Source organism: Streptomyces sp. NPDC059679 (assembly GCF_042734105.1).
Taxonomy (GTDB): domain Bacteria; phylum Actinomycetota; class Actinomycetes; order Streptomycetales; family Streptomycetaceae; genus Streptomyces.
This window is the reverse complement of record NZ_JBHWES010000018.1, coordinates 57,152-113,156: the sequence shown is the minus strand read 5'-3', so window position 1 is coordinate 113,156 and position 56,005 is coordinate 57,152. Positions and strand designations below refer to the sequence as shown.

The 56,005-nt window shown below is 70.6% G+C and carries 51 protein-coding genes, 1 tRNA gene and 2 pseudogenes (2 of these 54 cut by a window edge); 28 read left to right on the top strand and 26 right to left on the bottom strand.

Going from position 1 to position 56,005, the window contains the following annotated elements; translation table 11 throughout:
* Positions 1-535: the 3' portion of a GntR family transcriptional regulator gene (locus ACFV2X_RS20970; RefSeq protein ID WP_385618409.1), read on the top strand. 143 nt of this gene lie to the left of the window's left edge; 535 of the gene's 678 nt are visible here — the last part of the coding sequence; the start codon falls outside the window, past its left edge; it ends in the stop codon at positions 533-535.
* 32 nt (positions 536-567) lie between these two features.
* Here the strand turns inward: ACFV2X_RS20970 and ACFV2X_RS20965 are convergent, their stop codons facing one another.
* Together ACFV2X_RS20965 and ACFV2X_RS20960 are read right to left on the bottom strand one after the other, a co-directional pair.
* On the bottom strand, positions 568-846 hold the full coding sequence (locus ACFV2X_RS20965) for a ribosomal protein L7/L12 (protein ID WP_385618406.1): 279 nt from the start codon (positions 844-846) through the stop codon (positions 568-570).
* A gap of 18 nt (positions 847-864) precedes the next feature.
* On the bottom strand, positions 865-1,740 hold the full coding sequence (locus ACFV2X_RS20960; RefSeq protein WP_385618404.1) for a helix-turn-helix transcriptional regulator: 876 nt from the start codon (positions 1,738-1,740) through the stop codon (positions 865-867).
* Positions 1,741-1,803: 63 nt separating this feature from the next.
* On the opposite strand from ACFV2X_RS20960, the pseudogene ACFV2X_RS20955 reads away from it, so the two are divergent.
* Positions 1,804-1,973: pseudogene (locus ACFV2X_RS20955) on the top strand (oxidoreductase); the annotation flags it as partial.
* A 142-nt stretch (positions 1,974-2,115) separates the two neighbouring features.
* On the opposite strand, the gene ACFV2X_RS20950 reads toward ACFV2X_RS20955, so the two are convergent.
* From ACFV2X_RS20950 to ACFV2X_RS20935, 4 genes are all read right to left on the bottom strand, one after another.
* On the bottom strand, positions 2,116-3,507 hold the full coding sequence (locus tag ACFV2X_RS20950; protein WP_385618402.1) for an OFA family MFS transporter: 1,392 nt from the start codon (positions 3,505-3,507) through the stop codon (positions 2,116-2,118).
* Between the two features lie 75 nt (positions 3,508-3,582).
* Positions 3,583-5,730, bottom strand: a complete 2,148-nt coding sequence (locus ACFV2X_RS20945) for an acetate--CoA ligase family protein (RefSeq protein WP_385618400.1) — start codon at positions 5,728-5,730, stop codon at positions 3,583-3,585.
* 2 nt (positions 5,731-5,732) lie between these two features.
* Positions 5,733-6,962 (bottom strand): formyl-CoA transferase, encoded by a 1,230-nt coding sequence (frc, locus tag ACFV2X_RS20940; protein ID WP_385618397.1) that lies wholly within the window; start codon positions 6,960-6,962, stop codon positions 5,733-5,735.
* 12 nt (positions 6,963-6,974) lie between these two features.
* Positions 6,975-8,657, bottom strand: a complete 1,683-nt coding sequence (locus tag ACFV2X_RS20935) for a thiamine pyrophosphate-binding protein (protein ID WP_385618394.1) — start codon at positions 8,655-8,657, stop codon at positions 6,975-6,977.
* A 178-nt stretch (positions 8,658-8,835) separates the two neighbouring features.
* Here ACFV2X_RS20935 and sucC point away from each other — a divergent pair, with 178 nt between their 5' ends.
* The 6 genes from sucC to ACFV2X_RS20905 all read left to right on the top strand — a co-directional run bounded on the left by sucC (position 8,836) and on the right by ACFV2X_RS20905 (position 13,352).
* Positions 8,836-9,963, top strand: a complete 1,128-nt coding sequence (gene sucC, locus ACFV2X_RS20930) for an ADP-forming succinate--CoA ligase subunit beta (RefSeq protein ID WP_385618391.1) — start codon at positions 8,836-8,838, stop codon at positions 9,961-9,963.
* A 14-nt stretch (positions 9,964-9,977) separates the two neighbouring features.
* Entirely contained in the window at positions 9,978-10,889 is a 912-nt protein-coding gene (sucD, locus tag ACFV2X_RS20925) for a succinate--CoA ligase subunit alpha (protein ID WP_385618389.1), read from the top strand.
* Between the two features lie 5 nt (positions 10,890-10,894).
* Positions 10,895-12,439 carry an aldehyde dehydrogenase family protein gene (locus ACFV2X_RS20920; RefSeq protein WP_385618387.1) on the top strand — a complete coding sequence of 515 codons (1,545 nt, stop codon included), beginning with the start codon at positions 10,895-10,897 and terminating at the stop codon, positions 12,437-12,439.
* Between the two features lie 165 nt (positions 12,440-12,604).
* Positions 12,605-12,689: transfer RNA gene (locus ACFV2X_RS20915), tRNA-Leu, on the top strand.
* Between the two features lie 121 nt (positions 12,690-12,810).
* Positions 12,811-13,056 carry a hypothetical protein gene (locus ACFV2X_RS20910; RefSeq protein WP_385618385.1) on the top strand — a complete coding sequence of 82 codons (246 nt, stop codon included), beginning with the start codon at positions 12,811-12,813 and terminating at the stop codon, positions 13,054-13,056.
* The gene (locus tag ACFV2X_RS20905; RefSeq protein ID WP_385618383.1) at positions 13,053-13,352 is read left to right on the top strand and encodes an SDR family NAD(P)-dependent oxidoreductase; all 300 of its coding nucleotides are present in this window, start codon (positions 13,053-13,055) and stop codon (positions 13,350-13,352) included. Before ACFV2X_RS20910 ends, ACFV2X_RS20905 begins: the two co-directional genes overlap by 4 nt.
* Positions 13,353-13,503: 151 nt before the next feature.
* Here the strand turns inward: ACFV2X_RS20905 and ACFV2X_RS20900 are convergent, their stop codons facing one another.
* Entirely contained in the window at positions 13,504-14,679 is a 1,176-nt protein-coding gene (locus tag ACFV2X_RS20900) for a damage-control phosphatase ARMT1 family protein (protein WP_385618381.1), read from the bottom strand.
* 247 nt (positions 14,680-14,926) lie between these two features.
* Between ACFV2X_RS20900 and ACFV2X_RS20895 the strand changes: the two genes are divergently transcribed.
* The 3 genes from ACFV2X_RS20895 to ACFV2X_RS20885 are packed head-to-tail and all read left to right on the top strand — an operon-like array spanning position 14,927 to position 17,559.
* A complete protein-coding gene (locus ACFV2X_RS20895) occupies positions 14,927-16,150 on the top strand; it encodes a macrolide family glycosyltransferase (protein ID WP_385618379.1) in 1,224 nt (407 codons plus the stop codon).
* Between the two features lie 3 nt (positions 16,151-16,153).
* A complete protein-coding gene (locus tag ACFV2X_RS20890; RefSeq protein ID WP_385618377.1) occupies positions 16,154-16,642 on the top strand; it encodes a hypothetical protein in 489 nt (162 codons plus the stop codon).
* Positions 16,639-17,559 (top strand): hypothetical protein, encoded by a 921-nt coding sequence (locus tag ACFV2X_RS20885; RefSeq protein WP_385618375.1) that lies wholly within the window; start codon positions 16,639-16,641, stop codon positions 17,557-17,559. Before ACFV2X_RS20890 ends, ACFV2X_RS20885 begins: the two co-directional genes overlap by 4 nt.
* A gap of 79 nt (positions 17,560-17,638) precedes the next feature.
* Here ACFV2X_RS20885 and ACFV2X_RS20880 read toward each other — a convergent pair whose 3' ends face one another.
* The 5 genes from ACFV2X_RS20880 to ACFV2X_RS20860 all read right to left on the bottom strand — a co-directional run bounded on the left by ACFV2X_RS20880 (position 17,639) and on the right by ACFV2X_RS20860 (position 22,401).
* Positions 17,639-18,568, bottom strand: a complete 930-nt coding sequence (locus tag ACFV2X_RS20880) for a UTP--glucose-1-phosphate uridylyltransferase (protein ID WP_385618541.1) — start codon at positions 18,566-18,568, stop codon at positions 17,639-17,641.
* 158 nt (positions 18,569-18,726) lie between these two features.
* Positions 18,727-19,440, bottom strand: a complete 714-nt coding sequence (locus ACFV2X_RS20875; RefSeq protein ID WP_385618373.1) for an SDR family NAD(P)-dependent oxidoreductase — start codon at positions 19,438-19,440, stop codon at positions 18,727-18,729.
* Between the two features lie 112 nt (positions 19,441-19,552).
* Positions 19,553-20,449, bottom strand: coding sequence for a helix-turn-helix domain-containing protein (locus ACFV2X_RS20870; protein ID WP_385618369.1), 897 nt, complete (start codon positions 20,447-20,449; stop codon positions 19,553-19,555).
* Positions 20,450-20,524: 75 nt separating this feature from the next.
* The gene (locus tag ACFV2X_RS20865) at positions 20,525-21,484 is read right to left on the bottom strand and encodes an SDR family NAD(P)-dependent oxidoreductase (protein ID WP_385618366.1); all 960 of its coding nucleotides are present in this window, start codon (positions 21,482-21,484) and stop codon (positions 20,525-20,527) included.
* A 161-nt stretch (positions 21,485-21,645) separates the two neighbouring features.
* Positions 21,646-22,401 (bottom strand): maleylpyruvate isomerase family mycothiol-dependent enzyme, encoded by a 756-nt coding sequence (locus ACFV2X_RS20860; protein WP_385618364.1) that lies wholly within the window; start codon positions 22,399-22,401, stop codon positions 21,646-21,648.
* A 39-nt stretch (positions 22,402-22,440) separates the two neighbouring features.
* Between ACFV2X_RS20860 and ACFV2X_RS20855 the strand changes: the two genes are divergently transcribed.
* The 3 genes from ACFV2X_RS20855 to ACFV2X_RS20845 are packed head-to-tail and all read left to right on the top strand — an operon-like array spanning position 22,441 to position 24,355.
* A complete protein-coding gene (locus tag ACFV2X_RS20855; protein WP_385618362.1) occupies positions 22,441-23,358 on the top strand; it encodes a MerR family transcriptional regulator in 918 nt (305 codons plus the stop codon).
* Positions 23,359-23,399: 41 nt separating this feature from the next.
* On the top strand, positions 23,400-24,020 hold the full coding sequence (locus tag ACFV2X_RS20850) for a LysR family transcriptional regulator (protein WP_385618360.1): 621 nt from the start codon (positions 23,400-23,402) through the stop codon (positions 24,018-24,020).
* A complete protein-coding gene (locus tag ACFV2X_RS20845; RefSeq protein ID WP_385618539.1) occupies positions 23,903-24,355 on the top strand; it encodes a LysR substrate-binding domain-containing protein in 453 nt (150 codons plus the stop codon). The genes ACFV2X_RS20850 and ACFV2X_RS20845 overlap by 118 nt, the downstream gene beginning before the upstream one ends.
* 56 nt (positions 24,356-24,411) lie before the next feature.
* Here the strand turns inward: ACFV2X_RS20845 and ACFV2X_RS20840 are convergent, their stop codons facing one another.
* From ACFV2X_RS20840 to ACFV2X_RS20830, 3 genes are all read right to left on the bottom strand, one after another.
* On the bottom strand, positions 24,412-24,948 hold the full coding sequence (locus ACFV2X_RS20840) for a hypothetical protein (RefSeq protein WP_385618357.1): 537 nt from the start codon (positions 24,946-24,948) through the stop codon (positions 24,412-24,414).
* An 83-nt stretch (positions 24,949-25,031) separates the two neighbouring features.
* Positions 25,032-25,259, bottom strand: a complete 228-nt coding sequence (locus ACFV2X_RS20835) for a DedA family protein (RefSeq protein ID WP_385618536.1) — start codon at positions 25,257-25,259, stop codon at positions 25,032-25,034.
* A gap of 15 nt (positions 25,260-25,274) precedes the next feature.
* Complete coding sequence (locus ACFV2X_RS20830) at positions 25,275-25,478, bottom strand: hypothetical protein (protein ID WP_385618355.1); 204 nt, start codon at positions 25,476-25,478, stop codon at positions 25,275-25,277.
* Positions 25,479-25,500: 22 nt separating this feature from the next.
* Here ACFV2X_RS20830 and ACFV2X_RS20825 point away from each other — a divergent pair.
* From ACFV2X_RS20825 to ACFV2X_RS20815, 3 genes and pseudogenes are all read left to right on the top strand, one after another.
* A pseudogene (locus ACFV2X_RS20825) lies at positions 25,501-26,379 on the top strand (sensor histidine kinase); the annotation flags it as partial.
* Positions 26,376-27,020 (top strand): response regulator, encoded by a 645-nt coding sequence (locus tag ACFV2X_RS20820; protein ID WP_385618352.1) that lies wholly within the window; start codon positions 26,376-26,378, stop codon positions 27,018-27,020. The pseudogene ACFV2X_RS20825 and the gene ACFV2X_RS20820, both read left to right, overlap by 4 nt.
* A gap of 183 nt (positions 27,021-27,203) precedes the next feature.
* Positions 27,204-28,712 carry an NCS1 family nucleobase:cation symporter-1 gene (locus tag ACFV2X_RS20815; RefSeq protein ID WP_385618349.1) on the top strand — a complete coding sequence of 503 codons (1,509 nt, stop codon included), beginning with the start codon at positions 27,204-27,206 and terminating at the stop codon, positions 28,710-28,712.
* A 118-nt stretch (positions 28,713-28,830) separates the two neighbouring features.
* On the opposite strand, the gene ACFV2X_RS20810 is transcribed toward ACFV2X_RS20815, so the two are convergent.
* Positions 28,831-29,718, bottom strand: coding sequence for a hypothetical protein (locus ACFV2X_RS20810; RefSeq protein ID WP_385618346.1), 888 nt, complete (start codon positions 29,716-29,718; stop codon positions 28,831-28,833).
* 102 nt (positions 29,719-29,820) lie between these two features.
* Positions 29,821-30,258 carry an ATP-binding protein gene (locus tag ACFV2X_RS20805; protein WP_385618343.1) on the bottom strand — a complete coding sequence of 146 codons (438 nt, stop codon included), beginning with the start codon at positions 30,256-30,258 and terminating at the stop codon, positions 29,821-29,823.
* Between the two features lie 162 nt (positions 30,259-30,420).
* Here ACFV2X_RS20805 and ACFV2X_RS20800 point away from each other — a divergent pair, with 162 nt between their 5' ends.
* From ACFV2X_RS20800 to ACFV2X_RS20770, 7 genes are all read left to right on the top strand, one after another.
* Complete coding sequence (locus tag ACFV2X_RS20800) at positions 30,421-31,260, top strand: Scr1 family TA system antitoxin-like transcriptional regulator (RefSeq protein WP_385618341.1); 840 nt, start codon at positions 30,421-30,423, stop codon at positions 31,258-31,260.
* Entirely contained in the window at positions 31,257-31,442 is a 186-nt protein-coding gene (locus tag ACFV2X_RS20795; protein ID WP_385618339.1) for a DUF397 domain-containing protein, read from the top strand. Before ACFV2X_RS20800 ends, ACFV2X_RS20795 begins: the two co-directional genes overlap by 4 nt.
* The gene (locus ACFV2X_RS20790; RefSeq protein ID WP_385618337.1) at positions 31,439-32,362 is read left to right on the top strand and encodes an MBL fold metallo-hydrolase; all 924 of its coding nucleotides are present in this window, start codon (positions 31,439-31,441) and stop codon (positions 32,360-32,362) included. The genes ACFV2X_RS20795 and ACFV2X_RS20790 overlap by 4 nt, the downstream gene beginning before the upstream one ends.
* Before the next feature lie 128 nt (positions 32,363-32,490).
* Entirely contained in the window at positions 32,491-32,631 is a 141-nt protein-coding gene (locus ACFV2X_RS20785; RefSeq protein WP_014175268.1) for a lasso RiPP family leader peptide-containing protein, read from the top strand.
* Positions 32,632-32,805: 174 nt separating this feature from the next.
* Entirely contained in the window at positions 32,806-34,479 is a 1,674-nt protein-coding gene (locus ACFV2X_RS20780; protein ID WP_385618335.1) for an asparagine synthase-related protein, read from the top strand.
* Positions 34,480-34,508: 29 nt separating this feature from the next.
* Positions 34,509-34,742 carry a lasso peptide biosynthesis PqqD family chaperone gene (locus ACFV2X_RS20775; protein WP_385618333.1) on the top strand — a complete coding sequence of 78 codons (234 nt, stop codon included), beginning with the start codon at positions 34,509-34,511 and terminating at the stop codon, positions 34,740-34,742.
* A complete protein-coding gene (locus tag ACFV2X_RS20770) occupies positions 34,739-35,167 on the top strand; it encodes a lasso peptide biosynthesis B2 protein (RefSeq protein WP_385618331.1) in 429 nt (142 codons plus the stop codon). Before ACFV2X_RS20775 ends, ACFV2X_RS20770 begins: the two co-directional genes overlap by 4 nt.
* Positions 35,168-35,251: 84 nt before the next feature.
* Here the strand turns inward: ACFV2X_RS20770 and ACFV2X_RS20765 are convergent, their stop codons facing one another.
* The 4 genes from ACFV2X_RS20765 to ACFV2X_RS20750 form a co-directional block, all read right to left on the bottom strand.
* Positions 35,252-36,139, bottom strand: coding sequence for a peptidoglycan-binding protein (locus ACFV2X_RS20765; protein WP_089509089.1), 888 nt, complete (start codon positions 36,137-36,139; stop codon positions 35,252-35,254).
* Positions 36,140-36,219: 80 nt separating this feature from the next.
* Positions 36,220-36,369 (bottom strand): hypothetical protein, encoded by a 150-nt coding sequence (locus ACFV2X_RS20760; RefSeq protein ID WP_385618328.1) that lies wholly within the window; start codon positions 36,367-36,369, stop codon positions 36,220-36,222.
* Positions 36,370-36,804: 435 nt separating this feature from the next.
* Positions 36,805-38,841 carry a GDSL-type esterase/lipase family protein gene (locus ACFV2X_RS20755; protein ID WP_385618325.1) on the bottom strand — a complete coding sequence of 679 codons (2,037 nt, stop codon included), beginning with the start codon at positions 38,839-38,841 and terminating at the stop codon, positions 36,805-36,807.
* Between the two features lie 260 nt (positions 38,842-39,101).
* The gene (locus tag ACFV2X_RS20750) at positions 39,102-39,362 is read right to left on the bottom strand and encodes a hypothetical protein (RefSeq protein WP_143667771.1); all 261 of its coding nucleotides are present in this window, start codon (positions 39,360-39,362) and stop codon (positions 39,102-39,104) included.
* Positions 39,363-39,630: 268 nt separating this feature from the next.
* Between ACFV2X_RS20750 and ACFV2X_RS20745 the strand changes: the two genes are divergently transcribed.
* Positions 39,631-40,422, top strand: coding sequence for an IclR family transcriptional regulator (locus tag ACFV2X_RS20745; RefSeq protein ID WP_385618323.1), 792 nt, complete (start codon positions 39,631-39,633; stop codon positions 40,420-40,422).
* Positions 40,423-40,458: 36 nt separating this feature from the next.
* Positions 40,459-41,436, top strand: coding sequence for a tetratricopeptide repeat protein (locus tag ACFV2X_RS20740; RefSeq protein WP_385618321.1), 978 nt, complete (start codon positions 40,459-40,461; stop codon positions 41,434-41,436).
* Positions 41,437-41,489: 53 nt separating this feature from the next.
* On the opposite strand, the gene ACFV2X_RS20735 is transcribed toward ACFV2X_RS20740, so the two are convergent.
* The 4 genes from ACFV2X_RS20735 to ACFV2X_RS20720 all read right to left on the bottom strand — a co-directional run bounded on the left by ACFV2X_RS20735 (position 41,490) and on the right by ACFV2X_RS20720 (position 49,538).
* On the bottom strand, positions 41,490-42,971 hold the full coding sequence (locus ACFV2X_RS20735) for a hypothetical protein (RefSeq protein ID WP_385618319.1): 1,482 nt from the start codon (positions 42,969-42,971) through the stop codon (positions 41,490-41,492).
* Positions 42,972-43,057: 86 nt separating this feature from the next.
* On the bottom strand, positions 43,058-44,065 hold the full coding sequence (locus ACFV2X_RS20730; protein ID WP_385618317.1) for a helix-turn-helix transcriptional regulator: 1,008 nt from the start codon (positions 44,063-44,065) through the stop codon (positions 43,058-43,060).
* A gap of 82 nt (positions 44,066-44,147) precedes the next feature.
* Complete coding sequence (locus ACFV2X_RS20725; protein WP_385618314.1) at positions 44,148-47,822, bottom strand: S8 family serine peptidase; 3,675 nt, start codon at positions 47,820-47,822, stop codon at positions 44,148-44,150.
* A gap of 246 nt (positions 47,823-48,068) precedes the next feature.
* Positions 48,069-49,538 (bottom strand): aldehyde dehydrogenase family protein, encoded by a 1,470-nt coding sequence (locus ACFV2X_RS20720; protein WP_385618312.1) that lies wholly within the window; start codon positions 49,536-49,538, stop codon positions 48,069-48,071.
* 207 nt (positions 49,539-49,745) lie between these two features.
* On the opposite strand from ACFV2X_RS20720, the gene ACFV2X_RS20715 reads away from it, so the two are divergent.
* Positions 49,746-53,276 carry a hypothetical protein gene (locus tag ACFV2X_RS20715; RefSeq protein ID WP_385618309.1) on the top strand — a complete coding sequence of 1,177 codons (3,531 nt, stop codon included), beginning with the start codon at positions 49,746-49,748 and terminating at the stop codon, positions 53,274-53,276.
* Between the two features lie 19 nt (positions 53,277-53,295).
* On the opposite strand, the gene ACFV2X_RS20710 is transcribed toward ACFV2X_RS20715, so the two are convergent.
* Positions 53,296-55,458, bottom strand: a complete 2,163-nt coding sequence (locus ACFV2X_RS20710; protein ID WP_385618307.1) for a helix-turn-helix domain-containing protein — start codon at positions 55,456-55,458, stop codon at positions 53,296-53,298.
* Between the two features lie 280 nt (positions 55,459-55,738).
* Between ACFV2X_RS20710 and ACFV2X_RS20705 the strand changes: the two genes are divergently transcribed.
* On the top strand, positions 55,739-56,005 hold the 5' end (the start) of the coding sequence (locus ACFV2X_RS20705) for a hypothetical protein (protein WP_385618305.1). The gene runs 369 nt beyond the window's last position; only the first 267 of its 636 coding nucleotides appear in the window; its start codon is at positions 55,739-55,741; its stop codon lies off the right edge, out of view.

Below are 56,005 nucleotides of genomic sequence, written 5' to 3'. Positions count from 1 at the left end.
CGCCGGCCACCTCGGAGTCTCCCGCCAGCCGGTGCGCGAGGCGCTGCAGCGGCTGAACACGGAGGGATGGGTGGATCTGCGCCCCGCCCAGGGCGCGTTCGTCCACGAGCCCACCGAGGAGGAGGCCGACCAACTCCTCACGGTCCGCACCCTCCTGGAGGCCGAGGCCGCCCGTCTGGCCGCCGCGCACGCCGGGCCGTCCGGGGTCGAGGCGCTGGAGGAGCTGTGCGTCAAGGGCGAGCGTGCGGTGCTCGCCGACGACGTGGACGGCGCGGTCGCGGCGAACGCGGAGTTCCACGCCAAGGTGATGGAGCTCGCGGGAAACGCGGTCCTGGCCGAGCTGGCCGCCCAGGTGGACCGCCGGGTCCGCTGGTACTACACCCCGGTTGCCCGCCAGCGCGGCAAGCAGTCCTGGATCGAACACCGCGAGCTGATCGCGGCCATCTCCGCCCAGGACGAGCGCCGCGCCACGGACGTCATGCGCGCCCACACCGAGCACACCCGGCGTACGTACCACGAGCGCGAGCGCGGCTGACGAGCTGACGGTTGACGGGTCGCGGAGGCGCGTCACCCCATGCGTTCGACCGCCTCCTTGGCCTCCTTCAGATCCGCCCCGGTGATCTCCCGGTAGGCCTTGATGGCGTGCATCTTCTTCCCCTCCACGAGGAGGGCCCGCACCGGCGCCAGCTCCGGCTGGGGTTCCTCGAGGCCCAGGTGCTCAAGTATCAGATCGACCTTGCGGGTCAACTGCGCGGTCCTGCGGTTCAGCTTGTCGATCTTGCGCTCGACGGCCGACCCCAACACCGCGATGACCATAATGACCAGGGCTACTGCTGTCAGTGTCATGCTCCGCAACCCTAGCGATCAGGCCTGGCGATCACGCTGGCGCGGGGAATCCGCCCGGCGCCGGGTGGCGTGGACGGAGCCGAGGAGGCCCAGGGCCTCGGCGCTGGGGCTGCCCGGTTCGGCGTGGTAGATGATGAGCTGCTGGCCGGGGGCGTCACGTACGTCGAAGGCCTGGTAGGTGAGGGTGAGCGGGCCGACGTCGGGGTGCAGGAAACGCTTGGGCTCCCGAGTCTTGCCGCGCACGCTGTGCGTGTTCCAGAGGCGGGTGAACTCCGCGCTGTGCTCGGTGAGGGTGGCGACGAGCTCGCGCAGCCGCGGGTCGTCCGCGTCAAAGCCGGTCGCCTCGCGCAGATTGGCCACGGTGGCCTGGGCCGTCCAGTCCCAGTCCGGGTAGAAGCCACGCGCCACGGGGTCCAGGAAGGCCATGCGGACCAGATTGTCCGCCGCTGCGAACGGGGCGTACAGGGCGTCGGTCAGGGCGTTGGCAGCGAGGATGTCCATCGTGCGGTTGATCACGAACGCCGGGGTGTTCGGGTAGCCGTCCATCAGCTGGCGCAGCGCCGGGGACACGGTGGCGGCGGGCCGTGTGCCCGGCGCCACCCCGGCCACTCGGTGCAGATGGGCCCGGGAGTCCGGATCGAGGCGCAGGGCGCGGCCGAGGGCGTCGACCACCTGGGGCGAGGGATGGCGCTCACGGCCCTGTTCCAGCCGCGTGTAGTAGTCGACGTTCATCCCGGCCAGGACCGCGACCTCCTCACGGCGCAGCCCGGCGACCCTGCGCAACCCGTGGCTCGGCATGCCGATGTCCTCCGGCCGCAGGGCGGCGCGCCGCGTACGCAGAAAGTCTCCCAGGTGGTTGTCAGTTGTCAGCCATGCGTCCAGGCTAAGAGCCATCCCGTACGTCTTGGTGGGATGGTCCGGTATGCGGTCGCAGCGCTCCGGCGTGGTCCTTGGGCCGCACTCGCCGATTCGATCTCCGACCCGGAGGCCCGCGAGGCGATGAAGGCATATCGCGCGGTGGCCATCCCCGCGTCGGCGGTCGCGGATGCCATCGCCTTCGCCGTCAGCCGGCCCGCCGAGGTCGATGTGAACGGATCGTGGTGCGCCCCACCGCGAGCGCCCAGTAGCCCGCGGTTGATCCCTCGTGGTCCCAGTTGCCCCGGGGAAACGCGGGACGGCGGCACGCCCATGGTGCAGGCGTGCCGCCGTCCCGAATCCGCCACCGTACGAGGCTCGCGCCGCCGTACGACGGCCTGTCTCACGTCGCCGTCAGACCGCCTCCCGGCTGATCGGCTGTGGGTTGGGCGCGATGTCCCGGACCCGTGGCCGGCCCGGCGGGCGCAGCAGCAGGGCGACCGCGGCCGCCACCATGGAGATGCCGCCGGCCAGCGCGTACGCCCCGTCGTACCCCCAGTCGTCGACCACCATGGAGCCGAGGCCGCCGCCGAACAGCCCGCTGACCAGCTTTCCGCTGTACACCAGGCCGTAGTTGGTGGCGTTGTAGTTCTCGCCGAAGTAGTCCGGGGTCAGGGCGGCGAACATCGGGTAGAAGGCGCCACCGCCGAAGCCGGAGAGGAAGGCGAAGACGAGGAACAGCGCCTCGTTGTGCAGGTTTCCGGCCCAGATCACCCCGAACTGCGCGAGCCCCAGGACCACGATCACGAACACCAGGGTGTTCTTGCGCCCCCAGATGTCCGACAGCCAGCCCACGACCCCGCGCCCCACGCCGTTGATGACGGACATGACGCCCATCGACGAGGCCGCGACCAGCGGGCCGAAGCCCACCTCCTTGGCGTAGTCGACCTGGAAGGAGATGCCGAAGATGGACACCCCGGCCGTCATCACCAGCGACAGCCACATCAGTGGCAGCATGCCCGTCCTGATGGCCTCCTTGGGCGTGTACTGCCGCACCGCGGGCGGGTTCTTGGCCAGGCTCGCCGCGCTCTTGGCGTTGCCGCTGAAGCGGATCGGGTCGATATGCGCGGGCCACCAGTTCTTGGGCGGGTCCTTGAAGAACCAGGCGCAGACCGCCACCACGATCAGCACATAGACACCGATGAGGTCGAGCACCTCGTTGTAGTTTCCGGTGTCGAACCAGTAGTTGAAGATGAAGATGAACGGCAGTGCGCCGTATGCGAAGCCGCCGTTGACGAACCCGGTCTTCGCGCCGCGCCGCTCCGGGAACCACTTGCCCACCATATTGATGCAGGTGGCGTAGACGAGCCCGGAGCCGAGCCCCCCGACGACGCCGAAGCCGAAGATCGCGGCGGCAACGTTGTCGAGGTGGGAGAGGGCGAGGAAGCCGATCAGACACAGCGCCGACCCGGTGAACATCGCCCTGCGGGCGGTCAGTATCCCCCTCTCCCGCATCCAGCCGGCCGGGAAGGCGATCCCGGCCTGGAAGAACACCCACACGCTCAGGATCCAGAAGGTGTTGCTCTGGCTCCAGCCGTGTGCTTCGGAGAGCGTGTCCTCGGCCGATCCGTATGCGTACTCGGACACGCTGATGGCCATCATCGCGATCCACGGCAGATAGACCATCAACTTCCGGCTGTGTCCGAGAATGTCGCGGTCCGTCTCACCGATGCGGTAGATGCGCCCCTTGCCGTCTTGCACTTCGCGGAATGGCACGGTCCCATCCCGGTGTTGCTCTGTGCTCATGACGTCCCCTTGGCTTCGAAGGAACTGGCCAGCGCCCCCTGTCCAAACTCTTCGTGCTCGGAGAACGGTGCGCTTTTACGTGAGCAACCCCGCCGACCGGGCCCAGCGGTATTTCGCGCCCAGGACGGCCACCGGCTTCTCGGTGGTGTAGGGGTAGGCCACCACGCCGTGCTCGAAGAGGTACTGGCTGGCCTCCTCGACCTCGGTGTCGCCCGCGAGGGAGGCCACCACGGGCTTGTGGATCCCGCGCGCCCGGAACTCCTCGACGACCCGCGCCGTGAGCTCGGCGAACACCATGGGCGGGGTGACGATGGTGTGCCAGTAGCCGAGGACGAGCGCGTGGATGCGCGGGTCCTCCAGGCCCAGCCGGATGGTGGCCTCGTAGGTGGCCGGCGGCTCGCCCCCGGTGATGTCGACCGGGTTGCCGGCCGCGCCGAAGGGCGGGATGAAGCGGCGGAAGGCCGCGTCGAGGTCCGGCGGGATCTCCATCAGGGACAGCCCGTTGTCGACGATGGCGTCGGACAGCAGCACCCCCGAGCCCCCGGCCCCGGTGATGATGACGACGTTGTCACCTTGTGGCGTGGGCAGCACGGGCAGCGCCCGCGCGTACTCCAGCATCTCGTTCAGGCCCGGGGCGCGGATCACCCCGGCCTGCCGCAGGATGTCGTCGTAGACCGCGTCGTCCCCGGCCAGCGCCCCGGTGTGGGAGCCCGCGGCCTTGGCGCCCGCCGCCGTACGGCCCGCCTTGAGCACCACGACCGGCTTCTTCGGCACGGTGGCGCGCGCGGCCTCGACGAAGGCGCGGCCGTCCTTGAGGTCTTCCAGATGCATGGCGATGCACTGGGTGTTGGGGTCCTCGCCGAAGTAGGTGAGCAGGTCGTCCTCGTCCACGTCCGACTTGTTGCCGAGGCCGACGATCGCCGACACACCGGTACGGGTGGTGCGGGCGAAGCCGAGGATGGCCATCCCGATGCCACCGGACTGCGAGGTGAGCGCCACCGGCCCCTTGACGTCGTACGGGGTGCAGAAGGTGGCGCACAGGTCCTGCCAGGTGGAGTAGTAGCCGTAGATGTTCGGCCCAAGCAGCCGGACCCCGTGCTCCTCGGCGATCGCCACGATCCGCTCCTGCAGCTCGTGTTCACCGGTCTCGGCGAAGCCGGAGGGGATGAGGACGGCGTTGGGGATGCCCTTGCGGCCGACCTCCTCCAGCGCCGCGGGGACGAACTTGGCGGGGATCGCGAAGACCGCCACGTCCACCTCGCCCGGCACATCCGTCACCGACTTGTACGCCTTGCGGCCCAGGATGTCGTCGGACTTGGGGTTCACCGGATGGATCTCGCCGGGGAAACCGCCGTCGATGAGATTGCGCATCACCGAGTTGCCGATCTTGCCCTGCTCGTTGGAGGCGCCGATCACGGTGACCGAGCGCGGCTGCATCAGCCGCCGCATCGCGGCCAGGATCTCCTCGCGCGAGTAGCGGCGCCGCTCGGCGGGCGGTGTGTCGCTGAGCAGGATCCGTACGTCGGCGGCCAGCACCCCGCTCGCGGAGGCGAACACCGGGTTGAGGTCCACCTCGGCGATCTCGGGGAAGTCGGCGGCCAGCCTGGAGACCCGGACCACCAGGTCGGCCAGCGCCTCCCGGTCCACCGCCGCCCCGCCGCGTACGCCGCGCAGCACCTCGGCGGCCCGGATGGAGTCCAGCATCGACAGCGCGTCGTCCCCGCTCGCCGGGGCCAGCCGGAAGGTGATGTCCTTCAACACCTCCACCAGCACCCCGCCGAGGCCGAACGCGACGACCTTTCCGAAGGTCGGGTCGGTGACCGCGCCGACGATGACCTCCTGGCCGCCCGCCGGCACCATCTGCTGCACCTGCACGCCCTGGATCCGCGCCTTCGGGTCGTACGTGCGGGCGTTGGTCACGATCGTGGTGAACGCGCCGCGCACCTCGGCCGCCGACGTCAGCCCCACCTTGACCCCGCCCGCGTCGGTCTTGTGCAGGATGTCCGGGGAGACGATCTTGAGGGCGACCGGGAAGCCGATCCGGTCGGCGAGCGCCACCGCGTCGTCCGCGCACTCCGCCAGCCCCTCGGCCGGGGTCGGAATCCCGTACGCGTCGGTGATCAGCTTGCCCTCGGGGGCCGTCAGCGCCGAACGCCCCTCGGCGCGCGCGGCGTCGAGCACGGCCCGTACGACCGCCGTGTCGTAGCTGGTCTGGTCTGCCACCGTCAGATCACTCCGTTCGCTTTGAGCAGCCGTACTTCCTCGTCGCCGAGGCCCAGCTCCCCGACGTACACCTCTTCGTTGTGCTCGCCCAGCAGTGGCGAGCGCTCGACCTCGACCGGGGAGTCGGAGAGCTTCAGCGGCGAACCGACGGTGGTGAAGGTGCCGCGCTCGGGGTGATCGACCCGCACCACCATCTCGTTGGCCGCGAGCGACGCGTCCTCGACGATCTCCTTGGTGGACAGGATCGGCCCGCAGGGGATGTTGTGGGCGTTCAGCGCCTCCAGCACCTCCCACTTGGGCAGGGTGCTCGACCACTCCTCGATCAGCTGGAACATCTTGGCCAGCTTGGGCAGCCGCGCCTCGGGGGTCGCCCACTCCGGGTCCTCGGCCAGCTCCGGCCGCCCGATCAGCTCCGTGATCGGCTGCCAGCCGACGGGCTGCACGATGACGTACACATAGTCGTTGGGCCCGCCGGGCGCGCATTTGACCGCCCAGCCCGGCTGTCCGCCGCCGCTCGCGTTGCCCGAGCGCGGCACCTCGTCCCCGAAGCTCTCGTTCGGGTACTCCGCGAGCGGGCCGTGCGCCAGCCGCTGCTGATCGCGCAGCTTGACCCGGCACAGATTCAGCACCGCGTGCTGCATGGCCACATTGACGCGCTGGCCGCGCCCGGTGCGGGTGCGCTGGTAGAGCGCGGCCAGGATGCCCGCCACACAGTGCACCCCGGTGCCCGAGTCGCCGATCTGCGCGCCCGTCGCCAGCGGCGGCCCGTCGTCGAACCCGGTCGTGGACATCGACCCGCCCATGGCCTGCGCGACCACCTCGTACGCCTTGAACTTGGTGTACGGGCCGTCGCCGAAGCCTTTGATCGAGGCGTAGACGATCCGCGGGTTGATCTCCTGGATGCGCTCCCAGCTGAAGCCCATGCGGTCCACGGCGCCCGGGCCGAAGTTCTCCACCATGACATCGCTGCGCCGGATGAGCTCGGTGAGGATCTCCTTGCCGCGCTCGGTCTTGGTGTTGAGGGTGATGCTCCGCTTGTTGCAGTTGAGCATCGTGAAGTAGAGGGAGTCGACGTCCGGGAGGTCGCGCAGCTGCTTGCGCGTGATGTCGCCGGTGACGGACTCCAGCTTGATGACGTCCGCGCCGAGCCAGGCCAGCAGCTGGGTGGCGGAGGGACCGGACTGTACGTGCGTCATGTCGAGGACGCGTACGCCCTCAAGAGCCTTGGTCATCTCATGGCCCCTTTACTTGTACATCGTCTGGTTCATCGTTCCGGGGGCGTACGCGTCCGGGTCGACCCAGACGTTGATCAGCGACGGTTTGCCGGACTCGCGGGCGCGCCGCAGGGCCGGGGCGATGTCCGCCGGGTCGCGGACCTCCTCGCCGTAGCCGCCGAGCATCCGCGCGAACTGGTCGTACGGCACATCGCCGAGGGTGTTGCCGACCCGCTGGCGCTCCTCGCCGTACTTGGCCTTCTGGCCGTAACGGATCTGGTTCATCGAGGAGTTGTTGCCGACGATGCCGACGAAGGGCAGGTTGAAGCGGACCAGCGTCTCGAAGTCCCAGCCGGTGAGGGAGAACGCGCCGTCCCCGAAGAGGGTCACGACCTCCTTGTCGGGGCGGGCCTGCTTGGCGGCCATCACGAACGGCACGCCGACGCCGAGGGTGCCCAGCGGGCCCGGGTCCATCCAGTGGCCGGGCGACTTGGGCTGCACCACCTGGCCGGAGAAGGTGACGATGTCGCCGCCGTCGCCGATGTAGATCGAGTCCTCGGTGAGGAAGTCGTTGATCTCGCTGACCAGGCGGTACGGATGGATGGGGGAGGCGTCCGAGCGCAGCTGCGGCAGCCGCTTCTCGATCGCGGTCTGCTCGGCGGCGCGCAGCTCGTCCAGCCACTCCTTGCGCCGGTCCGCGCCCCCGTTGATCCGGCCCGAGGCGGCCTGGGTGACGGCGGACAGGACCAGGCCCGCGTCGCCGACGATGCCGAGGTCGATGTCGCGGTTCTTGCCGACGGTGCGGTAGTCGAGGTCGATCTGGACGACCGTCGCGTCGGGGGAGAGCCGCTTGCCGTAGCCCATCCGGAAGTCGAACGGGGTGCCGACGATCACGATCAGATCGGCGTTGGAGAAGGCGTAGCGGCGGGAGAGCTGGAAGTGGTGCGGGTCGCCGGGCGGCAGGGTGCCGCGCCCCGCTCCGTTCATGTACGCGGGCACATTCAGCGTCCGCACCAGCTCGATGGCCGCGTCGGTGCCCCGGCAGGTCCACACCTGGCTGCCCAGCAGGATCGCCGGCTTCTCGGCCCGCACCAGCAGGTCGGCCAGCTTTTCGACGGCCTCGGGGTCGCCGGCGCTGCGGGTGGAGGCCCGGTACTTCCCGGCCTCGGGGATACGGGCCTTCGCGGCCGGGACCTTGGCGTCCAGGACATCGCGCGGGATCTCCAGGAAGGACGGGCCCGGGGCGCCGTGGTAGCACTCCCGGAAGGCCATGGACACCATGTCGGCGGCGCGGGCGGTGTCCGGGACGGTGGCGGCGAACTTGGTGATCGGCGCCATCATGTCGACGTGCGGGAGGTCCTGGAGGGACCCCATCTTGTGCTGGGTGTGGGCGCCTTGTCCGCCGATGAGCAGCATGGGGGACTCGGCGCGGAAGGCGTTGGCGACGCCGGTGACCGCGTCGGTGGTGCCGGGGCCGGCCGTGACGACGGCACAGCCGGGCTTGCCGGTGATGCGGGCGTAGCCGTCGGCGGCGTGGGCGGCCACCTGTTCATGGCGTACGTCGATGACGTCGATGCCCTCGTCGACGCAGCCGTCGTAGATGTCGATGATGTGGCCGCCGCAGAGCGTGTAGATGACCTCGACGCCCTCGGCTTTGAGCGCCTTGGCGACCAAGTGCCCGCCGGAGATGAGTTCCTGGCTGTCGTCGGGCATGGCGATGCGCGTCCCTTCGTAGGGGGTGGGGGTGCGGTCTCGCGATCAGGTCTTGCAGATTGCATACAGTCGACGTTATGCGGTATGAACATTGTTATCCCGCATCGACTGATCGATGTCCAGGGGGCGTGCGGCAAGGGTTTGACCAAGCGCTGTGACTGGGACCGAAGGAGCGGGCATGGACCTGTTCGAACATCAGGCACGGGAACTCTTCGAGCGCTACGGCGTGTTGGTGCCACGGGCGGAGGTCGTGGACTCGGCGCCCGCGGCCCGCGCGGCGGCCGGGCGGCTGGGCGGCCGAGTCGTCGTCAAGGCGCAGGTGAAGACCGGGGGACGGGGCAAGGCGGGCGGGGTGAAGCTCGCCGCGGACCCGGCGGCGGCGGAATTGACCGCCCGTCAGATCCTCGGCATGGACATCAAGGGGCACACCGTCCACCGGGTGATGGTCGCCGAACCGGTGGACGTGGAGCGCGAGTTCTACGTCGGCTACGCCCTGGACCGGGCCCGCGGCCGCTTCCTGGCGATCGCCTCCGCCGAGGGCGGCATGGAGATCGAGGAGGTGGCGGCCCGCCGCCCCGAGGCGGTGGCCCGCATCGAGGTGGACCCGGCGGAGGGCGTGACCGAGGCGAAGGCCGCCGAGATCGCGGCGGGGGGCGGGCTGCCGGCCGAGGTGGCGGGGACCCTGCGCCGGCTGTGGACCGTGCTGACCGAGCAGGACGCGCTGCTGGTCGAGGTCAACCCGCTCGTGGTGACGCGCGGCGGGGCGATCGTGGCGCTGGACGGCAAGGTGACGCTGGACGACAACGCGAGCTTCCGCCGGGCGTACGCGTACGAGGACACCGGGGGTGTCGGCCTGGAGGCGAAGGCGGCGGCCAAGGGCCTGAACTACGTCAAGCTGGACGGCCAGGTCGGCGTCATCGGCAACGGCGCGGGGCTGGTCATGTCCACCCTCGACGTGGTCGCGGGCTGCGGCGCCCGCCCCGCCGACTTCCTCGACATCGGCGGCGGCGCCTCGGCCGAGGTGATGGCGGACGGCCTCTCCGTCGTCCTCGGCGACCCCGACGTACGGTCCGTCCTCGTCAACGTCTTCGGCGGGATCACCGCCTGCGACGCGGTGGCCGAGGGCATCGTCCGCGCCCTGGACACCGTCAGCCTCAGCAAACCGCTGGTCGTCCGGCTCGACGGCAACAGCGCGGCGCGCGGCCGGGCGATCCTCGCCGAGCGCGCCCATCCGCTCGTACACCAGGTGGACACCATGGACGGCGCCGCGGCGCGGGCCGCCGAACTCGCGGCAGTCGCGGCCTAAGGGGGCTTACGCTCATGGCAATCTTCCTCACCAAGGACAGCAAGGTCATCGTCCAGGGCATGACCGGCGCGGAGGGCATGAAGCACACCCGCCGGATGCTCGCGGCCGGCACCGACATCGTCGGCGGGGTCAACCCGCGCAAGGCCGGGGTCCGGGTCGACGTCGACGGCCGTACGGTGCCGGTCTTCGGCTCCGTATCCGCGGCGGTGGGCGCCACCGGCGCCGATGTAACGGTCGTCTTCGTGCCGCCGCCGTTCGCCAAGGCCGCGGTCATCGAGGCGGCCGACGCCGGGATCCCGCTCGCCGTCGTCATCACCGAGGGCATCCCGGTGCACGACGCGGTCGCCTTCCATGCCTACGCCCGGGCCCGCGCCACCCGGATCATCGGCCCGAACTGCCCGGGTCTGATCTCCCCGGGCCAGTCCAACGCGGGCATCATCCCCTCCGACATCACCAAACCGGGCCGGATCGGCCTGGTGTCGAAGTCGGGCACGCTGACGTACCAGCTGATGTACGAGCTGCGGGACATCGGCTTCTCGTCGTGCGTGGGCATCGGCGGCGACCCGGTGATCGGCACCACCCATATCGACGCCCTGGCCGCGTTCGAGGCCGACCCCGACACCGACGTGATCGTGATGATCGGCGAGATAGGCGGCGACGCGGAGGAGCGGGCGGCGCGCTTCATCGCCGAGCGGGTGACCAAGCCGGTGGTCGGCTACATAGCGGGCTTCACGGCCCCCGAGGGCAAGACCATGGGCCACGCCGGGGCCATCGTCTCCGGCTCCTCGGGCACCGCCCGGGCCAAGAAGGAGGCGCTGGAGGCGGCCGGCGTACGGGTCGGGGCCACGCCGACGGAGACGGCCGAGCTGGTGTTCGCCCTTCTGGCGGACGCCGGTGATGTGCGCCGGGCCGGCCAGGGAAGGTGATGAGGATGGCAGCCACCCTCACCCATAAACCCGGCACCACCTGGGCCGACGCCTGGCAGCGCAGCCTGGCCGCCGCGCCCGAGGCGTTCCGGGACGACCGTGTCCTCAACCTGTGGGACGGCCGCTGGCACGCCGACGGCCACCCCCTCCCCGCCGTCACCCCGGTCGACGGCACCCCCATCGCCGGCCCGCCCCGCCTGGACGCGGCCACCGCCCGCCAGGCCGTACGCGCCTCCCTCGACCAGCACCGCGCCTGGCGCCATATCGCCCTCCCCGAGCGCCGCGCCCGCGTCGTCGCCACCCTCGACGCCCTCGCCGCCCACCGCGAACTGCTCTCCCTCCTCCTGGTCTGGGAGATCGGCAAGCCCTGGCGGCTCGCCCAGGCCGACGTCGACCGGGCCATCGACGGCGTCCGCTGGTACGCCGACGAGATCGACCGCATGCTGGAGCGCCGCTCCCCGCTGCCCGGCCCGGTCTCCAACATCGCCAGCTGGAACTACCCGATGAGCGTCCTCGGCCACGCCATGCTGGTCCAGGCCCTCGCGGGCAACGCCGTGATCGCCAAGACCCCCACTGACGGCGGCCTCGCCTGCCTCACCCTCGCCGCCGCCCTCGCCGCCCGTGAGGGCGTCCCGCTCACCCTGGTCAGCGGCAGCGGCGGCGAACTCTCCGAGGCCCTGGTCCGCTCGCCCGAGATCGGCTGCGTCTCCTTCGTCGGCGGCCGCGACACCGGCGCCCGCGTCGCCACCGCCGTCGCCGACCTCGGCAAACGCCACATCCTCGAACAGGAGGGCCTCAACGCCTGGGGCATCTGGAACTTCACCGGCTGGGACGAGCTCGGCCCTCAGATCCGCAAGACCTTCGACTACGCCAAGCAGCGCTGCACCGCCTACCCCCGCTTCGTCGTCCAGCGCTCCTCCTTCGACGCCTTCCTCGCCGTCTACCTCCCCGCCGTACGCGCCATCCGCCTCGGCCACCCCCTCGCCGTCGAGCACCCGGCCGACCCCCTCCCCGACCTCGACTTCGGCCCCCTGATCAACGCCGCCAAGGCCAAGGAACTGGGCGACCAGGTAGCCGAGGCCATCGACCGCGGCGCCATCCCCCTCCACCGCGGCGACCTCGCCGGCGGCCACTTCCTCCCCGACCAGGACCGCTCCGCCTACCTGGCCCCGGTCACCCTCCTCAACCCGCCCCCGTCCTCCCCCCTCCACCACGCCGAACCCTTCGGCCCCGTCGACACCCTCGTCCTGGTCGACACCGAGGCCGAACTGCTGGCAGCCATGAACGCCAGCAACGGCGCCCTCGTCGCCACCCTCTCCTGCGACGACCCCGCCACCTACCAGCGCCTCGCCCCCCAGATCCGCGCCTTCAAAACCGGCCACGGCAAAGCCCGCTCCCGCGGCGACCGCGACGAGCTCTTCGGCGGCTTCGGCGCCTCCTGGCGCGGCGCCTTCGTCGGCGGCGACCTCCTTGTCCACGCCGTCACCGAAGGCCCCGGCCCCGACCGCGCCCCCGGCAACTTCCCCGACTACCACCTGATGCCCGCCTGAGGCCGCCGGGCACCGCCTGACCACCCACCGTGACCCTTAGCCAGGCCCCGGCCGCGTCACCGCAGGTCGGCGCGGCCCGGGGCCTGGCCCTTACGCAGGTGAAACGCACTCCAAAACCTTGGTATCGTTGTCCCTGTCGCCGCGGGGAACCGCGGAGCAGACCCTGTCCGGGTGGCGGAATGGCAGACGCGCTAGCTTGAGGTGCTAGTGCCCTTTATCGGGCGTGGGGGTTCAAGTCCCCCCTCGGACACTGTTTTGTGCGTGCTTGAGAGGGTTGTGATTTTTCTGTCACAGCCCTCTTCTTCGTGCTTCTTCCCGTCGGCTGGTTATGGCTTTGGCGGGAGCCTTCTGCTGTGCCGGGTGCGGTCTTCTTGGACAACCCGGCCGCGCGCGGCACGCCTCTCGACGCAGGGGCATCGCTCCGAAACTGGTCCACGGAGCACCGCGACAATGCTCTGCCGATAAGGATCGATCTCAGGGCGGTCGGCACGCATCTCGCCGATCAGGATTTCGGCTCGGCGGAGTGGCTGACTCGCTTCCTGGGCAAACAGGTGGTCGGCTATGATCCCGTCTCCTGGCTGGGGAGCTTGCCCCCTCCACTGTGCTCGGCGAGTTGAACAAATTCATCTTCAGCTACGCAAGCCTCGTGTGCTGTCGTACGCAGTATTTCGACCGCTTGGAAGGTGCCGATATCGTCATCACCTACTTCCAGAATGCCGCCGCGGCGGCGGAGGTCGTGGAAGAGATCAAGGCGCTCGGCCGGATGGCGCACGCGATCGAATGCGATGCCGCCGAACCGGGGGAGGTGAGGGAGACGGGTGCCGAGATTGAACGGGAGATCGGACCGGTCGACATCCTCATCAACAACGCCGGCGAAATCTCCCGCCCCATGCGCGGCGGTGCTGGCCTATAGACCACTCCGGTCGGCCGCCTGGGCAGTGTCGATGAAGTGGCGGAAGCCATCGTTCATCTGGTGCTCAGCGACTTTGTGTGCGGCCATACGTTCGTCGTGGACGGTGGGCAACTTCTGCGCATCTGCCCCATCGGGTGGGGTGTCGCCACCGTCATCGCCGCACCTGGATGAGCGCATGGGTGCCGCTGGTGCGCCACCGCTGGTCGTGCGCGGCGGTGAGCGATGCTTCTGTTCGCTCGTCGAGTCCGACGATCACGTCGGACTTCAGCGTGCGCAGGGCCGCCACGGGGCTGGGGAAGTACGCGGTGCGCTCCGCGAATGACGTGGTCGCGGGCCAGAGCCGATCGCCCACGAGGCGGCGGTAGTTCAGGTCGCCCTTCATGATGGTGACGGTGGCGTCTGCGAATTCCTGGCGCAGGTCTTCGGGCATATCCGCATACGGCAGCGGTGCGCAGAAGAAGTCGTGGGTTCGAAGGGTGAGCCGACCGCGCCCGATCGACTCCCACAGCCGCTTGCCGACCACGCCGGCGACGCCGTCGGCCTGCTTCAGGTGGCGCAGGCAGTCGATGACGTCGGCGGTTGTGGCGTCGGAGACGTAGTACGGGTACGGCTTGACGTGGAGGGTGATGTGTTCGGCGTGCTGGTGCCGCAGCAGGTGGTCGATGAGGAGCAGGTCGGGGACGAGTTCGCGGCCCGCGTTGTCCGCGACGAGGCAGACCGCGTTCGGACCTCCGGCGGGCAGCAGCGACCACAGTTCGGCTGAGTCGTCCGCGATGAGTGGGCTTTCGGCGCCGGTTGTTGTGTGGCTGCCGGGGGTCATGCTGAAGCCGAGGTCCGCGCGGTTGCCCCACAGAGACCCGTACAGGAGCGCCTGGGCCTGCTCATCGACGGGCCGCAGCGCGAGGCGGTCCAGCGCCGTCAGTTCGGCTTCTGCCTCTTCGGTGTGCAACTCCGCCTGCTTGAAGGGCCGGAATGGATCGATGCCTTGCCATGGGCCCGTCACGAAGTATCCCACCGCTTCGAGGAGTTTCCGGTAGAAGTAGCTCTCCGCCCACAGGAACGGCACATCGAACCAGGAGCGGCCGAAGTAGCCCCCGCCCCATTCCGTCCACTGGTCGTGGTCCGACGCGGCAGGGCCGAGGGGGGTGATCACGCCCTCGGCGCACTCCGTGAGCAGGGCATCGAGCGCCCGGTGCTGCCCGGGGCCGTACGGGAAGGCCGCGCGCACCCGCTCGATGAGCGCCGGATGACGCTCGGCCAGCACGCTCCGGGCGAAGCTCCCGGGCTCGTTGCTCAGGATGACGGGCGCGTCCACGTTCTCGGACATGGCTTGGGGCTCCTCCGTAATAGTGCTGCTCAGTCGCTGGCCTCTGTCAGTGTCGCGACGCCGCGCGCGTGAAGGTGCGGAGACCCTGAGACGAGCCTCGGCGTGTCACAGATCGGGCGGTCCCTCGGTCTAACCACGGGAACCCGCGGGTCCGGTGCCGTGGTGAGAGAGGTTGATCATGAGGGTTACTTATCGCCGCAGGTCGGTGCATTGGCACGAGCCGGCACGCCGTCTTGGGGGCCGGCCTGTGAGTACCATCGCGTTCCTCAACATCGCCATGCACGGGCGCGTCAACCCGACGCTGCCGGTCGTGGCCGAGCTTGTCCGGCGTGGCCATACCGTCACGTACTACACCTCGCCCGCGTTCCGTGAGGAGATCGAGGCCACCGGCGCGACGGTGTGCCTCTACCCCGGGGGCGAGCAGCCGCTCCCCGAACGGCCGACGCCGCTCACGCTCATAGAGGGGCTTGCGCACACCGCCGTCCGCTTGCTGCCCGCTGTGCTCACCGACCTGCGCCGCGTCCGGCCCGACCTGATCGTCCACGACAATGCCTGTTTGTGGGGCGCGGTCGCTGCCCGCGAACTCAAGGTGCCGGCGGTGGCGTCGCACACTACGTTCGCGTTCAACCGGCATGTGCCCAGCCCCACCCGCAGCTCGTGGGACCTGCTGGCCGCGGCGACGGCTCGGCCCCGCAGCGTCCAGGGCTACCTGCGGTCGCGCTGGGAGCTGCGCCGCCGCTTCGACACGCGTGGGTTGCCGCCGGTCGACGTGGGAAGCATCCGCCAGCCGCTCAATCTGGTCTACACCTCGCGGGCGTTCCAGCCTGCCGTCGAGGACTTCGACGAGTCCTACCGGTTCGTCGGCCCGAGCATCGGCGCCCGCCTCGTCGACCCGTCTTTCCCGGCCGATCAGTTGCGGGACCCGGTGCTGTACGCCTCGCTGGGCACGGTGTTCAACGCCGACCCGCGGCTGCTGCGCACCTTCGCCACCTCGCTCGCCCCGCTGGGCGGCACTGTGATCGTCTCCACCGGGCAGACCGATCCCGCCGCGCTGGGTCCGTTGCCGGCCAACGTGCTCGCCCGCCGCTCTGTGCCGCAACTGGAGGTACTGGCCCGCGCGGCGATCTTCGTCACCCACGGCGGGATGAACAGCGCCAACGAGGCCCTGTACGCCGGGGTTCCTTTGCTCGTGGTCCCGCAGGGCGCTGACCAGCCGATCGTGGCCCGACGCGTCGCCGAGCTCGGCGCCGGCCTGTCGATCCGTACGGAGGACGTCACCGAGGACTCCGTACGTGCCCTCGCCCGGCGCCTGCTCGGCGACCCCCGGTTCCGGGCAGCCGCGACCACCGTGCAGGCCGCCCAGCACGAGGCGGGGGGATATCGGCGAGCCGCCGACGAGCTCGAAAGGTACCTGCATGCGGACGGCCCGGTCAGTCAGCCGGCTCCCGGCGATCCGGCACAGCGAGGCTGAGTGATGTCACCTGTCGTCATCGTCCTGCTGCTGTTCGCCGGGCTGTCGGAGGCAGCCGGGCGCATCCTGCCTCTGGTAGCGCGCCGGCCTGGCATGTCACGGACTTTTGTGGCCGGGTTGCTGCTGCCCGGTGGCCTCGTCGAGAGCGCTGTGTTCGCGCTGTGGCCGCTGACCGCGTGGACCCTGGCCAAGCTGGTGCTGTCCCCTCCGCTGCAAGGCGGCGGGTTGGCGTGGACACCCGGCCTGGCCGCCCCGCTGCTGCTCGCTGCCGTCCTTGCGTTCCCGCTGCTCGGGCCCCTGCTCCACCTGCTGCTCTTCGTGGGGGTCGGTGCCGGTCTGGCCGATCCGCTCGCCGCGGCGACCGGGCTGGGCTGGTGGGCCGCCGCCGGTTGCGTGGCCGTCTCCGGGGCCGGGCTCGGTATCGCGGTGGAGGTTGTCCGCCGGATGGTCGTGAGGCTCAGTGCGACCGAGGCGCTGGAGCCGGTCGCATGAGCGATTTCCTGGTCTGGGTCTGTGTGCTTGGGCCGGTTCTGCTCGCCGAAGCTCTGCTGGCCCGCTACGAGGTGCTGGCCTACAGCGCCGGCTGGCGGTCCCCTACCACCGAGCTCCCGGAGGGCGTGCCCTACGCCCGGGGTGCGGCCCCCGATGGTCCCCCGGATGCCTACCTCGTCTACCTGGACGGCATCGGGAAACGCCGCGTCCGCGACACCCGGGACGGCGGCCAGCTGGTCAAGGCCCTGATCGCCGGAGCGCCGGAGCTGCGGGTGCTGGGGCAGGTGCAGCCCTACTCGCCGCTGGCCGACCCGCTTGCCGATCGGCCGGTGTGGGTGTGGCTGCGCCGCCACATCGGGCTGCTGCTGTTCCTGCACAATGTCATGCAGATCTTCGTCGCCGCCGACCACCGGTACCGCCCCCTGTACAACCGGGCCGTCGGTTCCCAGATCGTCACTCAGCTCCGGCTCGCCGGCTACCGGCCCGACAGCGGTATCCCCGTGGTGCTGCTCAGCTACAGCGGCGGCGCCCAGGTCGCCACCGGCGCGGTCGAGGAATTGCACACCCGGCTACGCTCCCCGCTCCTGTTGATCACGCTTGGCGGGTTCCACAACGGCGTCAACGACCTCACTCATGCCGAGCACGTACATCAGCTCACCAGCGCGGGTGACTGGATTGAGCGGGTCGGCACCTGGATCTTCCCTCAGCGCTGGCGGCTGTTCCGCCGCAGCGGATGGAACCGGGCCGACCGCGCCGGGAAGATCACCGTGCACCGGCTGGACCCGGCCACCCACCTCGGGTCGCACAGCTACATCAGCCCGGAGGCGTGGCTGCCCGATGGCCGCAGCTACCTCGACCACACCGCCGACACCGTGATCGCGCTCATCCGTGCCCGCTGTAGCGCGACCGCGGCGTAGGGGGTTTCCTCCGGCCCCAGGGGCGCCCTGCCTTGGGCCGCTCGCTGCGGGCGGGCGGCCCAGGACAGAAAGCGGCAGGTCAGGTGTTGGTTTCCGACCGGAGGGCGGCATCGTGGCCGACGTCGAGTCCGGCGACCAGGCCGCGTAGGACGGGGCCGTACTCCGGGTGGGCGAGGGCGGACGCCATCTGGGCGACCAGGTAGTCGGCCGGGTTGCCGGTGTCGTACCAGCGGCCCTTGATGACCTGCCCGTACACCGCGCGGGTGGAGGCGTAGGCGTTGATGGCGTCGGTCAGGTAGACCTCGCCGGTCTTGTGCTCGTACCAGCGGCGGGTCTGCTCACGCAGTTCGTCGATGATGCCGGGGGTGACGACATAGCCGCCGATCGCCGCGTACGAGGACGGGGCGGCAGCGGGCGTGGGCTTTTCGACCAGGCCGGTGATGCGCAGTTGGCCATCTCCGAGGTCTTCCTTGACGATGGGCACGCCATAGCGCTGCGACTCGTTGGGGTCCATCGGCATGAGGGCCAGCACCGGGCAGCCGGTCTGCTCATACGCGCGGATCAACTGCTGGGCGCGGGGGACCTCGGCCACGAAGACGTCGTCGGGCCACAGCACCAGCACCGGCTCGTCGCCGAAGGCACGGGCAGCGTTCAGCACCGGGGTGCCGTTGCCGTACGGGCCGTACTGGTCGAGGTAGGTGATGTGGCCCCGGCGGGCCAGTTCCGCGACTTCCTCCACCGCGTCCGCGTAGGCCGTCTTGCCGTCTTCGCGGAGTTGTTCGACGAGGGCGGGGTTGGGGCGGAAGTGGTCCTGGATAAGGCTCTTGCCGCCGGAGACGACGATGGTGATGTCGGTGATGCCGGAGTCCACCAGTTCGCGCACGGTGTGCTCGATGACCGGCTTGTCGCCGACCGGTAGCATCTCCTTCGGCGTGGCCTTCGTCAGGGGCAGCAGACGGGAGCCGAGTCCGGCGGCGGGGATCACGGCCCTGCGAATCGTCAGGGACATCACGTATCTCTCGGTCGGGCGGCGCACCGTACCGGCCGGCACGGCACACGCCGACGCTACCAATGCCACCGTTGCCCCCACGGCGTCGTCGTCCAGGATGCGGGCCACGGTCAGCGGGCCCCCGTCGGGGTCGGGGTCCACGGGCTTGTCGACCCATTTCAATGGCCCGCGCTGACGCCGCCGTCGACGTGGAGGATTTCGCCGGTGACGAACGGGGCGTTCTCCAGGTAGATCACCGCGTCCACGATGTCGCTCACCTCGCCTATCCGGCCGACCGGGTGCAGCGCGGCGAGGTCCGCGATGGTCTCCTCGGGGTGCATGGGGGTCCTCACGGTGCCGGGTGAGACGGCGTTGGTGCGGATGCCGCGGGTGGCGTATTCGATGGCGAGGGACTTGGTGGCGGACTGCAGGCCGCCCTTGGTCAGCGAGGCCAGTACGGAGGGGACGCGGGCGTCGGCGTTGTCGACCAGGCTGGTGGTGATGTTGACGATGTGCCCGCCGCCCTGGGTGAGCATCTGCTCGATGGCCAGTTGGGTGATGCGGAAGAAACCGGCGAGGTTCACACCGGTCACGGCGGCGTAGTCGTCCTGGGTGTAGTCGGTGAAGGGCTTGGATACGAAGATGCCCGCGTTGTTGACCAGGGTGTCGATGCGGCCGAACCGCTCGATGGCGGCGGCGATGACACGTTCGGCGGTGGCGGGGTCGGCGATATCGCCCGGGACGGTCAGGAGGGCCGCGTCGGGGGAGGGGGCGATGGTGCGGGACGTCGCGACGACGGCGTAGCCGAGCTTGCGGTAGGCGTCGGCGAGGGCGGCGCCTATGCCGTGCGAGGCGCCGGTGATGACGGCGATCTTCTGGTCATGAGTGCCCATAGTGATATTTTTCGGGCGAGGGGCAGGGCTCGCGACCCGAGGCCCGGTCCACATGACCGAACGGTCCACCAAGGCGCGCCGGACGGTCTTGTCCGAGGGGTGGCGACGGGGCTTATCCGTTCTGCCGTGTCGCCACGCCGTCACGGTGGGCGGCCGTGTCCGCGGTCCAGCCGGCCAGCAGACCGAGCGCCTCGGCGGATGGCGATCCGGGCTCCGCGGTGTAGACGCCGAGGACCTGTTCCGGGTCGCCGATGACCGCCAGGGCCTCGTAGTCGAGGTGGAGGTCGCCCACCAGCGGGTGGCGGAAGTGTTTCGAGCCGTACGTCCGGCGCCGCACGTCGTGTGCGGCCCACCAGTGCCGGAAGTCCGTGTCCCGCAGGGAGAGCTCGCCGATCAGCTCGGCCAGCTGTGGGTCGTGCGGGTGGTCGCCCGCGTACACCCGCAGAGCGGCGACGGCTGCCTGCGCCACCGCGGTCCAGTCGGCGTAGAGCGAGCGGGCCCTTGCGTCGAGGAAGGTGAAACGGGCCAGGTTCCGCTCGCGCCGCGGCATGGCGTCGAAGTCCACGTAGAGCGCGCGGGCCGGCCTGTTGGTGGCCAGTACGTCCGTCCGGCGGCCGATGACCAGGGCCGGCGTATCGGCCATGCTTTCCAGCACGCGGTACAGCGCCGGGCGGACCCGTTGCGGCGCCAGCACTCTGGGGCGGATGCGCACCGGCTTGACGAGGGCGAAGAGATACTGGCGTTCGTCAGCGGTCAGCCGTAGCGCGCGGGCGATGGCCTCAAGGACCGATTCGGACACATTGGGCTGTCGTCCGCGCTCCAAGCGTACGTAGTAGTCGACGCTGACACCGGCCAGCTGGGCGACTTCCTCGCGCCTCAGACCCGGCACCCGGCGCACGGTGGCCGAGGGCGCCAGCCCTGCTTCCTCCGGCGTGACGCGTGCCCGTCGCGAGCGCAGGAACTCCCGCAGTTCGTTGTTGTCGCCGGTTCGGGACGGAGAGGCATTCACGTTTCCCACCGTACGGTCGGCTCGCTTTGTGGAGACGGCTCTGAGGGGTACTGCTGGACCTCCCTGGCCTGAGGCTCATATCGCGTGGGCGAGCATGCCGAGGGAGACCTGCCACAGCCGTGCCGCCCTCACCGGGTCGAGGGCGTAGGCGGCCACGCCGCGCCGGATGCCCGGCTGGTGCCTCTCGGCTTCGTCGCAGTCCTCGAAGTACCGCCCGGTGACACCCTCGACCAGCGGGGAGGCCGCGAGCAGTACGGATGTGGCGGCGCCCTGTTCCGTATTCTTCACGGACACGCCGTCGCTGTGTCCCGGTTCGAACGACGCCGGTGCGTTGGTGGGAGAGCCGATGTGCCGGGCGAGGTTGGTGTCGGCGATCCGGCCGGGGTTCAGGGCGTTGACGCTGATGCCGTCCCCGGACCAGCGCCGGGCGGCCTCGACCGTGAACAGAATGTTCGCGGTCTTGGACTGGCTGTAGGCGGCCCACGGGTCGTAGGGACGGTGCTCGAAGTTGATGTCCTCGAAGTGGACGTCGCCATTGATGTGGCCGACCGAGCTGACCACGACCACCCGGGCGTCCCCCGCCGCCTTGAGCGCGCCGTGCAGCCCAGTGGTCAGTGCGAAGTGGCCGAGGTGGTTGGTGGCGATCTGCAGCTCCCAGCCCTCGGGGGTACGTGTCTCGGGAGTGGCCATGACACCGGCGTTGTTCACCAGAATGTGCAGAGGGCCGTGCCACCCGGCCGCGAAGGCGGTCACCGAGGTCTGGTCGGCCAGGTCGAGCGACGATACGAGAACGCGGTCGTTGCCGGTGGTGGCGGTGATGTCCGCGGCGGTCCTCCTGCCCGCTTCGAGGTCGCGGACGGCGAGTGTGACCTCGGCGCCCGCGGCGGCCAGGGCGCGCGCGGTCTCCATGCCGATCCCCGAGGAGGCCCCGGTGACGACGGCCCGGCGGCCGGTCAGGCCGACGCCTTCCACCACCCTTGCCGCGGTGGTCTCCGGCCCGAACGGAGTGGTGATGCGTTCCTGTGCGGTGGTCATGGTGTGGCCTTTCTGCCGTTCGGTTCGAAGGCGGATCGAGTGGTGTTCCGTATTCAGAGAAACACCGGCCACGGTCGGGCGGAGTGGTACAAGGGGTACGGCTCTACCGGGGGTCCGGCAGTACCCCTCGGGCCCTGTTCCGGAGACACACACCGGCCTGCCTACAGCGCGGAATGGGCCAGCCAGTGGTCGAACAGCCGCCCGTCCCCGTCGATTGCCACGCGCTGTGGCGGCAGACGTCGCATCAGCACCAACAGCAGGTCCTCCACCGCACCCGTCACGGTCACGTCCGTCGGCCCCGTACCCCGCCGCCACGACACCCCCGTCGGCGTGCGCGTGATCAGCCACCCCTCGATCGCCCCTTCGGACGGTCGCAGCCCGATCGAGCCCGCGCCCCGCAACGCGGCCACCGCGGGCTTCAACGCCGCGGCGGACGGCGAGGACAGCAGCTCCAGGTACTGGGTCACCGCGTCGGCCGAGAGGTCGGGTTCGAGGGCGTACGGCACACCGGCCGCCAGCGCCGCGTCGACGGCGTGCACCGACGTGTCGTGCGCCGCCTGCCGCAGCCAGAACGACGCAGGTCCCGGCCCGGTGAGCGTCCAGACCGGGGTGCCGGGACCGATCGCCCGTACCGCCTCGACAAGTTCCGACGCCCCCGTGAGCAGCCATGCCCGCCAGTCCCGCGGGGGCACCGCTTCATGAGGATCGGGGACGCCGTCGGGCGCACCGCCGGCGCCACGTACGATTCCCGCCGCCCAGCGCGGTGCCTGCCCGAGGTGTCCGACGAGGACCCGGAGCGGCCACTCCGGGCAGGTCGGCACCGGGGTCTCCCAGTCGGCGCCGTCCACGGCATCCGCGAACGCCGCGATCTGTGTGAGCAGGCCCGAGGCCAGTTGGTCGATATGAGGCTGTGTCATGCGGCGTAGGGTAGGAACTCCACCCGGGTGGAGGTTCAAGTGCGCGCGGACACGCTGTCCATCGGCGAGCTCTCACAGTTGACCGGCGTGCCCGTCCGTACGATCCGCTTCTACTGCGACGAGGGCTTCGTCGAGTCGGTCCGCAGCACCGGCGGACACCGTCGTTTCCTCCCGCACACGGTCGAGCGGTTGACGCTGCTGCGCCGGCTACGCGCACTCGGACTCGGACTGACGGCGATCGACAGCGTGCTGGGTGGCCGGCGTTCCATCGCCGAAGCCGCCGCGCAGGAACGCGCGAAGGTCGACGTCGAGCTGGCCATGCTGGCCTGGCGCCGCGCCTCGCTCCGGGCGGTCGAACAGGCAGCACCGGCCGAGCGGGCGGCGAGGTTGGAGCTGCTGGCCGCGGTCACGGACGGCCGGGCGGCACAGCACATGCTCGAGGCGTTCTGGTGCCGGATCGCGCTGCCCTCACTGCCCTCGATGTCCGAAGACGGCGCGAGCATGTTCATCTCGGTCAGCGTCCCCGAGCCACCCAACGAGCCGAGTCCCGAGCAGGTGGTCGCGTATGCCGCGCTGATCGGGATCGTCGACGATCACCGGCTGCGGCAACAGATTTGGGCACGCACACGTACCGGCGAAGAGTTCGTCGCCTACCAGAAGGCGTTGCTGGACGGGGGAATCGGCGAAGCGTGCGAGCTTGCGCGGCCACTCGTACGGGCGGGTGAGCAGCCGGGGCCCGGACCGTTGCTCGACCGGTTCGTCGAGGCGCACGCGACGACACGAGGCACGGTCGACAGCCCCACGTTTCGGCGCGCCCTGTTGCGCACCGCGGCGGTCGATCGAAGCCCGGGCCTGCGCCGCTACTGGGAGCTCGTCGGCGACATCACCGGCGAGGACGTCACCGTCGGCGAGGCGCATTCGTGGTTGCTGGACTCGCTCGACCGCGCGGTGGCGTAGTCGGCAGAGGGACGTAGACCGTGGGCAGGAGCACACTCCACGTGCTCGCGCAGTCGTACGCCGAGCACCCCGACTACCGTGGATCTTGTCTAAGATCAGCATTTGCTGTGACGCTATGCATCGGGGGCGTGATGGAGCTGAACTCGCTCAGGCAATTCCTGGTGGTGGCCCGGTTGCAGCACCTTAGCCGGGCGGCCGAGGAGTTCCACATCGCCCAGCCGTCGCTGCGCCGCACCATCGCCCGGTTGGAGAGCGAGCTGGGCGCACCGCTGTTTGACCGGAGCAAACGGCTCCGGCTGAACGACGCGGGCAGGCTCTTCCGTGACCACGTCGAACGTGCCCTCGGTGAGCTCGATGCGGGGCGACGCGCTGTCGCCGAGGCCACCAGCGGGGGCTTGGGCACGGTAAGACTGGCGTCGGAAACGTTCCTCACCCTCACCGGGCCGCTGGCGGACTACAAGCAGGCCCACCCCGCTGTCGAGATCGAACTCCACTGGTCGCCGCCCGAGGACTGGCTCGTCGCCTGCGCGCCCAAGAGGTCGATCTGTGTATCGCCTCGCAGCCGATTCATGCCGAGGGCCTGGAGGCGGTGCGACTGTTCGACGAGGCGGTCGGGGCGGGTGTGCCACTCGATCACCCGCTGGCGGGCCGCATGTCGGTGACCATCGACGAACTCGCCGACCAGCCCTTCGTCACCGCCCGCAAGGGGCACTGGCTACGCCGGCTGCTCGACCGGCTCTTCGCCGCACGAGACCTCACCCCGAAGATCGTCTGCGAAAGCGACGAACACAGCGCCATCGCCGACCTGATCAGCGCCGGACTCGGCATCGGTCTCGCCCCCGCCTTCGCCCGCCGCAGTGCCACGCGCGCCCCCGTCGCGTGGATCCCCGTCGACAGCCCCGACTGCCGCCGCACGGTCACCCTCGATTGGGGCGTCGGCAGCCACCTGCCGACCGCTGTCCGGCTGATGCGCACCACGATCACCGATTGGGACTGAGCCGCAGGCGAACCCCAAGACAAACGCTGATCCACGGTCCAGACGTGCTTCGCGCATCAGTGCAGGATTTCGGCCCGCACCCTCTCCTTTGGTGTTGCGATGTCCCAGTAGCGAGCAGTGCCCCTCGCGTCACTGAAGTCGCCCGTACCGCCGGTGATGGCCATGTCGAGCGAACTTGTTCCGCTCACCCAGAGCGACTGCATCGTCAGAGAGCCGCGCTCAAGCTCTATCGTGATCACGCACTGCGTGGTCAGTTCTTCACCATCGATGTGAATGACCTGGCACGACCCGCCCCCACGTCCGACTCCGCGACCGTCCCTCATCGCGGTGCCAGAGTAGACGTACATATCACCCAAGCTCGGCCCTGCCGGGCCGAGATCAGTATCCGCGTACTGATCGTTCTGAACCTCGAGTTCGAGGACCTCGACTCGGCCCTTTTCCGGAGCATCGGCGCCTGCGCTGCCCACAGTGCCGACGCCGACCAATGCGGCGACCAGTGATACGGCGAAGGTTTTGACGAGCGTCGCCCGCAGCGTGTTCTTCCCCCGCTCCCTCCGACGCACGCCGGCGGGCTCCAGGCTGCTGGTGACCATGGTGGATCCTCCTCATTGCGATCTCCGTGTGCGAACATCTCGACGCTATGCCCTGCACATCATGGCGTCTAAGACCAATATCGCTATGGTGTTATGACTTTGAGGGCATGAGAGGCCGAACTCGCCCAGGCGGCGGCCGCGTATCCGGTGCCGGCCTCGGCTGTGGCCCACAGCGGGGCGGCCACCGCGCTGTAGGGGGCGATGCGGTGGTAGGGCAGCCGGGCGGCGCCCGCGAGGTGGGGGGTCAGGGTGCGGAGCACCGGGAGGAAACGGGTGAGGAGGACGGCGTGCCCACCGTGGCGGGCCATCAGCGTCTCGGCGCGCCGCTATGCGGCGGCGGGAGGCGGTGGCCGAGGTGTCCGGTGCGCCAGGAAGTCGCCCGCCACCACGGCGCACGCGCAGATCGCGATCAGCGGAGGAAGGGCCAACTGCCCGGAGCGCGCCAGCGCGCCGGCCGTCAGCAGCAGGGTGAGAGTGGGAATGAACGTTCCGAGCAGCAGCACGGATTCGGCCAGGACGGCCGCGCCCACGATCGCGTAGGCACCGGCGGCGGCCGCCGTCCTGGCCGTAGGCGCGGTGGCGCCCGCCGCGGCCTCGCTGTGGCGACCGCAGCAGTACGGGGCCAGCCTGTTCCTGCTGCTGGCCGTGGTGGGCGGGCTGTGGATGGGCAACCGCCGCCGCCTGGTGGGGGTGTTGAACGCCCAGGTCGAGCATCTGCGCATCGAACGTGAGCTACGGGAGGAGTCCGCCCGCGCCGCCGAACGCTCCCGGATCGCCGCCGAGATGCATGACGTCCTGGCCCACCCGCTGAGCCTCATAGCCCTGCACACCGGGGTCCTGACCACGAAGGCCGACACACTGCCCGCCCCGGTGGCCGACCGCCTCACCCTGCTGCGCACCGCCTCCACCCAGGCGCTGGCCGATCTGCGCGATGTCCTCGGCACCCTGCGCCACCCCCACAGCACCTCCGCCGATGCCGCGCCCGCCCCCGTGCTGCGCGATGTGCACGAGCTGATCGAGCAGGCACGCACGGCCGGGCAGCAGGTCGACATGGACATCCAGGGGCGGCCCGAACAGGCCCCCGCCGCACACCGGCTGGCCGTCTACCGCCTGCTCCAGGAAGGGCTGGCCAACGCCCGCAAACACGCCGCGGGCGCGCCGGTGGGCATCTGCCTCGACTACGGCCCGCCCGCCACCCTCGTCGAGGTCACCAACAGCCCCGGCACCCCGGCCCCGCACACCGCCCCCTCCAGCTTCGGACTGGTGGGCCTGCGCGAGCGGGTCAGCGCCCTCGGCGGACACCTGGACGTCGGCCCCCACGGCTCCGGTACGTGGCGCCTGGCCGCGCGCATCCCCCACCCCGTACGCCTCGACCAACCGACACACCCGACGCACCCGACGCACACCGATCGGAACGGCCCCCGCACATGATCCGCGCCATGATCGTCGACGATGACGCCCTGGTCCGCCTCGGCCTGGCCGACCTCCTGGACGGCGAAGACGGCATCGACGTCGTCGCCCAGGCGTCGGACGGCCTGCACGCCATCGAACTGGCCACCGCCCACCGCATCGACGTCGCCCTGGTCGACGTGCGCATGCCCCGCATGGACGGCATCACCGCCACCGCCCGGCTGCGCACCCTGCCCCACCCCCCGAAGGTCATCACCCTGACCACCTTCGACCTCGACGAATACGTCTACAACGCCCTCGCCGCCGGAGCCGACGGCTTCCTCCTCAAGGACGCCGACCCCGCCGAGATCCTGCGCGCCGTCCACCTCGTCGCCACCGGATCGGCCATGCTCCACCCCACCGCGGCCCGCCGCCTCATCGACCACTACCACCAGGCCAACCAGCCCCTGGCCGCCGCCCGCACCCGGCTCGAACAGCTCACCCCGCGCGAACACCAGGTGCTGGCCCTCCTCGCCCGCGGCTGCACCAACGCCGATATCGCCACCGACCTCGGCATGCGCGAGAGCACCGTCAAAGCCCACGTCAGTCGCATCCTCACCGCGCTCGAGGTCACCAACCGCCTCCAGGCGGCCCTGCTGGCCCGCGACGCCGGTCTCGGCTGACACAGACCGCGGTCATCACTATTTCCGTCTACTGAAATGCGACTTTCAACGTGTTGACGTGTCCGTCACGTCCCCGGAACAGCGACGAAAAGCACCGCCCCTTCCCTGTACGTCATCTGTGCACCTTGTCTGCGGCGCGGCAGCGTAGAGGTGCCTCGCACGTCGACTCGGCAAGGAGCAAGCGTGACGACGACGAAGGACACGGCATCCACCTCGACCTCGACCCCGGGGTCGGAGCACTCGCCCCGGCTCTACAACGACGACCTGGCTCCGGCCTCCGAACGGAAGTGGGGAGCGTTCAGCGTCTTCAACGTCTGGACCTCGGACGTGCACAGCCTGTACGGCTACTTCCTGGCTGCCAGCCTGTTCCTCGTCGCGGGCGGCACCTTCAAGTTCATCATCGGGATCGGCGTCGGCTCGCTGGTGATCTACTGGCTGATGACGCTGATCGGCAAGGCGGGGGTGCGGACCGGCGTGCCGTATCCGGTGCTCGCCCGGGCGTCGTTCGGCACCTTCGGCGCGAACGTCCCGGCGCTGGTACGGGCTGTGGTGGCCACCTTCTGGTACGGGGCGCAGACCAGCGCGGCGGCCGGCGCGATCGTCGCGTTCCTCACCCGCTACAGCGGCCCCAGACACCTCCATGAGACGACCAACCTGCTGGGGCACAGCGGCCTGGAAGTGGTGTGCTTCCTGGGGGTCTGGGCCGCCCAGCTGCTGATCATCAGCAAGGGAATGGAGACGGTGCGCCGCTTCCAGGACTTCGCCGGGCCGGTCGTCTGGCTGATGATGCTGGTCCTCGCCGTCGCGCTGTCGGTCAAGGCCGGCGCCTTGTCCTTCTCGGTCGACATGCCGGCCGACAAACTCGCCACGCTCGCCAAGAGCTCGACGGGCCTGAGCGTGACTCCAGGCTCGTTGGCCGCGATCGCGGCGATCGCGGCGACCTGGGTCACCTACTTCGCCGCGCTGTTCCTCAACTTCGGCGACTTCGCGCGATTCGTGCCCGACGAGAAGACGCTGCGCAAGGGGAATGTCTGGGGGCTGCCGGTCAACCTCATCCTCTTCTCGTTCGTCGCCGCTCTGACCACGGCCGCGGCCAGCAAGGTGTACGGCCAGGTGATCCTGGAACCGGCCGAGATCTCCGCCAAGTTCGACAGCGTCTTTCTCGTCCTGCTCGCCGCCCTGACCTTCGCGGTCGCCACGCTGGGCATCAACGTCGTCGCCAACTTCGTCAGCCCGGCCTTCGACTTCGCCAACCTCGCCCCGAAGTACATCGACTTCCGGCGCGGTGGCCTGCTCGCCGCCGTCATCGCGCTCCTGCTCTACCCGCTGCACCCGTGGGACAACGCGCCGAGCTTCGTCAACGCCATCGGCTCGACCATGGGCCCGATCTTCGGCGTGATCGTCGTGGACTACTACCTGATCCGGAAGTCGCGGATCGACGTCGCGGCCCTCTACCGGGAGAACGGCGAGTTCCGCTTCCAGGGCGGCTGGAACATCCGCGCCTTCGCCGCGGCCGCCGTCGGCGCGGTCTTCTCCAGCCTCCTCCCGGTCTACGGCCCGGCTGACTACGGCGCGACGCTCGGGCCGTACAGCTGGTTCATCGGGGTCGCCGTCTCCGGCTTGCTGTACCTCGCGGTGAGCGGCGGCAGGAGCCGGAGCGTCGCGGCGCTTCCGGCGGACGGTACGGCCTGACGCGTGGTTGTGGCCCCAGGCCGCCGCTCGATCCGCCATCGAGCGGCATGGGACATGGATGGCCCCTCGGGACGGCGACACGGAGGGGCCATGAGGTGGGTGGGGACGCGCCGCGTCGTCAGTCCGCGGTGAACAGGTCCTCGACGCGGGTCGCGGTGAGTGCGCGATCAAACCAGAAGTCGAGCTTCTCCAGGTCCGCGCATTCCATGATCGTTTGCTCTGCTTCCGGGGAGACCACGATGTCGCGGCGGCGAAGGAGGCGCATGACGGAGTGAGCCATCCCCTTGGCCTCCCCCTTGGCCTCACCTTCGAGGAATGCCTCCTCGATCATCGTGCCGCGTCCGGGGAAGAAAGTACCCACCATCATCAGTTCCTTCCAGGTGGCTCGGGCCGGGGAGTCGCCCAGGCCGATCTCCAGCAATTCGGTGTAGTAGCGGGCGGAGTGTTGGTCGGTCGAGTTCAGTGCGCGTGCCAGCGCGTCCAGTATGGCGCCGATGTCCGGGTCCCGGCCATGTGTCATGGCGCAGAAGGTGGCCAGTGTCAGATCCCGGGCGGCCTCCTCCGGGTCGATGATCACAGGGACGTTGCCGGGCCCGAGGACCAGTGGGTGCGTGCTGAGCGCCGTCCAGCCCTCGATGCCGGCCGTAAACGGACCGGCCGCCCAGTTGGCGGTTGCCTTGTCCTGGCAGACGACGAGGAGCAGGACGGGGCTCTCGTACTTTGCCTGGAGGTGGGCGAGGTAGTACGTCCAGCTTCTGGGCTTGTCCGGATCGCGGCGCCCCTGGGATTCGATGGCGAGCAGAAAGCCGTCGCCGTCGGGTGGGGTGACCCGCAGCACGCTGTCCACCCGGCGTTCCAGCGGCCGGATCTCGGTGGTGTCGGGAGTCAGCACCTCGACGGATGCCTTCTCGGCCAGCGGCACCCCCAGGACCCGGAAGACGGGGGCGAGGATGTCAGGTCGCTCCTGGAATATCCGGTGCGAGGCCTCATGTAACGAAGTGACCATATGCACACGCTACCGCGCGCAGAGTCATCGGCATGTGCCAGGGGAATATGATTCACCCTTTTCAGTGCGGCCGCGATCGAATGTTGACGGGCGTGCCTGTGGTCATGTGCCGAGATCGAGTGCCGCCCACGCGGTCTTGCCCACGGGCTCATTCGGCACCGTGCCCCAGCGGTCGGCGAGCGCGGCCACCAGGAGCAGGCCGCGCCCCGATTCGCGGTCCGGGGGTGGGGGTGGCTGGAGTACGGGCAGCTTCTCTCCGCGAGTGTCCGTGACCTCGATGCGCAGGGGTCCCGCCGCTTCGTCGAGGGTGAGCGTGAGCCGGAAGTCCCGGCCCTGTACGCGGCCGTGCAGCGCCGCGTTGGCCGCCAGTTCGCCGACGATCAGTTCGGCGCGTTCGGCGATGTCGGGTGACACCGGCCAGGTGCGCAGCTGTTCGGCGGCGAGCAGTCGGGCGAGCCTGGCCCCGCGTCGGGTGGAGGACAGGCGTTGGGCGAAGCGATGGGCGGTGGTGGGGGGTTGGGGCGTCGTGCCTTGGTTCATGGGGGCACAGTGGTGGGTGCGCCGAGGGCTTCGCGAGGGGCGCGCCCCGTACGCAGCGTCAGCGTACGGACACTTTCGGTGGACGGTACGGTGATCGGTCGGCCATTCTGGATGGGTTGAGCGCGGGGGCCTCACACGTACACATGCTGGAGGTGGCCGCGTATGACGACCGACAACGGCGACTGGGAACGGGAGCCCGATCCCTCCGACAGTTTGCGGACCTTCGGGGCCGTCGTCCAGGCCCTGCGTGAACACGCGGGGCTCAGCCGGGTTGAGTTCGCGGAGCTGGTCCGGTTCTCGAAGCACACCGTGGAGTCGGTGGAGCTGGGGCGGCGGATGCCGGACGAGTCGTTTGTGGAGAGAGGGGAGGAGGCGCTGGGGAACACGGGCGCGCTGCGGAAGTCTGCGCCGCATCTGACGCGGGGCGAGCCGGGGCTCGCGGCGTGGTTCCGGCGGTGGGCGCGGCTGGAGCGCGCTGCGGTGAGCCTGTGCACGTATGAGTGTCGGCTGGTTCCTGGGCTGTTGCAGTCGGAGGCATACGTGCGGGCGGTGTTCGACAACAGCATTCCGCTGCTGACGGACGCGCAGCTGGAAGCCCAGGTCACGGCCCGGCTGGAGCGGCAGAAGATGCTGCGCGAGCGGCCGACTGTCCCGTTCAGCTTCATCGTGGAGGAGTCCGTCTTCCGGCGGAGGCTCGGCGGCACCGAGGTGACGCGAAGCTTGTTCGATCACGTACTGGAGCTCAGCGCGCCGCGCAATGTGTTCCTGCAGATCGTGCCGCTGGATGCCGAGGTCCACGCATGTCTGGACGGTTCAGTGCGATTGCTGGAGACCCCGGAGGGACGGCGGCTCGCCTACTCCGAGGGGCAGCAGACCGGACGGCTGATTGCTGGCCAGAAGGAGGTGAGCCTCCTGTACCAGCGCTATGACACACTGCGCTCGCAGGCCCTGAACCCCCAAGACTCGCGGGGCCTGTTGAAGCGACTGCGAGGAGAGCTATGAGCAGGACGGAACTCACCTGGTTCAAGTCCAGTTACAGCGGCACGCAGGGCGACGACTGCGTGGAAGTTGCCATCACCGAGGAGGCCATCCATGTACGGGACTCCAAGGACGTGACACGTCCCCCCTTCGCCGTCAGCCGCGACGGCTGGACCCAGTTCGTACGGTTCGCCGCGCACCGATGACCGAGGAGACCGGCACACTGCACCCCGTCGCCGACGGGGTGCACGCCTGGGTACAGCCCGACGGCTCGTGGTGGGTCAACAACGCGGGCGTCGTGGCCACGGACGACGGGGTCGTGCTGGTCGACACCTGTGCCACCGAGCGCCGCGTCCGCAACCTCCTCCGCGCGGTGGATCAGGCCACGGGCGGTGCGCCGGTGCGGTATGCGGTCAACACCCATCTGCATGGCGACCACACCCACGGCAACAGCCTCCTCCCCGAGTCGACCGTGATCATCGCGCATGAGGCGACGCGCCAGGGGATCCTGGCCGACACCGTGATCGACGGGTGTCCGCCCGCCTGGCATCCGGTCCCGGACTGGGGCGCGGTGACCCGGCGGCCGCCCGGGGTGACCTTCCGTACGGCGCTGACGCTGCACATGGGGGAGCGGCGCATCGAGCTGCATCACCCCGGATATGCCGCGCACACCCCGGGGGACGCGGTCGCATGGCTTCCCGAGGAGCGTGTTCTGTTCGCCGGGGATCTGCTCTTCCACCAGGTCAATCCGTTGGTGTTCATGGGCTCCGTGGAGGGCGCGCTGCGCTCGCTCGACTGGATCGCGGCGTTCGAGCCCGAGCATGTCGTACCCGGGCACGGCCCGCTCATCGACGCGAACACGCTGCCCGAGGTGCTGGACACCCACCGGCGCTACTACCGGTTGGTGCTGGAGGCCGCCGAGGCGGGCCTGCGCGACGGGCTGACGCCGCTGGAGGCGGCGCGGGCCTGCTCGCTCGGCGAGTTCGCCGAACTGCCGGACCCCGAGCGCATCGTGCTCAATCTGCACCGGGCGTACGCGGACAAGCGCGGTGGCGCGTACGACCCCTTCGCGACGTTCGCCGACGCCATCGCTTACAACGGAGGGCCGCTGCCGACACGGGTATGAGCGGATGCGTCAGGAAGCTGTCGAACCGTGGCAACTGGGGCGCGTGAGTCGCATGGTTTTTCGAAGGGGGGGTAATCAGTGGGCGACCTCGGGGTCGATTCACTGGATCTATCTCTGGAGGAAAACCCATGGAGATGCAGGCGAGATCGGACGAGACCGTCGAGAGCTACGAGCCCCCGGCCCTGGTGGCGGTGGGTGAGTTCTCGGAGGACACGCTGGGGTTCGGCCACCGGTACGAGGACGTGCTCGGTGAGCAGGGCTGGGGGTGACGGTAGCCCTCCGGATCGTTTGAGATGAGCGCCGCCGGGTTTGTCGTCCTTCCGGACGTGCCGGGTACACAGCTCTCGTTTGATGCGTATCCCTTTGAGGCTCCTCGTCTGATTGCGCATCCGTCCGGCCGACCGTGGCTGGTGGGGCGGTGGGAGCCGGATGAGATTCGTCAGGTGGCGACCGGGCCCGTGCGACTGGTGGTGATCGGGTTCTGCCCGGTCACCACCGGCCGGCTCGAGGAGCTGTGCCGGCGGATACGGACCTTGGCCGATGTGGACGCGGTGGCCCGGGCCCTGCCGGGGAGCTTCCATGTGGTGGCGGCCGACAGGGCCACCACCCGTGTCCAGGGCAGCGTGACGGGCCTGCGCCAGGTGTTCCACGCCCGGCTGGGCGAGGTGCCGATCGCCGCCGACCGGGCCGATGCGCTCGCGGCGCTGACCGGGGCCGGTATCGACATGGACGCGCTGGCCACCAGGGTCGTCTGCGGGGGCATGCTGCCGCCGCCGCTCTCCGACCGCAGCGTGTGGGCGGGCGTGTCCACGGTGGCGCCCGATCATTGTCTGTTGTTGGAGCCTGGCGGCCGGGCGCGTGAGGTGCGCTGGTGGCGGGCCCCGCAGCCCGAACTCGGCCTGGAGGCGGGCGCGGCGGCGCTGCGGGCCGCGCTGATCACGGCGGTGGACGGGCGGCGTGGGGATGCGGGCGCGCTCAGCGCGGATCTGTCCGGCGGCATGGACTCGACCACCTTGAGCTTTCTGGCCGCGCGGCACACCCCGGACCTGCTCACCTTCCGCTGGGCCGAGGCCGAGGCGGGCAACGACGACAACCACTTCGCCACGCGGGCCGCGGAGGCGCTGCCCGACGCACACCATCTGATCGTGGCCCAGGACGAGTTGCCGCCGATCTTCACCGACCCCGGGGCCCTGGCCGACACCGAACGGCCGTATCTCTACCCGCGCACACTGGCCCGCGTACGGCACACCGCGCGGCTGCTCGCCGGGCACGGGTCCCGCTCACATCTGGCCGGACACGGCGCCGATGAGCTCTTCGGCCCGGCGCCCGGCTATCTGCACCGGCTGGCCCGCCGCCACCCGCTGACCACCGTCCGCCATCTGCGCGGACACCGCGCGCTCAGCCGCTGGCCGCTCGCCGGGATCGTCGCCGAGCTGGTACGGGCCGGCAGCCCCGCCCAGTGGTGGCTGACCCAGGCCGAGCAGCTGACCGGCCCGCCACCGCCGCGCAGAGTCCCCGCCCTGGGCTGGGGTCTCGCCCCGCTGCGCGCGCCTGTCTGGGCCACCGACGACGCGGTGGCCGCCGCGCGCGAGGCGCTGCGTGCCACCGCCGAACACGCCGGGCCCTACGCCGAGGACCGGGGCCAGCATCAGTACCTCACCGCGCTGCGGATCACCGCGCCCGCGTACCGGCAGGTGTCCCGGCTGTTCGGCGCGGCGGGCGTGGCGCTGCACCAGCCGTATCTGGACGACCGGGTGGTGGAGGCGGCGCTGGCGGTGCGGCTGCACGAGCGCGTCACACCGTGGCGCTACAAGCCGCTGCTGGCCGAGTCCATGCGGGGGCTGGTGCCGGATGTGGTGCTGGGCCGCACCACCAAGGGGGACTTCAGCGCCGATGTACGGGCCGGGCGGCAGCGCAATCTCACTGCTCTGCTGGAGGTGTTCTCCGACTCCGTCCTGGCCGAGATGGGTCTGGTGTCCCCCGGGGCGCTGCGCGAGTACCTGCTGACACCGCATGCCGACATCTCCAGGGACATCGCCACCGAAAAGCTTCTGGGCTGTGAGACCTGGGCCCGCGCGGCAACCTCTTCCTTGCCTCGACCTCTTGGGAAACGATGATGTCCCTGAATCTGCATCAGGACGTGTCCATGGCCGAGACCGGTGACGGTGCCGTCCTGCTCCATCAGCGCACCGGCCGCTACTGGCAGCTCAACCCCACCGGGGTGTTCGTGCTGAACGCCCTGCTGGACGGCCGTACGGACGAGCAGGCCGCCGACGAGCTGGCCGCCCGCCACCAACTCGACTCCGACGCGGTGCGGCGCGATGTCTCCAAGGTGGTGGCCCAGCTGCGCGCCGCGCATCTCCTCATCGAGGCCCGATGAGCGCCCCCATGGCCCTGGCCGACCGGGACCGGCTGCCGCTCCACCGGCGGGTGACGCCGTGGCTGGCGGTGGTCGTGGCCCGGCTGCTGGCGCGCGCCAAACCGGCCCGGGTGCGCGCGGTGCTGGAGTTCGCGCGCCGTGGCGCCCGGCCCGCCACCGCCGAGCAGGCGCTCGCCGCCCGGCGGGCCGTGGTGGCGGTGAGCCTGCGCTGTGCGGGCCAGGCATGTCTGCAACGGTCCATCGCGGCGGCTCTGCTGTGCCGGAGCCGGGGTGTGTGGCCCACCTGGTGCACGGGCGTGCGCACCAGCCCGTTCGAGGCACACGCCTGGATCGAGGTCGCGGGCGAGCCCGTCGGGGAGCCCTATCCGGCGGGCCACTACCGGCCGTTGCTGTCCGTCGCCCCGGTGGCCGTACAGCGGTCGTGAGTCTGCGGTGAGTATGAGACAGCGACACGCCGACGTGATGGCGTGTCGCTGTCTCGTACTCACCGCAAAGTGCGGCTATACGGGCTACACGTTCGGGACCCGCAGCTTGTCCCAGCTCTTACGGCCCGGGATGCCGTCCGCGTCCTCGCCGGAGTAGCCCAGCTTGCGCTGCCAGGCCGCGTACGACTTGCGGTCCGCCTCGGTCCACTCCGGGCTCGGCCCCTCCTCGTACCGCCCGCAGCCCTCGGCGACCAGACGCTTGCCCATCGCCGTGATGATCTTGCTCTCGCGGCCGTTCTGGAAGAACGCCGAGCCCGGGAAGGGCTCGTACGTCGCGGGCTTGGGCGGCTTGGGCTGCTGCGGGGTGGGGCCGTCCGGCTTGGCGCCCAGGCGCTTGGCGATGCGGGAGCGCATGGTGTCCATCGAGAAGCCGCGCGGATCCACTTTGCCCGGCTGCCACTCCAGATGGCCGATCACCGACCGCTGGGTCCAGCCGTGCGCCCGGCAGATGGCCGCGGCCACCTTCTCGATGGCCAGCTTCTGCGCCTCCGGCCAGGGGTCCTCACCATCGCCGAGGTTGATGCACTCGAAGCCGTAGAAGTGGCGGTTGCCGTCCGTGTCGGCCTCGTTGTCGCGGGGCAGCGCCGTCTCGTTGATGACGGCGTTGAGCACATCGCCGTCGCCGAGGCCGGCGTGGTTGGCGCGGCCATTGCCGACCAGGTGCACCGCGCCCGACTTGTCGATGACGCCGTGGCACAGCGGTCCGGGCAGGGCCGAGTGGCCGTCGTAGCACAGCGCCACGGAGGAGGCCGTGCCCTTGGTGACGGTGTGGTGGATCATCACCCCGTTCACCGGGCCCCAGGGGCCCTTGGAGTTGCGGTTGTGGGTGCGCCAGCTGCGGACTTCGTGGACTTCCAGTCCCTCGTCGCGCAGTGCCTTCAGCAGGCGGTCGGCGGTCAGGGGAGTGGCCATCGTGGTGCTCCTTCAAAGGGGATACCTGGTGATGTACGGATGTCGTCGGTACGGGGCTCAATCCGCCCCGTGCCCGACCTTCACTTCTCCGCTTCGGCTTTTGCCTGGGCCTGGGCCGCGAGCGTCGGCCGCTCGACGGCGCCGATGGCCATACGGGTCGGGATCAGCCGGTTATCCCCGGAGCGGTACGTGTTGTCCCGGGACGGTACGTGGCGTCGACCGCGGGTCACCCTCAGCGGCGCAACTCCAGGCGCGCCCTGCCGAGTTGCTCGGCCGCGCGATGGCGCGGGCGCTGTCGGCAAGCTCTTCGAAATTTCTCCCATGATCCCCCCGTCGCACTCCCGCGAAATCGGTATCGCAGGGCCCGCATGAATGCTTATTGAGTGTCTTTCTCCTGTTAAGGACAGGTCAAGGAGGTGTTCCGGTCATCTCGCCGGTATCGGAATTCTAGATCGCTTTCTCTCTATTCCCGCTTGAGTGGGGCATTATGCAGCAACATTGCGGAGGTCATTCCTGATCCAAGATCCCGAGGGTGGGGCGGCTGCGGCGGGAACGCGCCGAATCGGCGCACACTTCGGCGCGCCGCTTTGCGGTCCGGTGGACGCCGGGGTAACGCGCACGTGAGCCCCCGGTCGGCGACCGGGGGCTCGTGGACAGGGGGCGTGCTAGCCGAGCTTGGCGGAGATGATGGGCGCGAGGTGGTCGGCGATGGTGCGGTGGCCCTTGTCGTTCGGGTGGACGGAGTCGGAGAGCTCGTCGGAGGCGAGCCACCCCGTGGTGTCGACGAAGGAGACCTTGCTGTCGCCGCCGCTGACCGCGGCGGTCACGGCCGCCTGGGTCTCGGGGACGAAGCGGCCGCGGAAGGTCTCCAGCGCGAAGATCCAGGCGTTGGGGTAGGCGGTGCGGACCTTGCGCAGCAGGCTGGAGTACGCGGCCTGGAACTGCGCCGAGGTCACACCGCGGCCCACGTCGTTGGTGCCGAGGTTGATGACCACCGCGTTCGCCTGGTAGCGGGAGAAGTCCCAGTCGGGCGTGGCGGCGTTCGGATTCAGCTTGGTGAACTGCTGCTCCAGGCTCATCCGGTCGTCCGCCGTGTCCACGAGCGCGGCGCCGCCCTGGGCGATCTGGGTGTGGTCGGCGCCCAGTCGCTCACCGATCAGCCAGCCGTATGCGGTGCGTGCGTTCTGGGAGGTCGTGGTGCCGACCGTGATCGAGTCGCCGACGAATTCGATCAGTTTCTTCGGGGTGGCCGGGGTGAAGGTGGTGGCTCCGCTGTCCAGGACGAGCCCCTGGAAGACCGCGTCACCGTGATAGGAGCCCGCGACCACCTGATAGTTGACCTGAAGGGTGTGGTTTCCGGCGGACAGCGGGGTCGGGGTCAGGTTCACCGTGCCCTTGGCCTCGTCGAAGAACGTGGCGGGGCCGCCGTCGATACTGGCCCACAGGTCGATCGCGTTGCGCTGCTTGAGCTTGACGGTGCGGCCGGTGAAGCCGGTACGGAAGTACGCGCCCGCCCAGTAGGGGGTGTAGGCGGTGGTGGAGCTCTTGGTGTCCCAGCGGCCGGAGAACTTGATGTTGGGGTCGCCCGGGTCCCCGGGGGCGGCGGCCGCGGTCTTGGTGGCGGAGTTGGTCCCGGAGATGGAGGTCTGGGTGTTGACGGCGGTGATGCCCAGCTTCGAGGAGATGACCGGGGCGAGGCGGTTCGCGAACTTGGTGTGGCCGGACTCGTTGGGGTGCCCGTTGCCGTCCTCGTAGTCCGTGCCGTCGGTGAGCCAGCCCGTCGTGTCGACGTAGTAGACCTTCGCGTCCCCCGCGCCGGTGCGGGCGCTGACGGCGGCCTTGGTCTCGGTCACATAGCGCTTCTTGAGGGTCTGGAGCGCGAAGAGGGCCGCGTTCGGATACTTGGCGCGGATGTCGCGCAGGAGGTTGGTGTACGCCGACTGGAACTCGGCGCCCGTGACGCTGTGTCCGACGTCGTTGGTGCCAAGATTGATGACGACCGCGTTCGCTTGGTAGCGGGAGAAGTCCCAGTTCTGATCGCCTGTGGAGGCGGTCTTGAAGAATTGGGTGGCCAGCCCCGTGCAGCCGTCCTTGCCGACCAGGCAGTAGCCGGAGCGGGCGATCTGGGTGTGCCGCATGCCCAGCTTCTCGCCGGTCTTCCAGCCGTACGAGTCGAGCGCGAGCCGGTCGGTCAGGGCGCCGGCGGTGATGGAGTCCCCGACGAACTCGATCAGTTTCGAGGGAAGTTGCGGGCTGATCGTGCCGGCTCCCGAGTCCAGCACGAGGCCCTGGAAGACGGTGTCGCCCGAGCGGTAGGAGATCCGGAGGGTGTGGTTGCCCTGGGGGAGGGCCTGCGGGGTGAGGTTGACGGTGCCCTTGACGCTCGCGTAGAAGACATCGGCGGCGCCGTCGACGCTCGCGTAGAAGTTCACCGCGTCGCGGGCCTTGACCTTCACGGTCGTCCCGGTGAACGCCGTCTGGAGATAGCCGCCGGTCCAGTTGGGCACGGCGGCGGTGCCCGAGCTCACATCCCAGCGGCCGACGTAGGAGATGTTCGGGTCGGTCACCGAACCGTTGCCCAGGGCCGTGGCGGCCGGGTCCTGTGCGGGCGCCTGTGCGGGCGCCTGTGCGGGGCGCGCCTGGGCTGCATGGGCCCGGGTGCCGCCCAGGCTCAGGCCCCAGACGAGCAGGGATGTGCTCATGACAAGCAGAAGCACCGCGCGTGCCGCGTGGGCGGCCGCGCGGCCGGGGGTTCTCGTGGTGGCCCCGGTACTCCTGGTGGGGGGTGCGATCGGCGGCATGGGCCGTCCTCTCTGTGGGCGGGTGCGGGTACCGGCCCGGGAACCTCCTCGGGAGCGCTCCCATCGCGGGCGCGCCCACGATGGAAGCCTTGAATCGGTTCAACGTCAAGAGAGGCGGTCAGGTTCGAAAATTCCCATCGAAAGTCCCAGCCGAAAGTCCGTCAAAAAGTTTCATCCGGGCTGCCAATGACGTCCCGGACGGTCTCGACGATCTCCGACACCGCCCCCGCGGGGTCCGGGTCGAGCGCCACTTGGCGCTCGAACTCGGCCAGTGCCTCCCGCATCATGTACGGCTGTTGCACAAAGGTGAGCTGTACGAGCTCGGCCCCACAGTCGACATAGTCCCGCTCCCCGTTCTCCAGGGCGGTGACCAGGTCCCACATCAGGTCGACCGCCTCGCTCGCGTCCTGCGGTGAGTGCATGAACATCCTCCGCTGGTCCCGTGACTTAAGTACGGTCCCGTTCCTCGGACTGAGAGTGTCCCGCCTCATCACCGTGAGCGCATCCGTAATTGCGATAAGCGACAATCCGCGTCGGGCTTCGACCGGTTTCGGCGTATGCGCCGTCCGCCGTCGTCCGTTCCGGCCGCCGCCGCTGACCGGGGTGGCTGCCCTGGAGCCCCGCGGTGGAGTGGCCGCGCGGTGGAGTGGTCGCGTCGTACGCGAGCGATGCTCCGTTTACGATCTGACCATGTCAGATACCGGCGGCGTACGCGAGGTGAAGTCCGCGGCCCGCACCGTGGAGCTGCTGGAACTGCTCGCCGCGCGCGGCGACCGCCCGGCCCGGCTGCGTGAGCTCGCCGATGAGCTCGGGGTGCCGCGCAGCAGCATGTACGCGCTGCTGCAGACGCTGATCGACCGCGGCTGGGTGCGCACCGACGCCACCGGCTCGCTCTACGGCATCGGCATCCGCGCCCTGCTCACCGGCACCAACTACCTCGACAGCGACCCGCATGTCCGCACCGCGCGGCCTTACCTCGACGAGGCGTCCGACGCGCTCGGTGAGACCATCCACTTCGCCCGGCTCGACGGCGGCGACGTCGTCTATCTCGCCACCCGCGAGTCGCACGAGTATCTGCGCTCCTTCAGCCGGGTCGGCCGCAGGCTCCCCGGCTACGCGGGCGCGCTCGGCAAGGCCCTCCTCGCCGAGCGGGACGAACGCGAGCTCCCCCTGCCCGACGGCCCCTGGGAACAACTGACGCCCAACACCCACACCGATCGCGCCTCGCTGGTCGCGGACCTGGCGGGGGTACGGGAGCGGGGTTATGCGATCGACCGGGAGGAGGGCGTGGTGGGCATCGCGGGCTTCGGGTTCGCCCTGCGGTACGACTCGCCCGCCATCGACGCGATCAGCTGCTCGGTGCCGACGGCGCGGCTGACCGAGGAGCATGAGCGGCGGATCGTCGCCGTCATGCGCGAGATCCGCGGCCGGATCGAAGCCGCGGCGCCGGGCGCCGCGGGGGCGGCCCCTCAGTGGCGCTAGCGGTGCCGTTTTCCCCGGCCGGTAGGGTGCCGCCTCATGACTGCGGGAAATCCGAACGCCCCATTGCTGCGTGCGAATAACCTACTCGCCACCTGTGAGTATTACCTCAGGCATTTCGACGGCGAGCGGGAGGTTCCCGGATTGCTGGCCGATGTGGGGCGCTGCTGTGACGAGGCCGAGGAAGCGGCGGCCTCCGGAGATGAGGAGGCCGCGGCCACCCTTGCCATCCTGCGCTCGATGGCCGCGACGTTCGCCCTGAGGCGTGCCGCGTTGTTCACGGTGGCGTGTGATTTCGATGATGAAGACGGCACTTTGCTGGACGGTCTGGGGACGCACGACAAGGCCGGCGTAAGCGGTCCCCTCGCGACGCAGGCGATCCAGGCGGCGCGAGCGGCCCTCGACGCCGACCCTACGGATCCCCTCGTGCCGTTGTATCTGGGGCATGCGCTGACCTGGGCGGGGGATGGCGACGGTGCCGTCGCGGCCTACGAGGAGGCGATGCGCCGGGATCCTGGGGATCGATGTGCGCGGTCCAACCTGAGGTACCTCGACGCGGCGCCCGGCCGTCGGCCGCCGCCGAGCGAGATGAGCCACGGGGGTCATGGATTTGCCTTGCTGCGTTGGGGTTTCTGGATTTCCAACAACGACTGGGACACCGGGTTTCTGCTGTTCAGCTCTGTCGCTGAGGCGCGTGCTCACATCGATGAGAAGCGCTATACGGATGATGTCCGCGGCGAGTCGGATGAGGAGGAGTGGGACGAGGGCGATGAAGAGTGGGACGAGGGCGAGGATGAGGACGAGGGCGCGAAGCAGACGCTCTTGCAGATCCACCGGCCCGGGCAGCGCATTGCCGAATACGACCTGAATGCTCGAACGCAAACCGGGCCGGGTGGCCAGCCGTTGCGCATCGACTGGTCGGACATCCCGGTGGACGAGCGGTGGGAGTCATCACTTCCCCCGGGGCGCCCGCTCCGGATCGACGGCCGTCTGTGTTTCTACGGCGGCCAGAAGTAGTCAGCGCGCGTACCCGTCAAGCTCGCGCCGCCGTCGCGTGGGCAAGATCGTCGTCACTGTCGACCACTGAGCAACCGGTGGATCGTTTCCTGAGGCAGTGCCGGGTTCGCGGCGGCGGGGTGGGCCAGTTCCTCGTCGTCGAGGAGTTCCATCAGCCGGGGCCGCGGGAGCTTCGGGTGGCGTGCCATGGCGGCTCGTATGACGGAGTCGGGGTCGTGGGTGAGCCGTTCCACGGTCGTCGGGGCGGCCTCGGGGTCGCGGGCGGCCAGCGCTCGGACTTCGGGGTCCTCGTGGTCCGCGTAGCCGGCCAGTCCGGTGGTCGGGAAATTCGGGCGGGTGGTGAGGCCCTGGCGGCTGTGGCCGGTGTACTCCAGAAAGCTGCGCAGCAGAAGCCGCGCCGGGGCGTCCGGATGGTTCTGGGCCAGCAGGACGCGTACGCCGAGGTCGTCGTCCTCGACCAGCCGGGCCACGAGGTCGGGCGGCAGCGAGTGGTCGATGGCCGCTTTCCGCCGCAGCATCGGGTGGCCGGAAAGCGCGTCCCGGCGTACGTCCTCGGGGTTCGGGAGGACATAGGGCTCGGGTATGTAGTGGAAGCAGCCGTCGATGGGGACCTCGTAGTCGATGGCGGCCCGTTCCTCCTCGCTCAACGCGGGGTGTGCGGACAGGGCCAGCCGCACCTTCGGGTCAGGGTCCACGGCGAGCGCGCGGCGCTCGGCCGGCCCGAGGTCCGGGCGGCCCGCGATCGCCTCGCGCACCTCCGGGTCCGGATCGGCGGCAAGGCGGACCACCACGTCGGCGGGCAGACTGGGGTTGGGGGCGATGAACACCCGGTTCGTCCCGTCCGGATCGGCGAGGGCGCTGTCCAAGACGGCCCTGCTGAGGCCCCGGCGCATCAGCCAGTAGCCGCGTCTGTGGAGCCCCCCTTCGAGGAAGGTGAGATCCGACGTCGCCGGATCATCCCATTGCGCATGCATCAGCGCGTATTCCCGGACCTCCTCGTCGGGGTCTGCCAGCATTGCGGCCCGGGTGTCGGCGGACAGGTGATCCCACGCCCCGACCCCCCAATGCCGGACCTTGGCGACGGGATGAGTCGGCATGGACCGCTTCAGCCCCATGGAGATCTGGCGGAAGAACGAGCCTCCGAGGGCTTCATTGTCGTATGTGCTGATCATCTGCACGACTGCCCGGTCGGGCAAAGGTCTGATGGGTACGTCGAGCGACGCTCGGGGCGCTTCGGCGAGGTGGGCGCGGACGAACCATTCCGGGTCGTCCATCAGCCGTGCCCGCTGAGCGGGATCCACGTGTGGATTGCGCGCGAAGAAGCTGCGGGTGTAGGTGTCGGGATGCTTGAGCGCGGCCTCGACCACGGCATCCGGCAGGACCCGATCCCGGCAGAGCACCATGCGTACGGCCGGTGAGTTGTCGGCGAGCAGCCGTAACAGGACGTCTTCCGAAGCGGACGGATTGAGCGCCACCCCGGCGAGCCGACGCTCTGCCGGATCAGCGGCGTCCCAGATGCCCCCAGGCGATTGCACGCTCCACCACTCCCCCCAGTGATCAAGCCCTCAGGGTGCCATCAGCCCTCGGTGGGGCACCAGGTTTCCGACCGGCGGTCCCGTGGCTACGCCCAGCCCCGGTGCGCGGCGCGGACGCCGGCCTGGAAGCGGCCGCCCGCGCCCAGGCGCTGTTGGAGGTCGCTGATCCGGCGGCGCAGCGTCCGCAGGCTGATGCCCAGGTGGCGGGCGATCGCCTCGTCCTTCATGCCGACGGCCAGCAGGCCGACCAGCGTGCGGTCGGCGTCGCCGAGCTCCTCGTCCTCCTCGGCCGGCGGGCCGTCCAGCGGTGTGGCCTGTTGCCACAGCGTCTCGAAGAGCGTCCGCAGGGCGTCGGTGAGCCCGGAGTGCCGTACGATCACCGAGCTGTAGACCGGCCCGGCGTCGACGCTGGTGAGCGGCAGCATCGCGGTCCGGCCGTCGATCACCATCAGCTTCATGGGGACGGTGGGCAGCACCCGCGCCTGTTCGCCGAGCGCGACCATGCCCTCGGCGTAGGCCAGCAGATCCGGGGACTCCAGGGATAGGACGGAGTAGAGCGCGCGGTACGCGACACCGCGGCGCAGCACCTCGCTCTGGAGGTCCAGCTGGGGGGTGAGCGGGGCGAGGTAGGGCGGGGAGTCGATGAGGCAGACCTCGTGTTCGGCCTGGGCGTACAGCTCCTCCAGCCGGGCGGCGTTGGCGCTCTCCCCGCGCACCACCTCGACGAGTCCGGCCGGTTCGGAGCGCAGCAGCCCCGCCGCGTAGATCTTGGCCATGCCGTCGGCGGTGGCGGCGAGCAGCTCGGACTCGGTTTCGCGCTTACGGATGAGGGCCCGGATGGCGATGCGGGGGTCCACCGGCCGCAGACCGCCGGTGGAGTCGGGGGCCTGCAGCAGGCCGAGGCGGAGCAGCCGGGCGCAGGCGCGGCGGACGCGTGACGGGGAGGCCCGGACCAGCTCCGACCAGGTGGTGACGCCGGCGTCCGGCTGATGGAGGATCGCGTGGTACACCGTCTCGTCGAAGTCGGAGACCCCTGCCGCGGCCCAGGGGCTCGGGCTCGTGGCGGGGGTCTCCTCGGCTGCTCTGTGGTCCACTTGCGGCGGCTCCGGCGCGTCGATGCAACGATTCAACGGCACGCTAGACGGAGTTTGTTACCGCCGAAGGGCGGATCTCGGCCTACTTCAGGCCATATGCGCGGGTGACCGTTTGATCGATTCGATTGCCGTCGGCGTCGGTGGCCTGGACGCGCAGGGCGACGAAGCCGTTGGAAGCGCTGAGAACGGGGTGTTTCACGGTGGCCTTGTAGCCCGCGCGGGAGCCGGTCAGCCTGACCTCCTTCCAGGTCCGGCCGTCGTCGTAGGACACCCACGCCTTGACCGTCTTGACCTTCGGCTCCTCCGCGCCCTCCTGATGGCGCGGCGCCAGTTGGAAGCTGAACCGGCGCCCGGCCTCGGTGCGGCCGAACAGGTCGAGGTCAAGGCCGTAGTCCACGGACAGGAGGGGGAGGGCCTTCGCCTGGGCCGTCCGGGCGGAGGTGAAGTCCCATGCGGTGCTGGTCCTCGTCGAGTACGCCGCCCAGTCCGCCGTGCGCTCGGCGTCGATCGTCAGCTTGTACGCGGCCTTGTCGGTGGGCACCTGGAAGGTGCCGGAGCCGTACGGGGCCTCGCCGACCAGCTTTCCGTCCGCGTGCAGACTCGTCTTGACCTTGTCCACGTTGTCCTTGGCCGCGCCCGCCGAGCCGTAGTGACCGCTGCCGGAGTCGGCGTACTCGGGGATGGCGAGGGTGAGTTCATCGCCCTCGCGCTGTGAGACGCCGAACTCGGCGGCGGTCGTCGGGCGGAACACGGGTGACAGCCAGTCGACCTTCTGCTTCGTCCCGGGCCGGTAGGTGACCAGCGGCGCCCACTGCCGGCCGGCGCCGTCGTAGTCCTGCATGGCGGTGCGCCAGACGCGGGTGTCGGGGGCGGCGCTGTAGTACTCGGTGCGCTGGGTGCCCAGCGGCACGTCGTACTTCGACTCCACCGAGAAGAGCTGGTACGGACGGAAGGTGTGCGTGGCCTCGGCGCCGATCTGCCCCTTGGCCGAGCCGAGGTAGCGGGCCGTGACCTTGGTGGTGTTGCGGCTGTCGAGGGGGTAGGTCAGATCCTTGCCGATGGCACCGGGCTCGGGCAGCAGCACGTCGTACACGTACGGGCTGACCGCCGTGCCGCCGAGGTCGAGCGTCACCGCGCCGCGGCTCTCCGCGGTGAGCAGGGACAGCAGCTTGTCGCCCTCCTCGCCGGGTATGGAGATGGCCGGGATCGTGGCGCTGTCGACCGCGGTGAGCCACAGCCCGGCCGTGGTCCTGCGGTACACGAGGACGTAGGCGGCGCCCGCCTTGGTGGCGTTGATGACGGCTTCGTCGGGCCAGCCGTCCGGTGGCAGGCCCACCAGCACGGCCTTGCCCTTCACGTCCAGGCCCTCGAAGTCCTCGGCCGTGCCGCCCTTGGCGTCCACCAGCCGCACTTTGCGGCTACCGGTGATCTTGACGGGCCAGCCCGTGTACGTGTCCACGTACTGCGGGTTCAGCGTCACCCGCGCCGGGCTGGTGGCGCTCGCCGTCAGCTTCCGCTTCTCCAGCCGCCATCTGCTGTAGAACTCGAAGGAGCCGTCGGTGACCTGCTTGGTCGGGGCAGCGTAGATGTGCTTCTTCCACTTGCCCATGGCGTAGGTGAGGCCGAAGGAGCTGCCTCCCTTGCGCTCCCGGTGCCAGGAGGTGGTTACGCCCTGGAGCTCGGCGTCCTTCTCCTTGGTCTGTGGCTTGATCTCGACGGCCTTGCGCGCGTCGAGAGTGAGCGAGGTGTCGCCGGTGACCTCGATCTGCGGGTCGCCGACAATGCTCGTCCCGACCTCGTGCCGTCCGCTGTCGAGGATGGGGATCCAGGTGGCGAGGGAGTAGGTGCCCTTCTCCACCCGGAAGGTCTCGGAGGCTGTCATATAGCCGAACTGGTTGTATGAGTAGTCGGCGAGGTTCTGAAAGGTGAAGAGGGCCGACGGCGCCGGCTTGCCCTCGCGGTCCAGCAGTTCGACCTTCAGGTCGTACAGATCCGCCTCCCGCTCGTACCCGACGGCCGTGGTGGCCTTGACCGTGCCGTCCTCACTGGTCGCCGTGATGTACCCGGTGTGGCGGCCGACGTCGGCCTTCGCCGGGTCGACGGTCACCGCGACCTTCGCGGCGCCGTTCGCCGGCACCGTCACGCTGTCGGACTCCAGCGAGAGCGACCCGCCGTCCACCGAGGGCGCCAGCTTCAAGGTGACCGGCTTCTCGGTGGCGTTGGTGTAGGTGATCGTCTTGGTGTCCGGCGCGTCGTCCGCGTACCCGTACAGGCCGTAGCTGAGGGTCGGGGTCGCGAAGACGTTCTGGGTGACGGCGCGCGGTACGTCGACCCGGCCGTCGCCCTGCTGGAAGGGGGCATTGGCGGTGTTGGTCCTCGCGGTGCTGGCGAGGGACGCCTTGATCTGCTGGGCGGTCCAGTCGGGATGCGCCTGGGCGACGATCGCCGCCGCACCCGCGACATGCGGCGTGGCCATGGAGGTGCCGCTGGCCGTGGTGTACAGGTCGTCGACCGGAGTGCCCATGCTCGTACCGGCCGCCCGGGCCGCCGTGATGGCGACGCCCGGCGCCGTGATCTCCGGCTTGACCGCGGAGTCCCCGATACGCGGGCCGCGGCTGGAGAACGACGCCAGCTTGTCCTGCTTGTCGACGGCGCCGACGGTCAGGGCCGAGTCCGCGATGCCGGGTGAGCCCAAGGTCTGCTCGAACGGGCCGGCGTTGCCGGCCGCGATCACGAACAGCGCCCCGGACGACGCCGAGAGCTGGTCCACCGCCTCGCTCATCGGGTCCGAGGGGCCGCTCGCCGTGCCGCCGAGGGACATGGAGATCACCTTGGCGCCGGAGTTCGCGGCCCACTCCATGCCTTCGATGAGCCACGAGGAGTAGCCCTCGCCCGCGTTGTTCAGCACCTTCCCGACCAGCAGCTTCGCGCCCGGTGCCACGCCTTTGCGCTTGCCGTCGGAGGCGGCGCCGCCGCCCGCGATCGTGGCGGCCACATGGGTGCCGTGCCCGAAGCCGTCTTGGACCGTCTCGTCCGGGACGAAGCTCTTGGACTCGGCGACCGAGTCCTTGACGTCCGGGTGCGCCGCGTCTACGCCCGTGTCCAGTACGGCGACCTTGACGCCCTTGCCGTCGTATCCGGCCTTCCACATCTCGGGGGCGCCGATCTGCGGGACGCTGACGTCGAGGGAGACCTTGACCTTTCGGTCCAGCCACAGCTTCGCCAGGCCCTTGGCATGGCTGATGTCGGCCCAGAACGCCGCGGCGTCGGCCTTCTGCGCGCTGAACGCGGCGCCGCCGACGCTGGACAGGGTCAGCGTCTTCCGCGCGCCCTCGGGTGTCGGATGCGTGCCCTTGGTGCGGTAGGTGGCGATGACCGGTAACGAGCTGGTCTTCTTGTCGTCGTAGCCGTCCTTGACGAGCTGGGTGATGTTGAACAGGTTCGCGTCGAGACGGCCCGCGGACAGCAGCTTGAGCGCGTCGTCGGGGACGACGCTGATCTCCTTGCCCTGCTGACTGGCCACGAAGTCGACCGACTCGCGGCCCGGGGCGCGCTTGACGTCCACGGCGTACCGGCCGTCGTCGCCGGGGGTGACGGTGACCGTATCGCCGGTGATCAGGGTGACCGTGTGTTCCGTTCGGACCGACGGGTCCTTCGGGGTGGCCTGGGACGGCTGCCCGCTCGCCACAGGCGCGGCCAGGCCGCTGAGCAGCCCGGCCGCGCCGGTGACAGCCAAAAGGCGACGCAATCTTCGCATCGGCTGGCTTTCCTCCCTCATCGCATCATCCGACTCTCCTGTCGGAAGGTGCGATCAGAGTGGTGGCCGGGAGCGAACGTGCTCAAGGGAAACCTGTGGCCAGGCTGTGCCAACGCCCCTATCGGTCACGGGAGCCGTACCAGGGAGCTTGCGTAGGAGGGGCAGTCGTATCAGGGGGCTTGCGTATCAGGGGGCTTGCGTATCAGGGAGCTTGCGTATCAGGGGGCTTGCGTATCAGGGGGGCGGCTACTCGAACCAGTGCTGCGGGCTCGGCGCCGTGTTGCGCCAGATGTGCTTGGTCTCCTGGTAATCGGCCAGCCCAGCCCGGCCCAACTCCCGCCCCGTGCCGGACTGCTTCATTCCGCCCCACTCGGCCTGCGGCACATACGGGTGGAAGTCGTTGACCCACACCGTCCCGGCGCGCAGCCGCGAGGCCATCCGGTGTGCCCGGGCGGCGTCCTGCGTCCATACGGCCGCGGCCAGGCCGTAGACGGTGTCGTTGGCCAGGGCGAGCGCTTCGTCCTCGTCGCGGAACCGCTCGACCGTCAGCACCGGGCCGAACGACTCCTCCTGGACGACGGACATGTCCGGGGTGCAGTCGTCCAGCACGGTCGGCAGGTAGTAGTAGCCGTCTTCCAGCGTCGGGTCGGCCGGGGGTGTGCCGCCGCAGCGCAGCACCGCGCCCTCGTCCAGCCCGGCCGCCACATACATCGCGACCTTCTCGCGGTGGTCGGCGGAGATCAGCGGGCCGGCGCGGGCGTTCTCGTCGAAGGGGCCGCCGAGCCGGATTCTGCGGGCGCGGTGGACGACCTCGTCGACGAACGCGTCGTGCAGCTTCTCCTGGACGAGGAGCCGGGCGCCCGCCGAGCAGACCTGTCCGGAGTGGAGAAAGATGGCGGTCAGGGCGTGATCCACGGCGGCGTCGAACTCGGCGTCGGCGAAGACCACATTGGGGTTCTTGCCGCCCAGCTCCAGCGTGAGCTTCTTGACCGTGGGCGCGGCGGCGGCCATGATCCATCGCCCGGTGGGCACGCTGCCGGTGAACGACACCATGTCCACCCGCTCGTCCGTGGTCAGCGGCGCGCCCACCGTCGATCCGGTGCCCAGGACGAGATTGGCGGTGCCCGCGGGCAGCCCGGCCTCCGCCAGCAGCCGCATCAGGCCGATCGCGGAGTGCGGGGTCAGTTCGCTGGGCTTGAGGACGAAGGTGTCGCCGGCGGCGAGCGCGGGGGCGACCTTCCAACTGGTCTGCAGCAGCGGGTAGTTCCACGGGGCGATCAGGACGCAGACGCCGACCGGCTGATGCACGACCCTGCTGTCGATCTCGGGGCGGCCCGCGTCGACGACCCGGTCCGCCCCGTCGGTGGCGGCCAGATCGCCGAACCAGTGGAAGCAGGCGGCGACATCGTCGAGGTCGTACTCGCTCTCGACCAGCCGCTTTCCGGTGTCCATCGACTCCGCGCGGGCCAGCTCCGCCTTGTCGCGGCGCAGCAGATCGGCGACGCGCAGCAGCAGCCTGCCCCGCTCCGCGGCGGGGAGGCGGGGCCACGGGCCGCGGTCGAACGCGTCCCGGGCGGCCTCGGCCGCGGCGGAGGCGTCCTTGGGGCCGGCGTCGTCGACCGTGCCGACCAGCCTGCCGTCCGCGGGGGAGTGGATCTCCCTCACTTGTCCGTCGAGAGCGGCGGTCCACTGGCCACCGATGAACAGCTCCGGCATGGGGTGCCTCCGGGCTCGGAGGGACGGTGCGCATACCTGCGGCGGTGCGCATGAACCCGTATATACCGAGCCTAGGCGGCGCCTCCCGGCCTCGCACGGCGTGTGAGGGGCATCCACCTGGTCTGGCTGGTGTACGCGTACACCAAAGTGACGGGGGAACCGGGGGTGACGTCCTCGGCTGACCGCCCGGCATGCACAATCCCTGCCATGGTCCGTGATCCGCAAGCCCCGCGATCCCCGCAAGCCCCGCAGTCCCCGCACGCTCTCGCCGACGAACTGCTCGCCGCCCTCGATCCGCTGCCCTACCCGAGCCGGATGCGGGAGCTGGCCCTGCGAGCACGGGCGGCGAGCGCCCACGGACAACTGGCGGGGTTGCTCGACGAACTGTCGGAGCGTGGCGGGTACGAGCGGGCGCTGGCCGCGACTGCCGCGGCGGTCGGCGGCCGGACCGGCTATCTGGAACTGCGGCTGGCCGATCCCGACCCCGTCGTACGCGGCCAAGCCCTCAAGGCCGCGCGCCGCGGCCGGCTCACGGACGCCGCGCTGGAGGCCGCATTCGAGGCCGCCCCCGCCGCCATACGGCGCCAGCTGGCCCGTACCGTCGTCGCCGGGCGGCGCACCGCGCTCGCCGACCGCCTCGTCGGGCCCCTGCGGGAACGCTGGGGCGACGCGGAGGCGGCCCGGCTGCTGCCCGCCTGCGGGCCCGAGACCGTCGCCCGGCTGCTCCCGCACCTCTTCCACGCCGTCACCAGCTGGCGCGCCCTCGCCTCCCGCCACCCCGCCGCGGTCCTCGACGAGGCCGAGCGGCAGCTGGTCGCGCTCCCCGAGGCGCTGCGCCACCACTGGTGGCTCCGCCACGCCCCTTGCGTCGCGCTCGCGGCGTCCGCCGAGCCGCAGCGGGTCCTCGGGCTGCTGGAGCAGCTGTGCCACAGCGTGCTGCCGCTTCCGGTGCGGCATCGGCTGGGCGCGCTGGCCGCCGCCGAGCCCGGCCGTACGATACGGCTCCTGCTGGCGCCCGAACACGCCGGAGTCCTGCGCGGCCGGGGCTTGGAGCGGGCCGTGCTGCGGCGACTGGTCCGCGCGAACCCGCCCGAACTGGTCGACCTGGCGCGGGCGCTGGGCCACGACGCCCACGCCCTGTCCCGGCTGCTGGCAGCCCTGCCGCCCGCCCGCCGCCCCGACTTCTTCGACGCGGCCGTCGCCGAACGCGACCTGAGCCGCGCCGATGTGGAACCCGACCTGCTCGAGGTGCTGCCCCGGCCGCGCCGGGTGGCCGAGGCCCGCCGGATGGCCGCGCGGGCGCATGAGCGGGGCGCGCACTGGGCGACGGTGCTGGAGTCGGTCGCGTATCTGCCGGTCGAGGAGGCGCGCGATGAACTGCTGCGGGCCGCCCGCCGCTCCTCGGCCGACGACCGCGCGCTGGCCTACCCGCTCCTCGTACGCAACACCGCCCGCTCCGGCGACCCGGACGCGGTCACCTCGCTGCTGGCCCTGCTGGAGCGGCTGCGCAACGAACAGGACCCGGTGCGGTCGGCCGCGCTGCGCGCACTGGCCGAAACGCACCCCTCCCTCTTCCCGGACGCGGCCGCCGAACACCTGGACCGGATCGCCACCGACGCCATCGAGGCACGCGACTCCTCGCCGACGACCCGGCAGGCCCTGCGCCTCCTGGCCGTCGCCCTCCTGCGGGAACACGCCGTCACCGGCCGGCGGGAGCTGATCGGCTGGGCGCTGCGCACCGTCACCCGGCTCGCCGGGAACGTCGGCCGCACCGACCTGGGCCGGCTCGACCACACCCTGCGGCGCGGCCAGGAACAGGCGGTCTTCGAGGCGCTGCGGCCATGGCTGGAGGCGGGCGCCGACCGGGTCGACCACGAGCTGACCTTCGCCCTCACCCGCTCGCTCGGGCGCCGCGCTCACGCCATGCCCGAGCTGCAGGAACTGCTGCGGCAGGCCATTCAGTTCGGCAGCAACACGACCGTCCGCACGGCCGTGGGGCTGTGGCTTGACGACCCCGCGCGGCGCGACGAGCGGGTCGCCGAACTGCTCGCCCTCGAGCCCTCGGCCGCCGTGCTGCCGCCCGTCCTCGCGGTGCTGACGCACCGCCGCACCGATCTGCTCGACGTCGTGCTGGACGACACCCCTCCCTACGGCCGCTTTCTGACGCCCGGCAGCCACTGGACGCCCCCGGTCGACCACAGCACCGGCCGCTGGCTGCCCCGCCAGCGCGCCGCCGCGGCCCGGCTCCTCGCCCGCGCCGCCGCCGACGGCTCGCTGCGCACGGACCAGCGCACGGCGGCCATCGCCGCCGCCGCGCGCATCCCGGACTACGGCGCCGAGACCGCCCTGGCCTGGACCGACTCCGAAGACGTGGCCTTGGCGGAGGCCGCCCTCGCCGCCCTGGCCCGGACCGACCGCCCGGGGGACCACCTTCCCCTGCTGCTCACCTACGCGGGCGGCGACCGGGCCCGGGTGGCGGTCTACGCGGGCACGAGGGCATCCCAGTACGTGGCGCCGGCGCGGCTGGAGGGGTTGCTGCGCGGGGTGCTCGTGCCGGGGGAGGCGGCGGCGGGCCCCGCGGCTGTGGGCGTCGGGGTGGTACCCGGGGCGGCTGCTGGGGTGGCTGACGGTCCGGCTGCTCAGGCCGCTCCGGTGGCTCCAGCCGTGCCCGCGAAGGTCACCAGCCGGAAGGAGGCCGCGCGGCTGGCCGCCACCCGGTTGCCGACCGCCGACGCCGCCGCGCTGCTCGCCGACGTGTACGACGCGCCGGGCCAGCACCACGATGTGCGGGCCGCCTGTGTGGTCTTCGCGACCGGGCTGCTCGGCCACGAGTCCGCCTGGGAGCTGCTGGCGGCCGCCGCCCGTGAGCGGCGCGAACTGCGGTGGGTCGTGCTGCGCACACGCCCGCTGGACCTGCCCGAACTCCACCGGGCCCGCTACGCCCGCCTCGTACAGGACGCATGCGACACGGATGACCCCGAGGTCGCCTGGGCGGGCCACGCCGCGCTCGCCACCTGGTCCCCCTGGGCGCCGGACTCGGCGGCGGTGCTGGTGGCCGCCGCCACCGATCTGGACGACCGGGCCTGCTGGCAGTCCGCCGCCGACGCGCTGATCGACCTGATGGCCGCCGTGCCCGGGGGCATGCCCGCGGACAACCCCCTGGCCTGGGTCCTCGCGGCCCTCGCCGCCGCCGACGCCCACCCGCAGGTGCCCGACGCCGAACCGGACCGTGACCGCCCGGCCCGCCGCCGCATCCGGCGCATCACCGACAGACTGGCCCAGCACAGCCGGATGCGGCCGGGCACGATGCGGCCCGTGGCGACCGCGGCGGCCGAACTCCTCGCGGGCTACGAGCCCTTCGTCGCCGACGCCGCCCATGTGCTCGTCAACGCCGTCGACCTGGACGCCGAGCCCCGTGTCCTCACCGCCGCACTCGCCCGGCTGGCCCGTCTGCACGCCACCCGGCCCGCGCTCGCGGCCCATACCGCCGACGCCCTCAGCCAGAGGCTTCGTACCGCCTCGCGGCCCGGCCGGAGCGAGGCCCTGCTGCGGGCCGCGCGGGACCTCGGCGACGACGGCGCACTCGCCTCCGGGCTGTTCGCCGTCACCCTCACCGACGTGGGCGGCGCGCGTACGGAATGGGCGGAGCCCTGGCGGACCCGCCTGCGCACGCTGCGCCGCCACCCGCACCCGGACGTCCGCGATGCCGCGCTGTTCCTGATGACCGCGCAGGAGTGAGCGCTCGTGCGTATGACGCCTAGTCATTCCGACGCCAGACCTGTTCCTCGAACTGGTAGCCGTACTCCGGGCGCCCCTTGACACCGCTGGTGCGGAACGGCGCGCCGTGGTCGTCGATCCGTATCGTCCCCTCGCGGTCGCCACTGGTCCAGTCGAGCTCCAGATACCAACTGCAGTCGCAGCCGGACGTACGGGCGTTGACCAACAGCACCTCCGGGTCCGTGTCGGACACGCGATACGGAAAGCGGACGGCGGGGATCGGCTCGCCGGCGTCGTTGCCGTCCGTCGGGACGGCCAGGGGGCGGGCGGCGTCCAGGTCGACGGAGAAGGCGCGCGGGGTCAGGGAACCGCCGCAGCCGTTGTCCATCGTGAAGGAGGACCAGGGCAGCGATGCGCGCCGCCCCACCACCCGCACGTGCAGGGCCTGCAGCACGACGGCCGACTCCGAGCGGCCCTTCACCGTCATCTCGACGTTCGTCGTGCCGCCGTGCACCGCGCCATGCGCGGACGCCCAGGCCGCGGCGTCCTGCTCGACGGGCGGCGGGGCGACCTGGGACGGGGGACGGTTGATGAGATAGCGGTGACCGCAGCCGTTCTCCCAGACGTGGGAGCGAGTGCTGATGGTGAGCGGGGTGCCGCTCCCCGGCTTGTCGTCCCGGCCGCCGCCCGAGCCGCCGCCGCTGGATCCGCCCTGCCCGGGCGACGCGGAGGCGGACGCGCCGCCGCGCCGCTTGCCGCCCCGGGGTGAGGCCGACTCGTGCCCGTCAGCCGTGTCGTCCTTCTTGAGCTCGCCCCGCGCGGTGGGGCGGGTTGATGGTGCGGTGCCTGAGGCGGGCGCGGAGGGTGCGGGGGACGAGGGCGATGAGGGGAATGTGGCGGCCTCCTCCCGCTCGCCCCCGGTGGTCGACCGCACCTCCACGGCCGTGAGAGCGAGAACGGCCGCCGCGGCCGCCCCGAGCACCAGCCCCCACCGTCGGCTCCGCCAGGCGCGAAGCCCGTCCGTCCGCCTCCCCGCGCCGTCCACCGCGGGCACGGGCCGCAACGATCCGCGCCCCGCCGCGCTCCTCCTCCCTCTTCCCGCAGCTCCCGCCGCACCCCCGTCCGGACCATCGGTCGCCCGCCCGCCCCGCGCCACGTTGCCCCCTACCGCGCGCCGTTCGCCACCGGCCCGTGCCCGCTGCCGCTCGGCCGACGGACCATCACCCCCACGCGCCCCTGGTCCCGTGCCAACACCGCCCGCACGCGAGGCACCACCCTGGCCCGCCTCGCGCCCCGCCGTGCCTTCGGCGCTGGGGGCTGCCTTGGTGTGGCCTTGGGCCGTGTCGTCCCTGGGCACGTCGGCCCCTGGGCCGGTGGGAGGTGGAGTCTTTCCGCGCTTGTCGTGGCCGGAGTCGGCCGAGCCCTCTGCGGCGAAGGGCACCGTGGCCCGGCCTGCGGAAGTGTTGCTCCCCGTGGTGGCGTCCTTCGCCGTGCCCCCCGCCTCGCTCGCGCGGGCCCGTGACGGCCCGGGCGCGCGGTGGTCCGGCTGGGCCGGGGACGAAGGGTTTCGTGGCCCGGTGGGGGTCGGTGAATCGTCCGCCGCGCGCTGTCGCTTCGCTCCGCGCGGCTCGCCGCCGGTGTCGGCTGCCGACCGCTGCTCCTCATCGCCGCCTACGGCAGCCGCCTGACCCGCCGCGTCGTGGCGGTCGGCGGTGAGCCCTGCCACGTCCTGCTCTCTGCCGCCCTGCCCCGCCGGGTCGGTGGTGCGGGCGGCCTGCGGCGGGTGATGGTGCGGGTCGGCGGCCCGCCCCGACTTGTGGGCATCGACGGTCCGTCCAACGGCATCGGGCGCCCCGACGGCCTGCGTCGCCACGCCGCGCTTGGCTGTGGCGTGCCCTGACGCGCCGTCCGGCGTGGTCGTCGGCACGCTGCCGCCCCGGCCGGAGGCCGCTCGTCTCGCCGCGTCCGCCAGGAGCCACCGGCGGTGTAAGGCGATCAGCTCCTCCGATGTGGCTCCGCACAGCCGCGCGAAGCGCTCCACCGGCGCGTACTCCGCCGGCACCGCGTCACCATTGCAGTAGCGGTGCAGCGTCGACGTGCTGACGTGCAGTCGCGTGGCCAGCGCGCCGTAGCTTTGGCCCGATCGGTCCTTCAGCCTGCGCAGACTCTCCGCGAACTCGGTGATCTCTTCCCCGTTGCTCACCTGAACCACCCCCCACGATTCCATACACCGCCACCCGCGCTCAGGTTCCACCGTCCCGCGACCGCGTTCCAGGCTGTTGTTGTTCCCCCAAGTCAGAGTACGTGTAGGCATTCCAGCGTCCCGGATGCCACGCCACCCGTAGCGGCGGCGGCACGGCGACGCCCACGCTGGGAACCTGCTGCCGCGACCGCCGTGGCGTATCACAGACTCGGACCGCGATGCCCCGGTCCGCGCAGATCCGGTCCGTACAGACGCGGGCCGAAGAGACGGGAAACACCTCATGCACAGGCACAAGCACAAGCGCTCCCTCCGCGCCGGCCTCGGCGCCCTCGCCGCGGTCACCGCGGCCGCCGTGGCCGTTGTCGGGACCGGAACGGCCCAGGCGAGCGTTCAGGCGGTTCCGGCCCATCTGGTGCCCAAGGAACTGCCGCCGCACCCGAAGTCGGACTGGTACGCGAGCGACGTCACCAAGGGTCTGCCGGAGAACGGTCCATTCTGCGTCGAGCACACGCTGCCCTCGGCGGGCGCCACCCACCGGACGTTCTGG

Coding starts and splice junctions, on each gene's coding strand:
- ACFV2X_RS20965 (WP_385618406.1), bottom strand. CDS start 846: ATGACACTGACAGCAGTAGCCCTGGTCATTATGGTCATCGCGGTGTTG.
- ACFV2X_RS20960 (WP_385618404.1), bottom strand. CDS start 1,740: ATGGCTCTTAGCCTGGACGCATGGCTGACAACTGACAACCACCTGGGA.
- ACFV2X_RS20950 (WP_385618402.1), bottom strand. CDS start 3,507: ATGAGCACAGAGCAACACCGGGATGGGACCGTGCCATTCCGCGAAGTG.
- frc (WP_385618397.1), bottom strand. CDS start 6,962: ATGACCAAGGCTCTTGAGGGCGTACGCGTCCTCGACATGACGCACGTA.
- ACFV2X_RS20935 (WP_385618394.1), bottom strand. CDS start 8,657: ATGCCCGACGACAGCCAGGAACTCATCTCCGGCGGGCACTTGGTCGCC.
- sucC (WP_385618391.1), top strand. CDS start 8,836: ATGGACCTGTTCGAACATCAGGCACGGGAACTCTTCGAGCGCTACGGC.
- sucD (WP_385618389.1), top strand. CDS start 9,978: ATGGCAATCTTCCTCACCAAGGACAGCAAGGTCATCGTCCAGGGCATG.
- ACFV2X_RS20920 (WP_385618387.1), top strand. CDS start 10,895: ATGGCAGCCACCCTCACCCATAAACCCGGCACCACCTGGGCCGACGCC.
- ACFV2X_RS20900 (WP_385618381.1), bottom strand. CDS start 14,679: ATGTCCGAGAACGTGGACGCGCCCGTCATCCTGAGCAACGAGCCCGGG.
- ACFV2X_RS20890 (WP_385618377.1), top strand. CDS start 16,154: ATGTCACCTGTCGTCATCGTCCTGCTGCTGTTCGCCGGGCTGTCGGAG.
- ACFV2X_RS20885 (WP_385618375.1), top strand. CDS start 16,639: ATGAGCGATTTCCTGGTCTGGGTCTGTGTGCTTGGGCCGGTTCTGCTC.
- ACFV2X_RS20880 (WP_385618541.1), bottom strand. CDS start 18,568: ATGTCCCTGACGATTCGCAGGGCCGTGATCCCCGCCGCCGGACTCGGC.
- ACFV2X_RS20875 (WP_385618373.1), bottom strand. CDS start 19,440: ATGGGCACTCATGACCAGAAGATCGCCGTCATCACCGGCGCCTCGCAC.
- ACFV2X_RS20865 (WP_385618366.1), bottom strand. CDS start 21,484: ATGACCACCGCACAGGAACGCATCACCACTCCGTTCGGGCCGGAGACC.
- ACFV2X_RS20860 (WP_385618364.1), bottom strand. CDS start 22,401: ATGACACAGCCTCATATCGACCAACTGGCCTCGGGCCTGCTCACACAG.
- ACFV2X_RS20840 (WP_385618357.1), bottom strand. CDS start 24,948: ATGGTCACCAGCAGCCTGGAGCCCGCCGGCGTGCGTCGGAGGGAGCGG.
- ACFV2X_RS20820 (WP_385618352.1), top strand. CDS start 26,376: ATGATCCGCGCCATGATCGTCGACGATGACGCCCTGGTCCGCCTCGGC.
- ACFV2X_RS20810 (WP_385618346.1), bottom strand. CDS start 29,718: ATGGTCACTTCGTTACATGAGGCCTCGCACCGGATATTCCAGGAGCGA.
- ACFV2X_RS20805 (WP_385618343.1), bottom strand. CDS start 30,258: ATGAACCAAGGCACGACGCCCCAACCCCCCACCACCGCCCATCGCTTC.
- ACFV2X_RS20800 (WP_385618341.1), top strand. CDS start 30,421: ATGACGACCGACAACGGCGACTGGGAACGGGAGCCCGATCCCTCCGAC.
- ACFV2X_RS20795 (WP_385618339.1), top strand. CDS start 31,257: ATGAGCAGGACGGAACTCACCTGGTTCAAGTCCAGTTACAGCGGCACG.
- ACFV2X_RS20790 (WP_385618337.1), top strand. CDS start 31,439: ATGACCGAGGAGACCGGCACACTGCACCCCGTCGCCGACGGGGTGCAC.
- ACFV2X_RS20785 (WP_014175268.1), top strand. CDS start 32,491: ATGGAGATGCAGGCGAGATCGGACGAGACCGTCGAGAGCTACGAGCCC.
- ACFV2X_RS20775 (WP_385618333.1), top strand. CDS start 34,509: ATGGCCGAGACCGGTGACGGTGCCGTCCTGCTCCATCAGCGCACCGGC.
- ACFV2X_RS20770 (WP_385618331.1), top strand. CDS start 34,739: ATGAGCGCCCCCATGGCCCTGGCCGACCGGGACCGGCTGCCGCTCCAC.
- ACFV2X_RS20765 (WP_089509089.1), bottom strand. CDS start 36,139: ATGGCCACTCCCCTGACCGCCGACCGCCTGCTGAAGGCACTGCGCGAC.
- ACFV2X_RS20755 (WP_385618325.1), bottom strand. CDS start 38,841: ATGAGCACATCCCTGCTCGTCTGGGGCCTGAGCCTGGGCGGCACCCGG.
- ACFV2X_RS20750 (WP_143667771.1), bottom strand. CDS start 39,362: ATGCACTCACCGCAGGACGCGAGCGAGGCGGTCGACCTGATGTGGGAC.
- ACFV2X_RS20745 (WP_385618323.1), top strand. CDS start 39,631: ATGTCAGATACCGGCGGCGTACGCGAGGTGAAGTCCGCGGCCCGCACC.
- ACFV2X_RS20740 (WP_385618321.1), top strand. CDS start 40,459: ATGACTGCGGGAAATCCGAACGCCCCATTGCTGCGTGCGAATAACCTA.
- ACFV2X_RS20725 (WP_385618314.1), bottom strand. CDS start 47,822: ATGCGAAGATTGCGTCGCCTTTTGGCTGTCACCGGCGCGGCCGGGCTG.
- ACFV2X_RS20720 (WP_385618312.1), bottom strand. CDS start 49,538: ATGCCGGAGCTGTTCATCGGTGGCCAGTGGACCGCCGCTCTCGACGGA.
- ACFV2X_RS20715 (WP_385618309.1), top strand. CDS start 49,746: ATGGTCCGTGATCCGCAAGCCCCGCGATCCCCGCAAGCCCCGCAGTCC.